This window comes from Acinetobacter sp. RIT698 (assembly GCF_009668065.1).
Classification (GTDB): Bacteria; Pseudomonadota; Gammaproteobacteria; order Pseudomonadales; family Moraxellaceae; genus Acinetobacter; species Acinetobacter guillouiae.
Map to the genome: position 1 here is coordinate 1 of NZ_WJYH01000035.1, position 48,368 is coordinate 48,368.

At 35.4% G+C, this 48,368-nt stretch carries 44 protein-coding genes and 1 pseudogene; 32 read left to right on the plus strand and 13 right to left on the minus strand.

Annotation, left to right across the window (positions count from 1 at the left end; translation table 11 throughout):
- Nucleotides 1-25: 25 nt before the first annotated feature.
- The 4 genes from GJV03_RS14930 (at nt 26) to gmtX (ending at nt 5,152) form a co-directional block, all read left to right on the plus strand.
- Nucleotides 26-220 (plus strand): DNA-binding protein, encoded by a 195-nt coding sequence (locus tag GJV03_RS14930; protein ID WP_154130462.1) that lies wholly within the window; start codon nt 26-28, stop codon nt 218-220.
- A gap of 189 nt (nt 221-409) precedes the next feature.
- Nucleotides 410-1,885, plus strand: coding sequence for a gamma-mobile-trio recombinase GmtY (gene gmtY, locus GJV03_RS14935; protein WP_154130437.1), 1,476 nt, complete (start codon nt 410-412; stop codon nt 1,883-1,885).
- On the plus strand, nt 1,878-4,481 hold the full coding sequence (locus GJV03_RS14940) for a VPA1269 family protein (protein WP_154130438.1): 2,604 nt from the start codon (nt 1,878-1,880) through the stop codon (nt 4,479-4,481). The genes gmtY and GJV03_RS14940 overlap by 8 nt, the downstream gene beginning before the upstream one ends.
- Nucleotides 4,478-5,152 (plus strand): gamma-mobile-trio protein GmtX, encoded by a 675-nt coding sequence (gene gmtX / locus GJV03_RS14945; protein WP_154130439.1) that lies wholly within the window; start codon nt 4,478-4,480, stop codon nt 5,150-5,152. Before GJV03_RS14940 ends, gmtX begins: the two co-directional genes overlap by 4 nt.
- A 231-nt stretch (nt 5,153-5,383) precedes the next feature.
- On the opposite strand, the gene GJV03_RS14950 is transcribed toward gmtX, so the two are convergent.
- A complete protein-coding gene (locus GJV03_RS14950) occupies nt 5,384-6,307 on the minus strand; it encodes a metal-dependent hydrolase (protein ID WP_154130440.1) in 924 nt (307 codons plus the stop codon).
- Between the two features lie 564 nt (nt 6,308-6,871).
- On the opposite strand from GJV03_RS14950, the gene cpaA reads away from it, so the two are divergent.
- Together cpaA and cpaB are read left to right on the plus strand one after the other, a co-directional pair.
- Nucleotides 6,872-8,668: a metalloendopeptidase CpaA gene (gene cpaA / locus GJV03_RS14955; RefSeq protein ID WP_154130441.1), complete on the plus strand. Its 1,797-nt coding sequence runs from the start codon at nt 6,872-6,874 to the stop codon at nt 8,666-8,668.
- Nucleotides 8,668-9,375, plus strand: a complete 708-nt coding sequence (gene cpaB / locus GJV03_RS14960) for a metalloprotease secretion chaperone CpaB (protein ID WP_154130442.1) — start codon at nt 8,668-8,670, stop codon at nt 9,373-9,375. Before cpaA ends, cpaB begins: the two co-directional genes overlap by 1 nt.
- A 128-nt stretch (nt 9,376-9,503) precedes the next feature.
- Here cpaB and GJV03_RS14965 read toward each other — a convergent pair whose 3' ends face one another.
- On the minus strand, nt 9,504-10,184 hold the full coding sequence (locus GJV03_RS14965) for a hydrolase (RefSeq protein WP_154130443.1): 681 nt from the start codon (nt 10,182-10,184) through the stop codon (nt 9,504-9,506).
- 128 nt (nt 10,185-10,312) lie between these two features.
- On the opposite strand from GJV03_RS14965, the gene GJV03_RS14970 reads away from it, so the two are divergent.
- From GJV03_RS14970 to GJV03_RS15005, 9 genes and pseudogenes are all read left to right on the plus strand, one after another.
- On the plus strand, nt 10,313-11,209 hold the full coding sequence (locus tag GJV03_RS14970; RefSeq protein WP_154130444.1) for a LysR substrate-binding domain-containing protein: 897 nt from the start codon (nt 10,313-10,315) through the stop codon (nt 11,207-11,209).
- 200 nt (nt 11,210-11,409) lie between these two features.
- The gene (locus GJV03_RS14975; RefSeq protein WP_004720580.1) at nt 11,410-11,901 is read left to right on the plus strand and encodes a hypothetical protein; all 492 of its coding nucleotides are present in this window, start codon (nt 11,410-11,412) and stop codon (nt 11,899-11,901) included.
- 697 nt (nt 11,902-12,598) lie between these two features.
- Nucleotides 12,599-13,201 carry a nitroreductase family protein gene (locus tag GJV03_RS14980; RefSeq protein ID WP_154130445.1) on the plus strand — a complete coding sequence of 201 codons (603 nt, stop codon included), beginning with the start codon at nt 12,599-12,601 and terminating at the stop codon, nt 13,199-13,201.
- A 50-nt stretch (nt 13,202-13,251) separates the two neighbouring features.
- Nucleotides 13,252-13,392: pseudogene (locus GJV03_RS21790) on the plus strand (GlxA family transcriptional regulator); the annotation flags it as partial.
- 309 nt (nt 13,393-13,701) lie between these two features.
- On the plus strand, nt 13,702-14,142 hold the full coding sequence (locus GJV03_RS14985; protein ID WP_354666864.1) for a DUF2946 domain-containing protein: 441 nt from the start codon (nt 13,702-13,704) through the stop codon (nt 14,140-14,142).
- A gap of 135 nt (nt 14,143-14,277) precedes the next feature.
- The gene (locus GJV03_RS14990) at nt 14,278-14,442 is read left to right on the plus strand and encodes a hypothetical protein (protein ID WP_252720720.1); all 165 of its coding nucleotides are present in this window, start codon (nt 14,278-14,280) and stop codon (nt 14,440-14,442) included.
- Nucleotides 14,433-15,869 carry a cytochrome ubiquinol oxidase subunit I gene (locus GJV03_RS14995; RefSeq protein ID WP_004720575.1) on the plus strand — a complete coding sequence of 479 codons (1,437 nt, stop codon included), beginning with the start codon at nt 14,433-14,435 and terminating at the stop codon, nt 15,867-15,869. The genes GJV03_RS14990 and GJV03_RS14995 overlap by 10 nt, the downstream gene beginning before the upstream one ends.
- Nucleotides 15,869-16,873, plus strand: coding sequence for a cytochrome d ubiquinol oxidase subunit II (gene cydB, locus GJV03_RS15000; RefSeq protein WP_154130447.1), 1,005 nt, complete (start codon nt 15,869-15,871; stop codon nt 16,871-16,873). The genes GJV03_RS14995 and cydB overlap by 1 nt, the downstream gene beginning before the upstream one ends.
- A 108-nt stretch (nt 16,874-16,981) precedes the next feature.
- Entirely contained in the window at nt 16,982-17,089 is a 108-nt protein-coding gene (locus GJV03_RS15005) for a hypothetical protein (protein ID WP_004720571.1), read from the plus strand.
- A 328-nt stretch (nt 17,090-17,417) separates the two neighbouring features.
- Here GJV03_RS15005 and GJV03_RS15010 read toward each other — a convergent pair whose 3' ends face one another.
- From GJV03_RS15010 to GJV03_RS15020, 3 genes are all read right to left on the minus strand, one after another.
- Nucleotides 17,418-18,656: a HipA domain-containing protein gene (locus GJV03_RS15010; RefSeq protein WP_154130448.1), complete on the minus strand. Its 1,239-nt coding sequence runs from the start codon at nt 18,654-18,656 to the stop codon at nt 17,418-17,420.
- A 13-nt stretch (nt 18,657-18,669) separates the two neighbouring features.
- A complete protein-coding gene (locus GJV03_RS15015; protein WP_051065603.1) occupies nt 18,670-19,011 on the minus strand; it encodes a helix-turn-helix transcriptional regulator in 342 nt (113 codons plus the stop codon).
- A gap of 217 nt (nt 19,012-19,228) precedes the next feature.
- Nucleotides 19,229-20,146 (minus strand): LysR family transcriptional regulator, encoded by a 918-nt coding sequence (locus GJV03_RS15020; RefSeq protein ID WP_004821458.1) that lies wholly within the window; start codon nt 20,144-20,146, stop codon nt 19,229-19,231.
- Nucleotides 20,147-20,252: 106 nt separating this feature from the next.
- Here GJV03_RS15020 and GJV03_RS15025 point away from each other — a divergent pair, with 106 nt between their 5' ends.
- From GJV03_RS15025 to GJV03_RS15050, 6 genes are all read left to right on the plus strand, one after another.
- Nucleotides 20,253-21,491 (plus strand): acyl-CoA dehydrogenase family protein, encoded by a 1,239-nt coding sequence (locus GJV03_RS15025; RefSeq protein WP_056511065.1) that lies wholly within the window; start codon nt 20,253-20,255, stop codon nt 21,489-21,491.
- A 133-nt stretch (nt 21,492-21,624) separates the two neighbouring features.
- Nucleotides 21,625-22,746 carry a phosphotransferase family protein gene (locus GJV03_RS15030; protein ID WP_004821462.1) on the plus strand — a complete coding sequence of 374 codons (1,122 nt, stop codon included), beginning with the start codon at nt 21,625-21,627 and terminating at the stop codon, nt 22,744-22,746.
- Nucleotides 22,743-23,441 (plus strand): histidine phosphatase family protein, encoded by a 699-nt coding sequence (locus tag GJV03_RS15035; protein ID WP_004720559.1) that lies wholly within the window; start codon nt 22,743-22,745, stop codon nt 23,439-23,441. Before GJV03_RS15030 ends, GJV03_RS15035 begins: the two co-directional genes overlap by 4 nt.
- Before the next feature lie 43 nt (nt 23,442-23,484).
- Nucleotides 23,485-24,228, plus strand: a complete 744-nt coding sequence (locus GJV03_RS15040) for an SDR family oxidoreductase (RefSeq protein ID WP_004720558.1) — start codon at nt 23,485-23,487, stop codon at nt 24,226-24,228.
- A gap of 91 nt (nt 24,229-24,319) precedes the next feature.
- Nucleotides 24,320-24,592 (plus strand): hypothetical protein, encoded by a 273-nt coding sequence (locus GJV03_RS15045; protein ID WP_004720555.1) that lies wholly within the window; start codon nt 24,320-24,322, stop codon nt 24,590-24,592.
- A 117-nt stretch (nt 24,593-24,709) separates the two neighbouring features.
- Nucleotides 24,710-25,423 carry an SGNH/GDSL hydrolase family protein gene (locus tag GJV03_RS15050; RefSeq protein WP_004720553.1) on the plus strand — a complete coding sequence of 238 codons (714 nt, stop codon included), beginning with the start codon at nt 24,710-24,712 and terminating at the stop codon, nt 25,421-25,423.
- Between the two features lie 127 nt (nt 25,424-25,550).
- On the opposite strand, the gene GJV03_RS15055 is transcribed toward GJV03_RS15050, so the two are convergent.
- Nucleotides 25,551-25,910, minus strand: coding sequence for a hypothetical protein (locus GJV03_RS15055; protein WP_154130449.1), 360 nt, complete (start codon nt 25,908-25,910; stop codon nt 25,551-25,553).
- A gap of 526 nt (nt 25,911-26,436) precedes the next feature.
- On the opposite strand from GJV03_RS15055, the gene GJV03_RS15060 reads away from it, so the two are divergent.
- Nucleotides 26,437-27,138: a hypothetical protein gene (locus tag GJV03_RS15060; protein WP_154130450.1), complete on the plus strand. Its 702-nt coding sequence runs from the start codon at nt 26,437-26,439 to the stop codon at nt 27,136-27,138.
- 204 nt (nt 27,139-27,342) lie between these two features.
- Nucleotides 27,343-27,933: a uracil-DNA glycosylase family protein gene (locus GJV03_RS15065; protein WP_105712656.1), complete on the plus strand. Its 591-nt coding sequence runs from the start codon at nt 27,343-27,345 to the stop codon at nt 27,931-27,933.
- 6 nt (nt 27,934-27,939) lie between these two features.
- Here the strand turns inward: GJV03_RS15065 and GJV03_RS15070 are convergent, their stop codons facing one another.
- On the minus strand, nt 27,940-28,431 hold the full coding sequence (locus GJV03_RS15070; protein ID WP_105712655.1) for a pyridoxamine 5'-phosphate oxidase: 492 nt from the start codon (nt 28,429-28,431) through the stop codon (nt 27,940-27,942).
- 159 nt (nt 28,432-28,590) lie between these two features.
- Nucleotides 28,591-29,454: a DMT family transporter gene (locus tag GJV03_RS15075; protein ID WP_171501864.1), complete on the minus strand. Its 864-nt coding sequence runs from the start codon at nt 29,452-29,454 to the stop codon at nt 28,591-28,593.
- Nucleotides 29,455-29,621: 167 nt separating this feature from the next.
- Between GJV03_RS15075 and GJV03_RS15080 the strand changes: the two genes are divergently transcribed.
- Nucleotides 29,622-31,019, plus strand: coding sequence for a PLP-dependent aminotransferase family protein (locus GJV03_RS15080; protein ID WP_056511098.1), 1,398 nt, complete (start codon nt 29,622-29,624; stop codon nt 31,017-31,019).
- A gap of 79 nt (nt 31,020-31,098) precedes the next feature.
- The gene (locus GJV03_RS15085; RefSeq protein ID WP_105712654.1) at nt 31,099-31,749 is read left to right on the plus strand and encodes a class I SAM-dependent methyltransferase; all 651 of its coding nucleotides are present in this window, start codon (nt 31,099-31,101) and stop codon (nt 31,747-31,749) included.
- Between the two features lie 48 nt (nt 31,750-31,797).
- Here the strand turns inward: GJV03_RS15085 and GJV03_RS15090 are convergent, their stop codons facing one another.
- Nucleotides 31,798-33,276 (minus strand): phospholipase D family protein, encoded by a 1,479-nt coding sequence (locus GJV03_RS15090; RefSeq protein ID WP_154130452.1) that lies wholly within the window; start codon nt 33,274-33,276, stop codon nt 31,798-31,800.
- A gap of 191 nt (nt 33,277-33,467) precedes the next feature.
- Between GJV03_RS15090 and GJV03_RS15095 the strand changes: the two genes are divergently transcribed.
- The 5 genes from GJV03_RS15095 (at nt 33,468) to GJV03_RS15115 (ending at nt 38,080) form a co-directional block, all read left to right on the plus strand.
- Nucleotides 33,468-34,577 (plus strand): S-(hydroxymethyl)glutathione dehydrogenase/class III alcohol dehydrogenase, encoded by a 1,110-nt coding sequence (locus tag GJV03_RS15095; RefSeq protein WP_004720535.1) that lies wholly within the window; start codon nt 33,468-33,470, stop codon nt 34,575-34,577.
- A gap of 157 nt (nt 34,578-34,734) precedes the next feature.
- Entirely contained in the window at nt 34,735-35,046 is a 312-nt protein-coding gene (locus GJV03_RS15100) for an I78 family peptidase inhibitor (protein ID WP_154130453.1), read from the plus strand.
- Between the two features lie 256 nt (nt 35,047-35,302).
- The gene (locus GJV03_RS15105) at nt 35,303-36,712 is read left to right on the plus strand and encodes a serine hydrolase (protein WP_154130454.1); all 1,410 of its coding nucleotides are present in this window, start codon (nt 35,303-35,305) and stop codon (nt 36,710-36,712) included.
- Nucleotides 36,713-36,878: 166 nt separating this feature from the next.
- Entirely contained in the window at nt 36,879-37,625 is a 747-nt protein-coding gene (locus tag GJV03_RS15110; protein ID WP_056511109.1) for an AraC family transcriptional regulator, read from the plus strand.
- A gap of 32 nt (nt 37,626-37,657) precedes the next feature.
- Nucleotides 37,658-38,080, plus strand: coding sequence for a VOC family protein (locus tag GJV03_RS15115; protein WP_154130455.1), 423 nt, complete (start codon nt 37,658-37,660; stop codon nt 38,078-38,080).
- Nucleotides 38,081-38,185: 105 nt separating this feature from the next.
- Here GJV03_RS15115 and GJV03_RS15120 read toward each other — a convergent pair whose 3' ends face one another.
- Together GJV03_RS15120 and GJV03_RS15125 are read right to left on the minus strand one after the other, a co-directional pair.
- Entirely contained in the window at nt 38,186-39,754 is a 1,569-nt protein-coding gene (locus GJV03_RS15120; RefSeq protein WP_154130456.1) for an ATP-binding cassette domain-containing protein, read from the minus strand.
- A gap of 360 nt (nt 39,755-40,114) precedes the next feature.
- Entirely contained in the window at nt 40,115-41,320 is a 1,206-nt protein-coding gene (locus tag GJV03_RS15125; protein WP_154130457.1) for an amino acid aminotransferase, read from the minus strand.
- A gap of 348 nt (nt 41,321-41,668) precedes the next feature.
- Between GJV03_RS15125 and GJV03_RS15130 the strand changes: the two genes are divergently transcribed.
- Complete coding sequence (locus GJV03_RS15130; RefSeq protein ID WP_154130458.1) at nt 41,669-42,439, plus strand: alpha/beta fold hydrolase; 771 nt, start codon at nt 41,669-41,671, stop codon at nt 42,437-42,439.
- Nucleotides 42,440-42,540: 101 nt separating this feature from the next.
- On the opposite strand, the gene GJV03_RS15135 is transcribed toward GJV03_RS15130, so the two are convergent.
- Nucleotides 42,541-43,728, minus strand: a complete 1,188-nt coding sequence (locus tag GJV03_RS15135) for a benzoate/H(+) symporter BenE family transporter (RefSeq protein WP_154130459.1) — start codon at nt 43,726-43,728, stop codon at nt 42,541-42,543.
- A 390-nt stretch (nt 43,729-44,118) separates the two neighbouring features.
- Nucleotides 44,119-46,203, minus strand: a complete 2,085-nt coding sequence (locus GJV03_RS15140; RefSeq protein ID WP_154130460.1) for a multicopper oxidase domain-containing protein — start codon at nt 46,201-46,203, stop codon at nt 44,119-44,121.
- 326 nt (nt 46,204-46,529) lie between these two features.
- Between GJV03_RS15140 and GJV03_RS15145 the strand changes: the two genes are divergently transcribed.
- On the plus strand, nt 46,530-48,206 hold the full coding sequence (locus GJV03_RS15145) for a tyrosinase family protein (protein WP_154130461.1): 1,677 nt from the start codon (nt 46,530-46,532) through the stop codon (nt 48,204-48,206).
- Nucleotides 48,207-48,368: the final 162 nt, after the last annotated feature.

Sequence of the window (48,368 nt, forward strand, 5' to 3'; positions counted from 1 at the left end):
CAAATTTATTCAAAATTCGTCTGATATGATCAAGTCAATTAAGGAAGTTAGAGATGATTTTTCGCAATCAGGAACTTCTATAGCAGAGTGGGCACGTATTAATAATTTCTCACCAGATCTCGTATATCGAATTTTAAAAAACAATAAAATACCTTTACGCGGTGAGAGTCACAAAATTGCAGTCAAATTAGGGATAAAGGAGCAGAAATATATGAAATAAGATATTAATTTATATTTTTATTAACGCAGAAAGTATAAAGACCCATGCTGTAACATGAGTCTTCATAGGTTTGTCTATCAATTAGCATCTCAAGACAAATTCATTCTAAAAGACATTGGTTATTTTATCAATGTTTAGGCTGCTTTCTGCTGTGTATTTTCCTAAATTTATATTTTTAATGGATAAAACATGCAGGTTGTAAAAGTCATTGCAAAAGTCGTAGATGATAATTCAGGTATTTTTACTGAGATTCCAGTATTACTTGATCAATATAAAAAGCCAATAAAACCTTTAGTCGAATATGCTTTGAAGTTAAAGCGAGATGGTATGAGTCCATCAACAACTAATAATTACATTAAAGCGACTCAACTTTTACTTGAATATATGATAGCGAATGGTGATGCTTTTTCTTCACCACAAGCCTTATTTGAGAGTTTTAGTAGTCGATTATATACAGGTACTATTGGAGATGATGGATTAGATCAATCTGGGCTATATTGGTTACCTTGCAGTAAACAGGTAGCTCGATTACATATTAATGCACTTAGTAAAATCACTGACTGGTTAGCTGAAAAACATAGTGTGATTTCAATGAATCCACTGATTGAAGCTGATAGTTTGACACAACGCTTAAATTACGCTGCATGGTTTCGGAAAAACCAACATAACTTTCTTGGTCATATCAAAGATAAACATATCAATACTACCGTTCGCTATGCTCGAAGCATTCAAGGCAAACGTCCGTTAGGTAAAAAATCACAGGATGCTATCGAATTTCCTGAAAGATATTTTGAATCTTTTTATTTTAATGGATTAGGTGGAGCATCAAATCGCAGGGTTGTACTTCGTGATCAATTAATATTACTGCTCATGCATGGCGGTGGACTACGAGAATCTGAGGCTTTGCACCTATGGATTGAAGATGTCCTCATTGACCCATCCAATTTTAATAATGTGAAGGTTCGTATTTACCATCCACAAGATGGCAAAGCTCCGAACAATTGGCGTGGGCGCTCAGGAAAGACAACTCGTGCAGCCTACCTCAAAGAAAAATACGCATTATCCCCCCGTAATGACCTTATGGGGAAAAAGTATGTAGGTTGGAAAAGCCGAGTAACTGACAGCAAAGAACAATACTTAGAGGTACATTGGTTCCCAACTATTTTTGGCGAGGTATTTTCAAAACTCTGGCAAGACTACACCCGTTTTTTGATGATTTTAGAGCGCAATCATCCCTATGCTTTTGTAAGTTTCCATCATAAACATCTAGGCAATGCTTACACACTCAATGCTTTTCATCACAATTACCATCAAGCTTTAAAACGTATAGGACTAAAGCCATGTAAAGCTGACGGACTCTCACCTCACTCTCATCGACATAGCTATGGAAGACGCTTACGAAGAGCTAGTGTAGACGAAATTGTGATTAAGAAATGTTTACATCATGCTTCATTAGACTCACAAATAGTCTATACCACTCCATCAATAAAAGAAGTTACTACTAGTCTAAATGCAGCGACATTTCGACTTCTAAATCCAACAGAACCAACCGAACAAATTGGTACACCTAGTTGGGCTGTATTAACTGAACATGGTTTTAATGATATTGACCTAGATGGTTTATTTACAGGAAAGCATCCCAAATTAGGAAAACGTCATGGTTAGTAAAACAATAGTTAAAAGAAAAAAACATGATGGTCGTAAATCTGATCTAACTTTGCAATGGCTTGTAAAAAATCACGGTAAGGAATGGGAAATCTGGCGACAATTAGCTGAAGGATGGATAACGAAACAAGATGAAGGAACAGCACCGAAACTAAACGCTTTATGCATTTTTTTTGATACTTATCTTGTTGGTTCATTCCCATTTACAATGGATGTTATCAGCTTATTCATCGGAAAAAATGGTTGGTACGCTTCAACCGATGAGTTAAAACGAATAGTTCTAGGAAAGACAAATAGAGGAAATAATGCTAATACCACAGAGATATTAAATCAAATCACACATTTTATTGATTGGGTGCTTGATACGCATTTCAGTGAAAACAATGATGATGGTAAAATACTTCATTTATACTCAAATCCATTTACGAAAGTCAGAAAAAAATTTCACAATACTGAAACAGTGCACAACCCTCTACCGTACCGCTATATTTGTGATTTGCGCTATATCTTGTGTCCAAAACCACGAGGAAGTTTTTCAGATTGGCTGTGGGCACAGCAACAGTCGGGGCAAGGTACAACCCAAAGTGGCAATTGGTTTGAAATAAATAAAAATCTAATTGATAAAAACGACAAAGATTGCGTATGGCGTACTAAAAAAGTAATTCTTAAAGGCCGAATTACCACCATTTATCAAATCTGGTCACCTGTAGCAAGTATGGTGTTGTTTATTAAACTGCATCTCCCCCTACGTACCTATCAAGTACGTATGCTTGATTCGGGGGAGGCAGATATGCTGCGTTATGAAAAGGGAAACTGGATTAAAAATTCACATACTTTCGCACTCAATTACTGCAATAAAGGAGTATTTCGACAATTTAAAGATAATACAACAGGTACTGAATCAACAGGATTATATATCAGTACCAATAAAACTGCAGATCAGAACAAGGATGAGTTTGAGCGTGGTTATGAAATACCATGGCAGCACGAAGATGTATTGTATTGGCTTGAAAAGTTGCGTAATTGGCAAGAAAAATACAATCCTATATATAAATTAGTAGATTGTTCAACATTAGAGGTAAAACATACAAACCAAATTAAATCAAAAGCATCATTAAGCGCAATGGGTCATTCTTGTTTCTTATTTCGATATGCATCAGCAAAATCGAAAGATGATAGAACTAAGCCAATCATCGAAACACCGATCTTTACTCTCTGGTATAAGCTACTTCAACAACTCGAAAAAAACCTTTTAGTTGCTGGAGAGACATTATCTGATGGCACAAAACTTCGTTTAGTACATGATTATGGACTAGATCACCCTACAACAAAGACGAAAACAGAGTTCCCTTTGCATAGTCTACGTGTATCTCTCATCACCAGCTACATTATAGATGCGAAACTACCGATACCTGTAGTATCAAAGCTACTGGCTGGTCATTCACGCATTATTATGACGGTTTATTACACTAAACTTACACCTATAGTAATGAATGATAAAATGACAGAAGCTGAGCGTCTACTTGATAGCAAGTCACAAGATAATCTTCGTTTATTCCTTAAAGATGCGGAAATGCGTCAAATTCAATGCAAAACGGCATATCAAAATAATCAAGCTATTGAGATGGCATTAGTTAATCGGAATCCTTTAGGTTGGGAAAATCGCCATCATGGACTATGTTTAGCTGGTGGTAATACTGTTCGTTCAGATGAAAGTAAATCTGTAGCTGGCTGCTGGAATGGCGGATTTTTACTTAAAGACTCAGTTCATCCATCTAGCCGAGTTTATGGTTCTGTACCACATGGTTTAGAAAACTGTGTCCGTTGTCGGTGGTTTATCACAGATGCTAGTTATCTTCCTGCACTTTGTGCTCATCTTAATTTTATGAGCTATAAAGCCCATGCAGCTGCCAATCTAGCTATTAATTTAGAGAGTGAGATTGAGGATATTGAAGAACTTAAGTACAAAGCTGAAAATGAAAGCAAGCCATTTACCCAACACAATGAATTACAAGCACTTCAACGCAGATATGAAAAGCAATTGGTTGAAGCTGATGAATACACAAAAGACTGGATTGCAACCTTTAATTTAATACGTCGTCTAATTGAAATTGAACAAGATCGGACTGAAACAGATACTACGAATAAACTTGTTGCCGTTGGTTCTGAAAACGATATTAAAGTTGGCTTTATAGAAACTAATTCTGAGTTGCTACAACTCGCCTTAATTTGTGAAGATGCGGAATTTTATCCTGATATGCTTGATGATCTTAAGAAAACACCAGTAATTCAAGATAGAATACAAAATCTAAGTCGAATTATGATGCATAAGGGCTATCAACCCCACTTCCTAATGTTAGATCAAGAACTACAACTTATCGCAGTGAATTCCATGCTACGTCAAATGGCTCTACAAGCCAATCCGATAGATAAATTTGAGGGATATAAACAAGTCGCAAATTACCTAGAGCTAGGTCAATTCATGCAAGACAGCCAATTACTTGATGTTGGTATAAAAGCTTTAAAAAACCAAACAAATCAGACCGTTTTACGGTTATCAAATCATGGCTTTAAGCTTAAAGGCGCTTCTTCATGAATATTGATATTAATGTTATTTTGGAAGACTTAAAGTCAGATAAAAGTCAGCGAACAAAAAACTCAATAGATAGGCTCAATACTTTATTGGAAACTCGCTTTAATGCAAAAGAGAAAGATTATTCTATTGCTACTATTGGTAGAGTCTCAAAAGCTGATGGAGGTATCGGCGAGGTAAGTATTCGAAATAAAACGGGGGAACACTTTCGTCTACTGATTGATGCTTGGGCAACCAAAGCAAATACTAATATGAAAAAGCCTCCTGTGCCTCATTCTCGAAAGAATGAAATACCAACAGAAATGGAGCTTTTAAAACAGTTAGATGATCCTGTTATGAGGGTTGTATTTGGTCAAATGATAGCTGAAAAAAATAAACTTAAAGCAGAGAACCGTATTCTTAAAAATGAGGCGGAAGTTATTGTTGATATGCGACCTCATCAAATTATAAAAGTAGAACAAGTGCATGAAGGAATCCAAGTCTTATCTAGCTTAGATGGTCGTCTACTATTACCAAGTGATATCGAGGCCTTAAAAGATGCTATTAATGAGGATAAAATGGCACAACGTGGTTGGACAGTATCAAAGTATGGTGCTGTTAAGGATGAGCATGAACGACCACTATTTAAAAATGGGTTTGTATTGGCTATTAAAAAAATTTTAAATCAATTATAGCCTAGGAAAGGATTCTAACTTTTATATATTCATTTTATATATAAAAAAATGAAAGGTGTAAGATAACAAATTGATATTCAATGTTAAACTTACATCTTTCTTTTATTTTATACACTTTCTACTAGAAAGAACCTAAGGTGCTTTTTTATTTTGAATTTGGAGGAGTTATAGGACTCGCATTAACCATGTTTCTTCCGAGCTTTATGGTCACTTTTATTATGTGATGACCCTCTAATTGAGCGCCGTTTTCTCAAAATACTGAACAGCAGGTGAACGTGACATATAGGCTAAAGCCTGTTCTGTATCACCTTCATGAAGCGGATTAAACTTTGGAGAGGTCCAACGTAGAGTGGCTTTCCATAGGTATTTAATGGTCGGTAGGTGATCTGTTTTGGTTGCAGTTTTTTCAAACTCTCGAATAAAAGCAAAGAATCCACGGCGCATTAATTTTTGGATTTGTTGATGTTCAGTATCTTGTTGGCCCAGACTACGAGAAAAATCAACGAGGAAGTAAATAAAAAGCGGAAAAATTCCCATCATAATGATTTGTCTGGAAACATAAAAACCTAGCTTTTGTTGTAATAAATGCTCAAACAAATCATAAGCGACACAACGATGTTCAACTTCTTCCGCAAGATGCCAGCGGAATAAATCAGCCATAGCTGGATCTGCTTTATCCCAAGATTTGCTATCAAGTGTCCATTGCCCAATTGTACCTGTAAAGTGCTCGATCGCTGCAATAACACCTACACGAAAGATTAACCAATATTCGTCAAATTTTTTCCCTTTTAAAAAAGGGATTCCTAATGGTTTGTCACCTAATAGAATGTTGAAAACAAGATGGGCACGATTTAATGGTTCTTGTATGTCATAGCCATTTTCTCTTAAAAAGTCTTGTACTTTTTCATGTGCGCGTGCATGCGCAGCTTCTTGACGGACAAAGCCAATAACGTCTTGTTTTAATTTTTCATCGCTAATATGTGGAAGGGTTTTATTAAATACTCGACAAAACCAAAACTCGCCCGCAGGCAAAAGCATATTGATACCATTGGCGATATGTGAACAGAGTGGATCATCTGGCATCCAACATACAGAAGACTCAGAAAAATCGAAATATACTTTTCTTGCTTTAATTTGATGACTTTCCGTGATCATTGTGGTTATCCAACATGAAACTGTTAAGCGATTAAAAGTTTTTACCATTTAGAATAATTAGCGACCATATCCTTTGAGGACACTTTTTTTGTGATTTTTACTCTTCTGAGTAGAAAATATTGCTTTAGAAATTTAATATTATTTTTTAAGTTATTGATATTGTTATTTCTTAATTTAAAAATCCAGAAAATAAAGATGTGAAAATCAATGTGGATAAGATGATATAAAAATAATTTTAATGGGTTGAATCAGCTATAGAAATATCAAATTTCTATATTGCAATACTGAAATTTAAACTCAGCGATTTTTCAACAAAAAAAAAGGATAATTCACGAATTATTGATTGGTTTAGATTGATGATTTTACTAAGTTTTATTTTATAAGCTCTACATTGTTTTTGGGTTGTAATATTTACTTTTATTTATATATCAGATATTTGTAATTTAATTTAACCTAGGGTTGCTGTTGGTTTTATCGATTTTATTAACAATTTTTAATTTTATTTTTCAATAAAAATTAATTTATAGTGTCAGCTCAACTTTATAATATTGACTCAGGTATAACATGAATAAAAGAAAAGTTATTACAGTCTTCATTACAAGTGGTATGGTCACTTTTGCCATAGCCGCAACCACACTATCACCAAACCAGAATAACCAGAGTGGAATCATCCCAACAGGCTATGATGATCTGATATTTAGTGTATCCAATGGCAATTGGGTAAAGAATATTTCCTTACCGAATGTAGCAAAAGAAGGTGCCTTAATTACAATTCAATCAACTGCGGGTTATGACAGTGATATTGATTTAAGTAATGTAAATATTGAAAAAAAAGGCGTTCTCACACTAAAGTCTGGAAACAGTTATCGTTTTAAATTTAGTAATGGAAAATGGGAGTTTTATGCGCCTGAAACTGCCAATTTTACGCCTGAAAAAAATGGCAATACCATTCCCGTATTTCAACAATCACAGGCCCAATATGTTGTAAGTGATGCTGCTTGGACTGAGACAATTCATTTACCGCAAACAGGTCAGAATGGCCAGATCCTTGTGGTTAAGTCTAATGCGCTTAAATCCTCCAAAATTAATTCACAAAATGCTTTATTTCCAAGTACATTAGTTGTCAATAAAAATGATGCATATATCTTTCAATATAATCAAGAACTGAGTAAATGGGTTCCACTGTCTGTTCCGACACGTATTATCAATGTGATCAATGGTAATACTGCGGCATTAAATACGGCTTTGCAAAATTTAACTGCAGCTAAAACAGAAATTCGTTTTGCTGATGGGGCGTGGGTGTCTTCATTAAAATTACCGCAAACAGCAAACGACCGAGATCGTATCATTGTTAGCTCAACTGCAAGCTGGCAATCAGTGATTGAAAATGAAAATACCAATACCACCGGAACCCTAAAACTCAACAAGGGCAATCGTTACGAGTTCATTTATATTGCAGATAAATCGTATTGGGTGTTGGCTTCGTCTCCTAAAACGGTATTCACTGCAAACACCGCTGCACAAGGTTTCACGTTTAAAACCCCTGTCGTTGAAATAACCGCTGATAATGCGCAATGGGCACCTGTTGTAAATTTGCCAACGGCTCAGTCTGGTGACAAGGTTATCTTATCTAATTCTGCGGATACAGCGTTTACAGTTTCAGGTAGCAACATTAGTGCAAGCTTAAAAAAAGGCGATAAAATCCGTTTGGTATTTAACAATGGTGTTTGGAACACCGATAGCTATCAGATAGATTTGCTACTTGTGAATAGTCCCGTAGTCAATGACAAACTCGGTGCAACTGCTGCAAAAATTCAAGCCCGTGAAGCACTTAGATTAACCAATGAAGCGCTTGAAAACTCGCAAGCAAAAGCCTACTACAAAGAAGTCGGATACTTGGATTATCGAATCCCTGGAACGACACTCGGTGATGCGATTAATTTAGGACGTTCAGATGCCACTGTACAAGCGGAAAGAACCAGAACAGGGGCCGATGCGATATATACCATTACAGATCATTCGGGTTGCGGTCTCGCCTATGTAAATAGCACACCGAGCAAGTACAACATGATCGGATCACATAACTATGGTTGTGGTATCACTGCAATGCGACATGAGTTAGGGCATAACATGGGGCTAGGACATAGTTTTGATCGAACTACAGGTTATAACTGGGGATTCGGTCATCCTTTAGGCAGTACCATTATGGGAGGAAATCAAATTGGCTTATATTCGAGCCCAGATATCTATAGTCCTGAATATGGTGTGCGTTTAGGTGAAACTGACAAATTTGATGGCTTAAGAAAAATTAATGAAAATGTTGAAGCCATTTCAAAATTTTTAGTGGCGGTTAATCCATAATGAATAAACGGATATATCTCATTATTTCCGTTGTTTTAACTGTTTTGGTGGTTTCTTTGTTGGCTTGGTTCATCTCAGGTCAACAGGAGACAGCTGATACAGCTAAAACGATTGTGTCTAAACAAAATGAACAAATCGATCAAGTGAATTCACCGAAGCTAAATGCAAATCTAACCGAAACACAAGTATTGCAACGTATAAAAGACAGCCATGCTCGCCGTAATCTTGTAACGCTGGATGAGGACAAATTACGTGCAGGGATTTTCAATCAACAGATGTTCAATTTGAGTACTGTCGATACGGTGTCTATGCATAATCCCGTTCCTTTGACAGATGCACAAAAAAAAGATGGGCGAATATTTCTGAGGAATGATCTATATACCTTAGAGGCGAAGAATGTCGGCGATCAAATCGTGTTTAATGTGCCAGGCTATGGTTTAAACAGACAGGCTGTTATAGAACGTATAGAAGTAGATCCAGGTGAAGATATTGTTAGTTGGTCAGGCTCTCTAGAAGGAGGAGATCAAAATAATGAGAAGTTTCATATTACTCAAACCATTAAAGACAATTTTACCATGGGCACGATTACAGCAGATGGTAAAACCTATACCATTTTGATGAAAAATGGCTATGGATGGGTCAATGACGTTGCCAATGAATCTGCCACACTTGAGGCAGTGGAAAAGGAGACGGATCATGTTCATTAATTTTTTAATCTAAAGACATGATTTATTCTCTAAACTTGAAGTAGCAATAAAATGAAAATAGTCATTACTGCGTCATAACAAAGATTTAGACACCTCGAAAGGTGTCTAAAATCATCATTTATTTAAAATTATTTACGCACTGAATCAAGTGCTTCTTTGTTTGTCACAACTTCTTGTGCTTTTGAATAACTTTCAATCAGTAATTGATAAGCAGGGAAGATTTGAGTGTACACTTGAGCCCATTCAGCAGCATCTTCACGGTTCCAAGTTTGTTGAATTTCTGAAGCAACCGCCGCTGTATCCATCGGTACCGCACCTGCTTGAACCACACGTGCTAAGGTAATTTCTTGTGCCATTTTGCTATACGTACCTGATGCATCAACCACAACAAAAACTTTATAGCCATCAGCAATTGCACTAATCGCTGGAAAAGCCATACACACACTGGTAATCGTACCCGCAATAATCAGGGTCTTTTTACCTGTTGCTTTAACCGCTTCAACGAACTCTTGATTATGCCAAGCATTAATTTCACCTTTACGTGCGACATATTTTGCATGGGGCGCATTTGCGTGTATTTCAGGAATAAGTGGGCCATTGGGGCCTTGAGGAACTGAGGCCGTGGTAATGACAGGAATGTTTGATAATGATGCTATTTTAGCTAAGGCTGCTGCGCGTTGGCGTAGTTCTGTCATTGGCATATCAGCAACGGTTTGAAATAAACCACTTTGATGATCAATTAACAGCATAACGGAATCATTTACATCAATCACTGGGGCTTGGCCATTAAAATTAGCTGGAGTAGACATTTTATATATCCTTAGTTAAGCAATCATTTGCTGTTTTTAATACTAACAGTAGGACAAATATTGAATTATGCTATTTATATGACATATTGTCTTATATAGAGAACAGTTGCGATATTTAAGGGGATATGATGAAAGACTTAAATGACCTGTATTATTTTACCAAAGTGATTGAATATGGCGGCTTTTCAGCTGCAAGTAATGCGTTGGGTGTGACCAAATCATTGTTAAGTCGAAGAGTTGCGGAATTGGAAAACCGTTTAGGAGTAAAACTACTCAATCGAACCACCAAAAGAATTTCGATTACAGATGTCGGGAACATATATTTACAACACTGTAAAGCAATGCTTGTGGAAGCTGAATCAGCTGATGAGGCAATCGCACTGTTAAGCGCAGAGCCGACTGGAATTGTAAAAATTTCTTGTCCTACAAATTTATTGCATATTAATGTCAGTAAAATGTTGAATAAGTTTTTAGCACGTTATCCGAAAGTTAAATTGCATGTGGAAGCGACAAATAGAAAGGTAGACTTGTTTAATGAACGTTATGACGTTGCAATTCGAATCAGACCCTTACCTTTAAAAGATAGTGATTTGATTGTACGTAGCCTATCCATTTCAAAACAATTTATTGTCGCAAGCCCTGATTTGTTGAATCAAAATTTCTTGATTAAAACACCAGAAGAATTAACAAGATTGCCTATTTTAATGATGGAGTCTTTGTCTTTTGAATATCATTGGGATCTTTATAATTCTAATAATGAATTATATGTGGTTAAGGATGAGCCGAGGCTAACCACTACAGATTTAAGTGCATTGCATTTAGCGACCTTAGATGGCTTGGGAATTGCAAAACTACCGGAATTAATTATTGCTGAAGACTTAAAAGCGGGCAGGCTGGTTAAAGTGATTCCTGAGTGGGAACCGATGCCAGAGCTTATTCATTTGGTCTATACTTCTAGAAGAGGTCTATTACCATCGGTAAAAGCTTTAATCGAGTTTTTGGTCACTGAGTTTGATCAGGTTTAGTTCTTTACAAGAATCAGCTTTATTCGCCCACCAGAATCTTTGATCGACAACAGGTGAATACTGTAATTGGCATTGAATAAACTGTCATAATTGTTAAAATGCATTTCTTTCGCTGTTTTCATGTTGTTTTTATTTTGTATTTAGGCTGCAAGATGATCAATAACGTTATAATAAACAGTATTTTAATTAAGGATTTTTTAATGTTATCAATTTATTTAACAGATGTTCAGGAAAATGTGCAGTTTAAAGATTACCCTGGTGAGCACCCTGTTAAATTTATTTTAAATTTCAAAAAGATTTTTCCAAGTGTAATGGAAATTTTACTCCCAGTACTTCCTGATGATGAAGACTTGGATAAAATGACTTGGGAATCCACAACTGAAGATTTTGAGATTTTTAAGAAACTCCTTACAGGTTGGGGCGTGATTGAGTTACGTTTACAAGCGATTAGCCAATATAAAAATAAAAATTTTGCAGATCAATTGCTTAAACAAGCTCAAGCCAAACGTAAAGAATTTGCAAAAAAGCAGCAACAATTGTCTACGGTTGAACTGGACTACTTATTTATGCATGAAACACATGCATTGATTGACGCTGAATTGGTTGAGTTAGGTGAAAAATTCTATTTACCTACTTTGCGAGATATTTGGAAAAATTCTGTACCTGCCAAAGTGCTGAATGCTAATTTCTAGTCAAAAATTAGCAATAGATTGAAATGCTCAAATTCAAGTATAAAAGGCAGTTTTAAACTGCCTTTTATTTTTTATTCATCTGTTTAAGTTTTTTAAATTGTAGGCCCAAGCGTATAAAACATAAAAAATAGAATAAATATTGAACTGATGATACTTAATATATTTAAAACTTTCATTTTTTAACCAATTGCGATATCTAAATTTTGAGTGGAAACATTTTTAATGCTTGGATTTTATTCGGCAGTTGTTTAAGCATGATGACAATGATTTAAATGAGGTCATTCATTTAGCAAGTCTTTATGATTTGATTTTAAATGTTGGTACTTCTTATTCAATCTTCTTTATTACGCGTTTGTACGATAAAACTTCTGATTGTGGCTAAAATTATCTCAGTCTTCGTTATGAAAGTCGAAAATAGATTCGCTATTATCCTTCATGCTTTACGATGTATACATCTCATGCTCAATTTTAAACTACAACGCAAGCCAGTTATGAAATGTCAACAGCCCCTTATATTTCTCCTAATTCACTTTTGCTTAGAAACATATGACAAAAGTAGATATTTCTAGCAAGTTTTTTTATGTTGTAATACTTTCGATTTTAATCAATTCATACTTGTTATGATTTTTTAAAATATCTTGATAATCTTTTTTAAAGTATCGGATTTCCCCGGGGATATATCCAAGGATATTCAGCAATGTCGAATAATTTTTTAGATTTAATTCATAAACGCCGTACAATTTATGCGATTGGACGTAATGTTAATCAATCTCCTGAGCATCTTACTGATTTGATTCAGCAAGCGATCAAGCAAAGTCCATCTTCTTTTAACTCGCAATCATCTCGGGCAGTGATCTTGTTTAATGCTGAACATGAGAAGTTCTGGAACTTTGTAAAAGTTCAACTGAAAGCTTATGCCAAAGATGAAGCAAGTGCCTTAAAAACAGAGACTAAAATGGACAGCTTTATCGCAGGCTTTGGTACCGTTCTTTTCTTTGAAGATTTAGAGGTGATCCAAAACTTACAGGAAAAATTTCCAGCATATGCAGAAAACTTTCCGATTTGGGCTGAACACTCTACAGCAATCGCACAATTTTCAACGTGGACAGCCTTAAATAGTGACGGTATTGGTGCATCCTTACAGCACTATAATCCAATTGTCGATGAACAAGTTCATACGGAATGGGATATACCCAAAACTTGGAAACTTCGTGCACAGTTGGTATTTGGTTCAATTGAAGCGGCGGCGGCTGAAAAAGCCTATATCGATGATGCTGTGCGTTTTAAAGTGTTTAAATAATTGTTTTATTTTCTCTAGCTTCTTGGCTTGCTCAGCCAAGAAGCTTTGGTATTGAAAAGGCTAATCAATCTATTGATCTAATTATACAAAGTGTCGGTTATCTGGACCCAATTTCAATTCGCAGATTGTTTAGAAAGAAAATCGGCTTAACACCCTTAGAATATCGTTGTAGATTCAGTCGTCGGGTATAAGCTTTTCAATTGAATTTAGCTTGAAAGTTGAGCTGGTGCTATTTACTCACTAAAAGCTGAGGCGACGATGGATGCTTTTTTAAGTTTTATTGATCATTGCTATATAACAAACAAATCATTAAAAAAGAAAACGATTTCCAAAAAAGTGCTAAAGAGGCTTTGATTTAAAATTTAAATGTACTATAGTAAAGCTAGAAAAGTTGAGTAATATGCTTGGTTTTTATGCAGTTGATTCTTTATTTCAAGTTAAAGATCTACAGTTAAAAGCAAACTTATACTTTTTTCTATCTCTCTCAATATGAGCAATCAATTGTGTTAAGAAGCAGTGGTCTGTTGCTGGCATTTGCGACAGTATTTTTACAGCTTGCGGTTTTTTTACAGCCGTTATTACCTGAGCAGTATCAAATTGCTCCGGTCTGTGAAGACATCACTCAAGCTTTATTGCGACCAACACATGCACATCTTCATCATGAGCAAGAATCTAGTTTTATTCATCACTATTTGCATTTAGATCAAGCCCAGCAAGCAAGCAGTTCAAGTCATGATCATCATGATATTAACCATCAATGTCAGTATTGTGTGGTATATGGCAATTTAGTGATGCCACCAGAAATTGGCGTAAAAGAAATCCTAGTGCGTATTCAAGTACGTTTAATGGCTTATGTTGAAAACTTTCAGCATGTCTATTTTCAATTACAATGCCTGTTTCTGATTCCTCAAGGGCGAGCCCCACCTGTAGTCTTTGCATAACACATTCACCGATCCATAGGTTTAGCATTTTTAAATAAAGGCTTTAAAGCCATGCGATCGTATTTCGAATTTATTGTGTAGAGAATGATCATGATTTTTCAAAATTTCCTCGATTTGCAGGAAAGCAGCCTTTGCATGCTATTTTTAGTATTGTTTAAAAATACAGCAAAAAGAAAACAACAGATTGTACTGAATGTTCAGGCGTATGCTGAGCTTGTACAACAAAAAATGTTTATCAATGTATTCAAAACTCAATCTTTACCAACTTTACCAATGAATAAGGTGATGTCATGGATCTAGGATTAACTGCTTTAGAATTGGCGCGTATTCAGTTTGCTTTTACTGTTTCTTTCCATATTATTTTTCCTTCAATTTCTATCGGGCTTGCAAGCTTTTTAGCTGTACTTGAATGGCGCTGGCTAAAAACTCAAAATCCTGTTTACCAAGATTTATTTAAATTCTGGGTAAAAATTTTTGCTGTCGCTTTTGGGATGGGCGTGGTTTCTGGTGTGGTGATGAGTTATCAGTTTGGAACAAACTGGAGTGAATTTTCACGTGTTGCAGGCTCGGTAACTGGTCCATTACTGGCTTATGAAGTGCTGAGTGCATTTTTCTTAGAAGCTGGTTTCCTTGGCATTATGCTCTTTGGTTGGGGGCGAGTAGGTCCTCGGGCGCATTTCTTTGCAACGGCTATGGTGGCCATTGGTACCTGTATTTCAATGTTTTGGATTTTATCTTCAAACAGTTGGATGCAAACACCACAAGGCTTTAGCATCGAAAATGGGATTATCGTGCCGCAAGATTGGTTTGCAATTGTGTTTAACCCCTCATTTCCTTACCGTTTAGCCCATATGGCTGCAGCAGCATTCCTTGTTTCAGCCTTGCTAGTGGCTGCAACTGCTGCTTGGCATTTATTAAAAGGACGCCGTGACGCATTAATCAAAAAATCGTTTTCTATGGCATTGTGGATGATTCTGGTCCTTGCACCATTACAGGTTCTGATTGGTGATAATCACGGTCTAAATACCTTAAAACATCAGCCTGCTAAACTTGCAGCGATTGAAGGGCATTGGGAAACCAACAAAGGTGAGGGCATGCCGCTATATCTGTTTGGTATTCCTGATATGCAGGCAGAAGAAACCAAATATGCTATCGGTATTCCAAATCTTGGCAGCTTAATCATGACCCATACGCTGGATGGTGAGGTAAAAGGCTTAAAAGAGTTTGCACCTGAAGATCGTCCTAATTCTACCGTGGTGTTCTGGAGTTTTAGAATCATGGTTGGAATGGGCATGCTGATGATTCTACTTGCCGTGATGGCATTGTTTCTACGCAAAGGCGGCAAGCTTTATGAAAACAAATGGTTACACCGTTTTGCTTTTGCTATGGGACCTTCAGGATTTATTGCATTGCTCGCAGGCTGGTTTACCACAGAGGTTGGTCGTCAGCCGTGGGTGGTATATGGTGTGATGCGAACCAAAGATGCTTTATCTCCAGTATCTGCGGAACAAGTTGGTCTCACTTTGATTATTTTCGTTGTGGTGTATTGCATCGTATTTGGCATAGGCATTTACTATATGTTGAAATTGATGCACAAAGGTCCACAATTTATCTACGCCACACCAGAAAGCGTAGCGCATAGTGAAGAAGCGGTTATTTTGGCCTCTAAACGTCCATTGACGAGTGTTGAAGATAGCGTTGATTCCAATGAACAGGAGCGTAAATAATGATTGATTTATCTCTGATTTGGATTGTCATTATCGCCATTGGTGTATTCATTTATGTGGTACTAGATGGTTTTGATTTAGGGATTGGGATTTTATTTCCCTTTGTTAAGGATCAACACGAACGTGATGTGATGATGAACACCGTTGCGCCTGTTTGGGATGGTAATGAAACCTGGATGGTACTGGGCGGTGCAGCATTATATGCAGCGTTTCCAATGGTCTATGCCACTGTATTATCCGCGTTATATATGCCAGTTATCCTTATGGTGATTGCTTTAATTTTCCGTGGTGTGGCTTTTGAGTTTCGTTTTAAAGCCAATCGAACCAAGCATTTATGGGACAAAGCATTTATTGGTGGTTCAATTCTTGCTAGCTTTTTCCAAGGGATGATTCTTGGTGCATATATCCAAGGGATTAAAGTTGAAAATCATATGTATGCAGGTGGTGGTTTAGACTGGTTATCGCCGTTTACTGTGTTTACAGGTATTGGTGTCGTTGTGCTTTATGCAGCATTGGGTTGTGGATGGTTAATTTTTAAAACTGAACTTGATTTACAAGATCGTATGTATCAGTTGATGCCTAAATTAATCGTTGCTTTGTTTGTTATCTTTGGGGCAGTCAGTATTTATACCCCGATGGCGCATCCTGAAATTGCAGCACGCTGGTTTAGCCAACCACAATTGATGTATTTTAGTCCTGTACCAATATTGGTGGTGCTGTTTACTTTCCTTGTGCTTCGCGCATGTAAAAAGCGTTATGAACTAAGCCCATTCCTTTATACCTTGGCTTTGGTTTTCCTTGCTTATACTGGGTTTATCATCAGTTTGTGGCCTTATGTGATTCCGCCATCAGTGACTATCTGGGAAGCTGCTGCGCCACAGAGCAGTCAATTGTTTGCTTTAATTGGCGCATTGATTTTAATTCCAATTATTTTGATCTATACCGGGCTTTCATATTGGGTGTTCCGAGACAAAGTTCGAATTGGTGATGAAGATTATCACTAAACTTAAAAGTAGCATGTTTAATCTTTTGGCTTGAGTAAAAAATAGCCTAAGTAAGATTAAACATGCAGTAGGGTAAAAAATTTAAAGGTTTAAATGAGGTAAGCAAGTATGAAACTATCTCAAACGCAATGGTTTGTCGTGTTATGGCTAGGTGGATTTCTAACATTGGCACTTATTGCTGGTTTTTTTAGAATGTTGATTCAGTTGGCCTACTAAGGTTTTGCTAAAGTAAAAATGAGGAACGCAGTTCCTCATTTTTTGTTTTTCATTAACTATTGAGATAATAGACTGAAATAAAAATATGAATCACAGTAATGGCAACAATGAAAATAATCTTAAAATAATAAAATAGCCTAAGCAAGATTATAGGAATGCAATTGGATTTTATCTTTTATAATGACATAAAAAGTACTTTATCTAATTTAAACTGGATTTTATGTCATGTTTGGATCATTTTCTTGCCAAGATGAATGGTTAAATACCGATTCATTATGATCAATGTTTTCATTATCCATAATATATAAATGGCTGGCATTGTTGAATTTTAGTTTTTGAGTATATCTAGAAAGAAATAGGGTTCTAATTGACGAATTTCTGTGGGTTTAAGACCCGCATCTAACAAGTATTTTTCTCTATTTTCGAGAACATCACGGACATCCTTAATACATGCTCTGGCTTGATCTAGGTTTAGTCCAAAGGCATTGCTACGACTGATAAGGTTGTCATAGCTTCCAAACCGTCCATCATTGCCTAAAACCAGAGCATGTTCATTTGGAAATGAGCTTGGCATACCATGAGGTAAAACATCAAAAAGCGGGCTTAGGGCATAATGTTGCTTTTTCATGTCATACATTAAAAAACCATGATTTTTTAAATGATCGTCAGTATTGCTAATCATGATATTCAGCACCATCCGCTTATAGAGTTCTTTTTGATTACTGATAGCATCAAAACAAATCTGACTACAGACTTTGGCAATACTCATATAGGACATTTTAGGATCTCCTATGCGAATTTTCTGAATATTGAGCAAACTATTGGCACTTATATAGTGTTTTTTACGTTCAGGGCAGTTTCGATCAAAGCGTTCAACTAAGAGAATAGGGCGACCGGCACATTCTGTTAGTTCAGCATTACATGTATTGAGCCCCATGTCTCGTGCCATATTCAGCGAAGCATATTCAACTTTACAGGTATCAAACAAATCATCACTTTTATTAAATTTGGCAATCCATTCCTTATTCTTATACATCACAAGGGTTTTGGGTCTGGCTCCGCCCATTGAAGCCCCGTTATATAACAGCTTATTTAATTCGAGTTGCTCAAGTTTCATCTCAAACGGATCTCGTTTTTTTTCGATGAGTTCAGTAATTTGTATAAAAGTTTCTAATTCTTCATATTGAATGATATTTGAATTGTTTTTTATATGCGATTTAGACAAGCTTCCAACAATACAGCCTACTGAATTTCCTTGTGAAGCGAGTAACCATTCCAATTGATTTAATGGTGTTCTACGGTGTAAGGCATTGGTTAAGCGTTTACCCCAATTGTCTGGTGTTGCATCTGCAAGTACACCAAAACCATCTTTAGAAATAGTTTCATATGGTTTGTTATAAGACTGAAAGCTTAGATTAAGTGGATCTAAAGGGAAGGCATCTGCACGTTGTAAGTATGATTGACCATAAAGAAAGCGATAAATTGGCTTTTCATAAGAATAGTGTGCAGCAATTGTTGGCTGGGAGCCTGTATCTATGAAAACATAACATCCTTTAACTTCATCCATGTTCATTTACCTATCAGAAATCATCACTAATTACAGACTGTTTTTTTAATCTTGCACGTACTGAACTATTACGATTTTCGAGTGCTAAGCCAACTTCATCCAACTCAGGATTCGCGAGTGAGCCTAGGGTATGTTCAAGGCCAAAGATCACTAAAACTGAAATCACATTTTTTAGGCTGGTACTTGGATCACCTTTTTCCATACGTGAGATCGTTCGGTTATCTACATGAATGCGATTGGCCAAATCATGAATGGTCATATTACGTCGAAGTCGGGCTTTTTTGATATTTGTCCCAATTTGAGTCAACATGTCTTCCACACCATCAAGCATAAAATTATGCGCCGAAGTTCTCATAGCAATATCATCCAAAACATGACATAAAATGTATACTATCATGGTTAACATGGATTTTATGTCTTATTTTTATAATTTGAGTTCAATGTATTGATGCTGAATGGAATAGTTAAGTAGCTTAATTTCACCTACTAGAATGAAGAAAATCATCAAGAATAGGAATGATAGTAAATGAGCGGCTTAACCGCATGCTAAATCCAATCGTTTAAAAAATAGCCTAAGCAAAAATTTTAGAAATTTCTTCTCTTAAATAAATATGCCTAGAATTTTCATTTAGCGCACCGTGCCAATAAATTCCCATATTTAATACAGGTAGATCAATAGGATGCTCAAAAATATTGATACTTTGATCAACTTGTAAATGTGCCAGTATCTGCTTTGGAATGGTTAACATCGCATCAGGATATTGTGCTAAAACTTGCAGGGCAGTTGAATAATGCTGACAACGCATAAAAATCTGACGACGAAATTGCGCTTGATTTAAATATATATCCTCTAAAAGCAAACCAGTACGGCGTGAAGAAACACCGATATGAGGTGATGCAAAATACAGTTCAGAATTGATATTTGTATGCTGAGAACAAATCACAAAATGATCTTGAACCAAATTTTGATAATTAATTTTATCACCATAATTTTGTTCTAGATCAATGACAAAATCGACTTGTTGAGCAGCTAAATCAGCAATTACATTTTTGCGGTCAAGCTTGGTACTTAGAAACTGAATGGTTAAATTCAATTTTTGAAAATGATGAATCAATTTAGGAAAAATAATCGGTTCAATTTCATCATGTATTGCAATGCGTAAGGTTTGTACTGAACTGGGATCAAACTGTTGTTTTTGTTTGGAGATATTTTGAAAAGCAAATAAAGCATTTTGTACAGATGGATAAATCTGTTCAGCAAAAGGGGTAGGCAGCATTTTACTCCCAGCGCGAACAAATAAATCATCTTGCAAATGCAGCCTAAGTCTTTGTAAAGCATGACTTGCAGCAGACTGAGTAATGCATAAAATCTTTGCCGCTTTTGAAATATTTCTTTGTTCATAAATGGTGATAAAAAGCGGGTATAAATTAATATCAATATGATTGAAAATCGACATATCAAGATTGGTTTTATTATGAATCATATTCATAGTGAGGTATTGAATTAAATCATTTGGTTCATAATAGGTTTTCAGCTAAGGTAAAGTAAAGAGTCACTATTCAAATATTTATCCATATATTTACAGGAAGATAAGCATGTTTGAACTTTCAGCACGTGCGCAAGAATTTGTAGAACGTACCCAAGCCTTTATTAAAAATGAAATTGAACCTGTAGAAGCTGATTTTTGGAATGAAGTCCATCATTTGAATCAAGGCGGTGATTGGACAAAATGGCAATGGCCAGCACAACTTGAACTCCTGAAAAATAAAGCAAAAGCTGCTGGACTTTGGAACATGTTTTTACCAGACCCAGTATTGGGTGCAGGTTTATCTGTACAGGAATATGCCCATATCGCAGAACTGTCAGGCCGTAGTTTAATCGCACCCACAGTATTTAATTGTAATGCTCCAGATAGTGGCAATATGGAAGTGCTATGGCGTTATGGTTCAGATCAACAAAAACAACAATGGCTTAAGCCGTTATTAGAAGGAAAAATCCGTTCAGTATTCTGTATGACTGAACCAGCAGTTGCTTCATCGGACGCAACCAACATGCAGGCAACTGCAGTGGTAGATGGTGATGAAATTGTATTGAATGGTCGTAAATGGTGGTCTTCAGGTTTGGGAGATCCAAATGCGAAAATTATTATCTTTATGGCGCATACGCCTGATGAAAGCAAAGATCGTCATCATCAACATTCCATGGTTTTAGTGCCTGTAGATACTCAAGGCGTGACCATTGAACGTATGTTACCCGTGTTTGGTGATTATGATGCGCCACATGGTCACGGCGAAATTAGTTTTAATCAAGTTCGTGTACCTGTAAGTAATTTTATTGGTGGTGCTGGACAAGGGTTTGAAATTGCACAAGGGCGTCTAGGTCCGGGTCGTATTCATCATTGTATGCGATGCATTGGTGCTGCTGAAAAAGCATTAGAATTAATGATTGATCGAGGAATGAGTCGAACTGCTTTTGGTAAAGAAGTGCTTAAATTAGGTGGAAATTTAGAACGTGTGGCAGATGCTCGTGTTGCGATTGATCAAGCACGACTGTTAACCCTGTATGCGGCGTATAAAATGGATACTCAAGGGACTATGGCTGCGCTTACCGAGATTTCAGCCATTAAAGTTGTTGCACCTTCAGTTCTTGAAAAAGTAGTTGATATGGCCATTCAAATTCATGGTGGCATGGGCGTATCACGAGATACACCTTTAACAGCATTCTTTGCTCAAGCCCGCAGTTTACGTTTAGCGGATGGCCCAGATGAAGTGCATAAAGGGATGATTGCAAAATTAGAATTAAAAAAACGAGGTTATGGCTCGCGTAAAAAATAACAATTTGCTGATAAAAAATAACTGCTTTATGTTAGAGGTGTTATATATAAAGTAGTGAGCAAGTGAAGTTTTTAGTTAAAAGTATCATTCTTTAGAGATGTATGGTTTAAAACATAAGATTCAGGGAAATAATATGTCAGTCATTGATATTGGTGGAAGTATACGTGAAGGCGAGGAGCTGGACATTCGTGCTGTCGGAAATTGGCTCATTGAAAATGGATCTGAAATTTCAGGCAATGTAGAAGTGACTCAATATTCTGGCGGAGCTTCAAACTGGACCTATCGTTTAAAATATGACAATGCTGATTTAATTTTACGTCGTCCACCCAAAGGGACAAAGGCGAAATCTGCACATGATATGGCGCGTGAATATCATGTACAAAAATGGCTTGCACCATACTACCCAGTTCTTCCTGAAATGGTCGCGCTGTGTCAGGATGAATCCGTAATTGGTTGTGACTTCTATGTGATGAAACGCATTGAAGGTATTATTCCGCGTGCCAAACTGCCCCCTGAGCTGAATTTTACTCAACAGCAAGTGCATGAATTATGTATTAATGTCTTAGACAAGCTGATTGAATTACATCAAGTTCCATATCAAGGCACCGAACTCGAAAAACTTGGAAAAGGTGATGGGTATTGCCGTCGTCAAGTTGAAGGTTGGGATGCACGTTATGAAAAGGCGCACACCATCAATGTGCCGAGTTTTAAATTTGTACGTAAATGGCTTAATGAAAATATTCCTGCTGACTCAAACACGTGTTTGATTCACAATGATTGGCGTTTTGATAATGTCATTCTTGACCCTAAAAACCCAACCCAAGTGATTGGTGTATTGGATTGGGAAATGGCAACCATTGGTGATCCTCTTATGGATTTAGGTTCTGCTTTGGCCTATTGGGTGGAAGATACAGACAACCAAATTTTTAAATCAACCCGTCGCCAGCCTACACATTTAAAAGGGATGCTTACCCGTAAAGAAGTGGTTGAATATTATTTAGAAAAAACCGGATTAAAACCTGATAATTGGGCATTCTACGAAGTATTTGGTATTTTCCGTTTAGCTGTAATCGCACAGCAAATTTATTATCGTTACTATCATAAACAAACAGATAATCCTGCTTTTAAAGATTTTTGGATTGTGATTCATGCCTTACATATTCGTGCATTAAAACTTATCGGTTTACAAAAAATTGAAGCCAATGAAGTCGCACAGAAATATCTTGAAAAATTTAAGGAAATTTTAGGAAAATGACCACAATCTACCTCGTTCGTCATGGACAAGCGTCATTTGGTGCAGAGAGTTATGACAAACTTTCACCCAATGGCGAGTTACAAGCCAAACTATTGGGGCAATATCTCGATAAAATTTTGAAAGAAGAGCCTTATGTGGTTGCAGGTTCAATGTTACGCCATCAGCAAACAGCAAGTTTTGCTTTGGCTGAAAGTTTTTCCGATGCTCAAATTGTGACTGACCATCATTGGAATGAATTTAACCACCAACAAGTTTTTGCTCAATATGATCCGCGTTTTAATCAACCGCATCTACTTCAACAAGATGTTGCCAAAGAAAAAAGTCCACGTGCCTATTTGGCAAAAATTTTTGAAGGGGCAATTGACCGTTGGACTGGTGGTGAATATCACCATGAGTATGACGAATCTTGGCCAGATTTTAAAAACCGTGTAGAAACGGCTTTACAGAATTTATGTGATGAGTTAGTGAAAACCAAACCTCGCTATGCAATCGTATTTACTTCTGGCGGAGTTATTTCAGTTGTTGCAGGAAAACTCTTGGAGTTAAGTGCCAATAAAACCTTTGCATTGAATTGGGCAATTGCCAATACCAGTTTAACGACATTAAGACTGGTGGGAAATGAACCGCAATTACTGAGTCTGAATGAACATCATTTTATTAAGGCTGAAGATCCGCAATTATTGACGTGGATTTAAAGTCGCACTTTTAGAAATATAAAAACAGTTTAAGGAATTTGTAATGGCAAAAACCATTTTAATCACAGGCGCAAGTTCTGGAATTGGTGCAGGAATGGCACGAGAATTTGCGCAAAAAGGTTATAACTTAGCCGTCTGTGCGCGTCGTTTAGAGCGTTTAGAAAGCTTAAAACAAGAGTTGGAGTCTAAATATGGTATCAAAGTAATTGCCAAAACTTTAGATGTGACCAACTATGAGCAAGTTTTTCAAGTCTTTCGAGCTTTTAAGCAGGACTTTGGTAAGCTCGATCGTATTATTGTCAATGCAGGTGTTGGTGATGGTCGTCGTATTGGCAATGGTAAATTTGAGATTAACCGTGCAACTGTAGAAACCAATTTCATTTCTGCATTGGCACAGTGTGAAGCCGCTGTTGAAATATTCCGTGAGCAAAAGTTTGGTCATCTGGTTGTGATTTCTTCTATGAGTGCACTTCGTGGTATGCCTAAACACTTGACCGCATATGGCGCAAGTAAAGCTGGTGTAGCTGCTTTAGCGGAAGGGATACGTGCTGAGTTAATTGACACGAAAATTAAAGTTTCTACGATTTTCCCTGGTTATATTCGTACTGAAATTAATGAAGGGGCAAAAAAACTACCGTTTGAGGTCGATGTTGAAACAGGTTCTCATTTATTGGTTAAAGCAATTGAAAAACAGCCTGTTAAAGCTTATGTACCACAATGGCCTTGGTTACCGATAGGACTAGCCATGAAAATATTGCCATTAAAAATTGTAAATAAACTTGGTTAAGCTTTAAAAAGACCCAACAAGGGTCTTTTTTATTGCATTGCATAGATAAAGCTTTAGAATCTAACTGGATAAAAAAAATGAGAATTTTAACATGTTTATCGTATTGGGTTTTTTCCTGACCAGCTTTTTAGTTTTTCTTGCGCGTATCTTGTATCTCTTCTTTTTTGAAAAGCACTGTGAAATTCAACAATGCCTTATGCAAATCGATGATATTCAAAAGTTAATGTATCTTGGTATCATTTTAATCGGGACCTATAATGCCTATTTGATGACCAAAAGTAGAAAGTATGCGGTTTTAATTTTTGAGTTTATTGGTACATTTATATTTGCTTTTGCCTTAAATTTTGTTGATTTAGCCCAATAGCAACTTGGCCATACAATTAAGTAAAATCGACATTGAACTTTATGATTTTAATACTGCGACAAGCTATATCTGACTCTGACTGATTTTGAGATAGCTTTGTTGGATTGGTACTCGAATATGCTTTTAAAAATCTCTACCATTGTTCTCGTTCCCGCATTAATTCTTCAAGGTTATCGCGTCAAGAAAAATACACTTCGATTAGCTGAACCTCAAGGATTGCGAAAAGGTGTTATAGGACAAGGAAAAGCACTATCTATTTTAATTTTGGGTGACTCTGCTGCCGCAGGTGTGGGGGTTGAAGATCAACGTGAAGCCTTATTGGGGTGTTTACTCGATGAATTAGCCTCTAATTTTGAAGTCACTTATCAATTAGAAGCGAAAACGGGGGATAGCACCTTAGAAATTTTGCAAAGAACCAAACAATTAGACAATCAGCAGTTTGATGTTGTGATTACATCGGTTGGAGTAAACGATGTCACAAAACTTATTTCACCACAAAAATGGATTCAGCAACAAAGGGGGCTTTATACAGAAATTGAAGCTAAGTTTTTGCCAAAGATGATTTTAGTTACGGGTGTCCCCCCAATGAATCTGTTTCCAGCATTACCAAATCCACTGGGATGGTTGTTTGGACAGTATTCGAGTGCAATGAATCAGAAGTTAGCCCAATTCATCGAAAATAAAATCAATTATCAATTGATTCGTTTTGATTTAGCCCATTTTAAAACTTTAAATTTACAAATGGCACGTGATGGTTTTCACCCGAGTCAGGAAATTTATCAAATTTGGGCAAAACAAATTTCACAGTGTATTTTTAAAAAATTTAGCTAATACAACGTTCAAATATCTATTTTTGACTATAACAAAAGACTAAAAGTACGATTCAAAAAAGTATCAACGCCATTCATAAAATATTACTTTGTTGATTTCATTAGAAAAAACTAATTAACTAAAATCACTATCTTGTAACTTTACACTGAATATTTTCTTTTTCTTTGTAATAGTTTAAAGCAATATCTAAGTCTGAAAGTAATTTAGCTTCAGTATAGTTCTCTGGATTTAATTTAAGTAAATTTGGCATATAATTCGATTTGTATTCTTTAGGATAATCTTGACATACGATTCTGGTCTTATCATCCAATGTTGTATTTGGATCATCAAGTTGATCAAGATATTTACTAATCATTTCATCTGATTGTTCAAATTGTGCAGTGAGGGTTGGTCGATCTGTTTGCGCAGTTACATGCTGCTCAGGCTCTTTATTGCAAGCAGACAGGGCAATGATCAAGAATAATGCTGTAAAAAGTTTAATGTTCATAACGAATTGATTTTTAATGTTAAGAAAAAGTTTTTGGTTGTATAAAGTCAGTTAATATTTAGATAAATCTTAAAGAACCTTAACTATCAAATATATTACCGAGATATGCAATGATTTTTATTACCATATCTTGAAATTGTTACAAATTCAAGATGTTTAATGATTTTATTTGAACTTTCCGATTAAAAACAGCACATCGCCACGTTTTGTATTTTTTATATGGGGTGGAATTGACGCAACGACTTTTATTAGCGCTAAGAATATTGATTAAAGCTCTGTTCTATATGAAATTTCTAGTAACTTTTTAAAATCAGTAATCACAGCAGCAATAAAGAATTGACCCTTCATAAAGAGATTTGATGCAAAATAGTTTTGTCGGAATGTTGTTAAAATTTATTTAAAAATAATAGCTTAGTGGTCAAGTTGAAAAAATCAGCTAATGTGTTGTGTTAAATAAATTTTTTGTAAGGTTTATTTCTGATCTCAACCTGAGTATCTTATCCCCAAAATATTAAGAGGGTATTTCATGAAAAAATTATTCATTATTGCTTTAACAACCTTAGCATCAAGTTTCTCCTTTGCAGAGAACTTACAGTGTGAAAAAAGCTATGAAATTTTTAATAAGCAAGGGGACAAGGAAATAGAAATACTAAAAAATGGTTCACTTGATGATGTGATCAGTTATTATGACCAGATTGAATATGATCGAAAACTTAAACCTAAGCATCAAGGACAGACTTTTTCTTCAGGCGAATGGATCAGCGATGCTGAGTACAGAAAAGACATTAAATTACAGCAAGATTTAGCCAAAGATGGATCTTATAAAAATATAGATTCTACATTTTTAAAACCAAAATTAAATTATATTTCAAGTGTAGGCGAAGTTTGTGTTGTGCCTATGCAATCACAAGATGAACTATTCAAAAAACGTATGCAGACTGAAGCTGACATAATTTTTATACGCGATATTCAAACTAATGAATGGAGAAGATTTATCTATTTTGGAATTGAAGATAAAAAAGACTTTAATGAGTTTTTCCCTGATTTTCCTAAAAATGTAAAGCTTGCTCAAATGTTAATAGATAACAAAAATTTTGCAGAGAGCACTTCAGAATTTGGTTTGTTAATGCTTGAAGAGATGGGTGTTGAGATCACAGCTGAGATGAAGGAAATGATGAGAAATCAAACAGAGCCTTTTAGAGTTAAGTTAAGCGCGAATGGCTACTGATTTTTATTGTGTAAGTTGTATTTAAACCACCTGCGGGTGGTTTTATTGAATAAGCACAACAATCGATTAAGTTGGTTAATTAAAAGAAAATGGATAAATTTACGATTTAAAATCTTTAATATAAAATTAGAAACAACTACCCATGCTTAGCAAGTAAAAATGTTAAGATAACAGTATAATTCTTAGATTATTTCTTATTTATAAATGACTGATATAGAGATAGAAACCCACCCACTTAAACCATTTCTTCCTTCAAATGCTAAGCTGTTGATGCTTGGTAGCTTTCCACCGCCTCAAAGCAGATGGAAGATGGATTTTTATTATCCGAATTATCAAAATGATATGTGGCGGATTTTTGGGCTTATTTTCTTTGAAAATAAAGACCACTTTTTAGATTTACCCAATAAAAATTTTAAAGAACAACGCATTCGCGAATTCTTAATCGAAAAAGGTATCGCAATTTTTGATACGGCGTATCAAGTTATTCGCTTAAAAGGGAATGCCTCAGATAAATTCCTACAGATTAAAACCCCCACAGACCTATCACAGCTTTTAGCGCAAATTCCTGAATGTAACAGCATCATGACCACTGGAGATAAGGCAACAGATACCCTGATGTTATCTATGCCTGAAGAAACTGAAAAGCCACAGATAGGGCAATCCTCACAAGCTATATTTGCTGAACGAGAGATATGTTTATATCGGATGCCTTCTTCATCAAGAGCGTATCCATTAGCACTGGATAAGAAGGCAGAGGCATATAAGAACTTATTTAAAGAAATAGGCTTACTTTAAGTAAGCTTAAAACTCATAATTTGGCATCATGGTTGGGTATTGAACCCATTTAAAACCAGTTACGTTAAAATCTCGAACATGGGTAAAACTAGACCAAATCAATTGGCTCCCTTTAGTCCATGAGAGTGGTTTGATACGCTGTTCAATCATTGCTAATTCTTCAGCAGTGGCGATACGTAGTTCACTAATTTCGATATTTAAACGAACACCAGGGAAATCTGAAAATTTACCTAAAATCATCGATTTCAACCAGAAAAAACGCTTAATATTCACTGCTTGTAAACATGCTTTGCTATTGTTAGGAATGTTTTCTTTAAATGATTCACTATAAGTATCAAAGAAAAATCCAGTTTGATTATTTTTTAAGAATACGGTTCCTATAGGCGTTATATTGGGTTGCCCTAATTGATCGACAGTTGCAATCGAACAATGCATAGAGGCACGTTGAGCAGTTGAAATGGTTTTTATTATTTGTTGCCAATTTTGGGAATCAATCATGTTTTTTCTCCTTAAAGCGTCAACATGTTGAATAAAATTAGCAAAATAAACCATATCTGTAATTGACAGTTTTTGTTCTAGCTTAGGCATTTATCCCATTGTACTTGATTAAATCGATATACACATACAGTCAATAAATGCTTTAAGCCTTTCCATTTTCTATGCAAATCGTTTTGCCAGAGCAACACAGATCACAACTGCAAAACAAACAACAATCATCGCAAAACTTACATGCTCACCCAATAGAACCGCTGAAAGCATTAAACCAATAAACGGTTGTACCAATTGAATTTGTCCAACTTTGGCAATTCCGCCCAACGCTAAACCTTTGTACCAAAAAATAAAGCCAATCAACATACTAAACAGCGACACATAGATTAAACCAATTGTTTCAGGCCAATGAATATTTGCAAAGCTTGCAGGTAGGTAATATAGACTTGAGATAAGCATCAAGGGTAATGCAACCACTAAAGCCCAACAAATCACTTGCCATCCACCCAGTTCTCTTGAAAGCTTTCCACCTTCAGCATAACCCAGTCCACAGACAACAATTGATGCAAGCATATAGAAATCACCCACACTAAAACTTAAATTACGGTTTTCATAAAACATAAATCCAACCACAATGGCACTACCAATTAAGGCAAATAACCAAAATTGTGTAGCAGGCTTTTCACCCCCGCGTAAAACTGCAAAAATTGCAGTCGATAAAGGCAAGAGACCAACAAAGACAATAGCATGTGCAGAGGATACTGTTTGTAAAGCTAAGGCTGTAAATAATGGAAAACCAATCACCACACCTAAAGCCACAATAACCAATGATTTAAATTGGGCAAAAGTGGGTTTTGATTGCTGTAAAATAAACAGGCAGATTAAAGCAATACTTCCTGCAATCGCTGCCCGAGCTGTGGTTAAAAATTCTGGACTAAACCCCATGACGGCAATACGGGTTGCGGGCAAAGAGCCAGCAAAAATCGCGACACCAATAAAACCATTTAGCCAGCCAATATTTGTTTTATCCATCATCAATTACTCAGTCAATTTATGATGATTTAAGCGCTATTTACTGGAAATATATATGTACACTACAGTACAATTTTAAATAACTGTTATGCTATTTTTACCAGTACAATTCTACTCAATCTAACGAGTTTTCTCAGATTTCTTATCTTTAAAATATGTGGTTTTAAATGGCAAAAACTAAAATTGAACAAACAGTGCTGATGATTAAAAATCAAATTTCGAATAAAAGTTTGATTGCAGGTTCACGCTTACCTTCAGTCCGTCAGTTTGCTACACAAACAAACTGTTCTGTTTCAACGATCGTTGAAGCCTATGCCAGATTAGTTGCGGAAGGTGTTTTAGAATCTCGTCTTGGTTCTGGTTACTATGTATTAGGTAAAGCTGAACCGATGCAAATGATTGATACTGAAATACAGTATCAACGTGAAATAGATCCTTTATGGATTTCAAGGCAGTCATTAGAGGCGAAGACGGATGTGCTAAAACCGGGTTGTGGCTGGTTACCCACTACTTGGATGCCTGAACAATCAATCCGTAAAGCGTTAAAACAAGCTGCTAAGTCTGAAATCATCATGCTCACCGATTATGCAACACCGCATGGACATTTGGAGTTGCGTAAATTTATTGCCAGAAAAAAAGAACTGTATGATTTAAAATTCAAACTGAATCAAATTCTTATTACTGACTCAGCAACCCAGTCCATTGATTTAATTTTCAGACACCTGCTTAGCGCAGGTGATGTGATCTTGATTGATGATCCTTGCTATTTTAATTTCCGCGCTTTGATTAAGGCCCATCATTTAAAAGCCGTTCCAATTCCGTTTACAGAAACGGGACCAGATGTAGAGAAATTTGAACAAGCACTGAATTTAAAGCCAAAAATCTATTTAACCAATTCAGGGATTCATAACCCAACAGGAGCCACGATTTCGCTACAAACGGTTTATCAAATTTCCAAGCTGGTTGAGAAAACTGATTTATTGATTATTGAAGATGAAATTTTTGCTGATTTTGAATATACACCCGCACCACGTTATGCTTCATTAGCCGGTTTTAAACATGTCATTCAGATTGGCAGTTTTACCAAAACCCTTTCAGCAGCAATTCGTTGCGGTTATATCATTGCGGAGTCTGAGCTGATTGATCAATTAATAGATTTAAGAATTGCGACCAACTTTAGCAATAGTCATTTAAATGCAGAAATTATTTATCAGGCTTTAATGGACAGCAGTTATCCTAAACATTTAGATTGGTTAAAGAAACATTTGCTTAAAGTCAGCAATGAAATGATGCAAAAGTTGGGGCAACTCGGTATAAAACCGTGGATTGTGCCAACAGCAGGGATTTTTTTATGGTGCAAATTGCCAGATGGTATACATGCGGCGGAATTATCAAAATTATGTCTCAAACAGGGCGTAATTCTTGCACCGGGTAATTCTTTTAGCCAAGCTGAAAATGCAGGACAGTTCATGCGCTTTAATGTTGCACAATGCGTGGATAAAAAGGTCTTTGATATCTTAGCAATGTCAATTCAGCAGTTAAAAATAAATAACTTACAAAGTTAGCGAAAATCCTTTTCCTTATTGCTTTAAAATATGGGTAAATAGTAAGCAAATTTATATTGATTTCAGTGGAATAATTATAATGAGTGTTCAGGATATACCAAGTCCAATTGATTTAAAAAATCCGCAAGATGCTTTGCAATGGGCTAATGAAGCCAATGAAAAACGCCCATGGCGTTATGAGTTTTTTGACTATTATGTGAATTTAATTCAAAAAGCAGCCAAAGAGAAACACTATCAAACTGATCAAAACGCGCAGTTCAATATTTTAGAAATAGGTTCAGGTCCTGGTTTTCTTGCCAAACATTTACTTACCCAGTGTGCTGATATTGAATATACAGCGCTAGATTTCTCTGATGCAATGCATGAGCTTTCTAAAAGTAAGCTACTTTCTTCTGAGTTAGGCAGAGTGCAATATCTGATTGCTGATTTTAAAAATGAAGATTGGCGCGATCAGCTTGGACAATATGATGCCATCATTATTCATCAAGCTTTACATGAGTTACGCCATAAAAACTATGCAAATCAATTTCATCAACAAGTAAAGACATTATTAAAACGTGATGCTCTGTATTTGGTCTGTGACCATATTTTTGCATCAGACGCGATGAGCAATAATGACTTGTATATGTCGAAACATGAACATTTTCAAAGCTTAAAATATGCAGGCTTTACTGACATAGAACTGGTTAAAGAGATCAAAGGACTCTGTCTGTTTGAGTGTTATTTATAGTCTTAAGATTGTAATGCATTTAGTATGCATGTTGTCATTACATTAAACTTACATCATCCATTCAAGTGGCAAATATGACACACTATACATGACAAATCGTTGGAATCGCGTAGTTTCAGGATCAACTTTATATTCAATCACTTTGCCATCAGCACGATGATCTAACCAGATCAGTTCACCTTGCGGATTAAGTTTTAACTCATAAGCAACCCTAAATAGGGTTTGATCCAATAGATTTGAAATTTGTTCCTGTAAAGGATCTGATTGAACAACCAGTCCAACTTCGGTATTGATATTGAATGATCTTGGATCTAGGTTAAATGAACCAATAAAGACCTTGTCATCAATATTGATAAATTTTGCATGCAAACTGGATTTATTTTTGCCTTTTTTCGGAATGATATTTCCTGTAAGGACCTCATACCAAGTACGGCGATTGCGTTCTATATAAGGTTTAAATTCATAAAGTTTTGCGCCTCCTTTAAGCAGGTCAACTCGATACTTTTGATAAAACGCATGGACAAGCGCAACATCATTTGCCATAAAGGAGTTGGTTAAAATTCTGACTTTGACATTTTGTTTAGGGAATTGGTTTATGAAATCCGTCCCATTTTTTGTAGGGACAAAATAAGCGGCAATCAAATCCATTTCTTGTTTGGGATCACCCAAATGTTGGTGAATTTGGTGTGAAATTAATTCATTACTGTGTGCTTGTCCTAAACTTTTCTTTGGAGAATCTGCCAGAAAATCGGCATAAGCCCAATTGATTTTATTTTGATTAAGCTCATTGGCGAGTTCTTTCTGCTCAAGATTTACCTTTTCATCTGTCGTATGTTCAGCTTGTTCAAGTCGTTCAAAGCTTTTTCGCAAAGTTAATAAATCTTGCTCAGAACCTTTATGAATAAATTGATCAATCGGATAGCTTAATTGAAAATTCCAAAAGTCGGTAAAAACTTCATTTGCACGATTGACCGCTTTACCAAAAAATAAAATATCCATATCGGTAAATTGGAAAGATTCACTGGCATCAAAATATTCACTGCTGATATTTCGTCCGCCTGTCACAGCAATTGCACCATCAGCAATAATTAATTTATTGTGCATTCGATGGTTGATTCTGTTCATTCTAAAAATATAATCCATTACACGAAAGTGTCGGAATTTATAAGGATTGTATAATTTGATCGAAATGTTTGGATGTCTTAGCAATGCACTTAATTGTCGATCTATTTTTGTTCCATTTTGATCATCGATTAATAAGCGTACTTTTACACCGCGGTCAGCAGCTTTAAGCAATTCGTGTAGCATTAAATTGCCAATAAAATCATCTGCCCAAATATAGTATTGTAAATCAAGTGTATATTTGGCTTTTCGAATCAGATGGATACGTGACGCTATACTTTGGAAAGCATCATTCATGGCTAAATATGCAGTGAGCCCTTGAGTAAGCATCTGTTTTGCTTCAGGCTCATTGATCCATTGCTCTGCATATACTTTAACTTGTTGTTCTTGTACTGGTTGATTCATAGGTAAACTGCATCCAGTGATTGAAAAAGCCAAAATAACGAAGGCAAGTGAAGTCTTTGAATGATTCATTCTTTCAATGAGTACTTTAAATTTTACTAAATCATATCATCAAGTTAATGGTTGAATCTGTAAAGAGAAAAAGGTTACTGTAGTCCAACTGTTAAAACACAAACCTATTAGGATATTTAGCTATGAAATCACGTGCTGCTGTTGCATTTGGTCCAGGAAAACCTTTAGAAATTGTGGAAATTGATGTTGCTCCCCCACAAAAAGGCGAAGTCCTTGTTAAAATTACCCATACAGGGGTTTGTCATACAGATGCATTTACTTTATCAGGTGATGATCCAGAAGGCGTATTTCCAGCAGTTTTAGGTCATGAAGGGGCTGGTATTGTTGTCGAAGTTGGTGAAGGGGTAACTTCAGTAAAACCTGGGGATCATGTGATTCCTTTATATACGGCAGAATGTGGCGAATGCTTATTCTGTAAATCAGGTAAAACCAACCTGTGTACAGCCGTTCGTGCTACACAAGGTAAAGGGGTTATGCCTGATGGAACGACACGTTTTTCTTATAATGGTGAACCTATTTACCACTATATGGGGTGTTCAACTTTTAGTGAATATACCGTTGTTGCTGAAGTGTCATTGGCTAAAATTAACCCAGAAGCAAATCCTGAACATGTCTGTTTACTGGGGTGTGGTGTAACGACAGGTATTGGCGCAGTCCATAACACGGCAAAAGTACAAGAAGGTGATTCAGTTGCTGTATTTGGTCTAGGTGGTATTGGTTTGGCTGTTGTACAAGGTGCGCGCCAAGCGAAAGCAGGTCGGATCATTGTTGTTGATACCAATCCTGAAAAATTTAAGTTGGCCGAAGAGTTTGGTGCGACTGATTTCGTTAATCCCAAAGACTATGACAAACCTGTTCAAGAAGTGATTGTTGAAATGACAGGTTGGGGTGTAGACCATTCATTTGAATGTATCGGCAATGTCAATGTGATGCGTTCAGCACTTGAATGTGCTCATCGTGGGTGGGGACAATCGGTCATCATTGGTGTAGCAGGTGCTGGTCAAGAAATTTCTACCCGTCCGTTCCAGCTTGTGACTGGTCGTACATGGAAAGGAACCGCATTTGGTGGGGTAAAAGGCCGTACACAATTGCCGGGTATGGTTGAAGATGCGATGAAAGGTGATATCCAACTTGCACCTTTTGTTACCCATACAATGGGCTTAGATAAAATTAATGAAGCATTTGATTTAATGCATGAAGGTAAATCAATCCGTACAGTGATTAACTTTTAAGCTTAAATACTGAGCACCACTAAGAGCCAGTGATACATCATCTATCACTGGTTTTTATTTGCATGATAAATGTATGAGTTTTATATATTAATTTTCTAAGCTTATCTTTTTTTGTTATGTTATGCCTTTAAAGCAAAAAATCAAAATAGGTCGTCTTATGAAAAATGTTGCAATTTTAGGTCTTGGTATCATGGCTTTAACCGTATCAGCATGTTCTTCGCTTCAAACCAATGCAACAACGCAAGATCAAACAGCACAAAACACTCAAACGACATGTATTGCAGAACGCGCGACTCAGTTGATTGGACAAAATGATATGTCTGAAGCGAAAATTAAGCAGCTTACACAGGCATCAATCGTACGTAAAGTTGCGCCAAATCAAGGGGTAACTATGGATTATCGTATTGAACGTGTGACGATAACTGTAGATCCTGCGACCAAAAAAATTACCCAAGCGACTTGTGGTTAATGACACAAATTTAAGTCTTATATGATTGAATAAATATTGATTTGTTCAATCATGATTTTAAAGTTTAATTTAACAAACTCGCTTCATCTATTCGACACAGAACAATCATTATAAAAAACTAAAATAACAATGTTTTGCTACTGATTGACAGATAATACTTGCTTAAAGCAGTTTTTTTGTTATGTTTTAAGCTGTACTTTTGGATGTGTAGCGTTAGAGCACAAGACTTTAATTCATTAGCTATTATTAAACCCTTATGAAAAGACTATTTTTAATCCTATTTGCGATTTTGATATCAAACTCAATATTTGCTCAGAGTGAAAACTATAAAATTGCCATGGACAATTTTATAAACAACTATAATGCTGATCAGTATGAAAAAATTTATGATGAATTTTCTGCTGAAATGAAAAAGACATTGCCACTTGAAAAGACAAAGCAATTTTTCTCAGGATTAAAATCTCAGGCAGGAAAAATTGAAAGTAAAGAATTTCTCAGCAATCAACAAGGAACTTATCAAAGTTATAAAACCAAGTTTGAGAAAATGGTGTTAACGGTCAATATTTCGCTTGATCAAGAAAATCATATCAAGGGACTTATTATGAAGCCTAATGAAGTCCAAAAAGAGATAAACAGTAGTAATACTGTGAATGCGCTTAACGCTTATCCAAAAAAAATCTCAGACATTATTTTTTCGAATAGCCAAAATTTTCCAAATAATACGCAACTTTCTATTGCAGTCGTTCAAAATCAAAAAGTGAAATATTATGGGGTTATAAAAACTGAAGGTATGATCAAACCGATCGAAAACCAGAATAAGGTTTTTGAAATTGGTTCTATTACGAAAGTTTTTACATCGACCGTTTTAGCTTCGCTTGTTGATGAAGGAAAAATTAAATTAACGGATGAAATCAATCCATTTTATCCATCTTTAAAATTTAAAAATAACACTCAACTGAATTTTAAAGACTTGGCTAATCATACCTCCGGTTTACCACGCTTACCTGAGAATCTAGATTTATCGAATCAAAGCAATCCCTACAAAGATTATGGTAAAAGTCAGATTGAACAATACCTTAAAGATGATTTGAAAATTGAAAATGAGCCTGAAAAAAAATATGTTTATTCTAATTTAGGGGCGGGGTTATTAGGCTATACGCTTGGCGTATCACAAGGAAAAAGCTTTCAAACATTATTACAAAAGAGAATTTTTGATAAATACACAATGAAAAACTCATTTGTAAACTCGCAAAATCTAGATAATAAGTTAGTAAAGGGACAAAATCCTGATGGAAAAATCGTATCAAATTGGGATTTTGACGTTTTGTTTGGTGCTGGCGGGCTATTATCAACCACAGAGGATTTAGCAAAATTTGCAATCGCACAATTCGATCCTAAAAATACCGAATTGACTTTAACGCGTACACCGACCTTTGAAATGAACAAAGATATGAAAATCGGTTTAGCTTGGCATTTGTTGAAATCACAAAAAGGAAAAGATTTGGTTTGGCACAATGGCGGAACTGGTGGCTATTCATCTTCAATGGCTATAAATGTTGAGGATAAGACTGCTGTTATTGTGCTATCTAACCTCTCAGCTTTTCATCCAAAAACGAAAAACATTGATAAATTATGTTTTCAGCTTATAGATGAGAAGCAAAAATAATATTTGGATTTTGCATATGGGGAAGCTTAACACTGCAAATATTTTTAGTAGATTGGAAGTTTGCTTTTAGCTTGTGATAGCTGGATTGAAATAAAAAATACAAGTTTTGTCCCTCAATTGAAATTCATATTCTTGTCGTTATATGTCACTTTAGAGAGATACTAAAATGAAATACAGGGAAATTGAACCAAATGGATTTTTGAGTAATTTTGTGAAGTGTTTTTGGTATTACGAAACTATGGGAATAGATGTTCAGCATACCATTTTGCCAGATGGTTACTTTGACTTAATTATCGAGTTCGTAGATGGAAATTTAACAAAAGTAAAACTGACTGGAATATGGACAAGACCAAAAGACATACAAATTTCTAAAAACACCAAGTTCTTTGCGATCAGATTCAAGCTGTTAGCCCTTGAGTATATATTTAGAACACCGATAAAATCTATTTTAGATATGACGATAAATTTACCTGAGTTTTTTTGGAGAATTGACGAGTATCATTCAGACGAGTTTGATAAATTTGTTTCTGAAATAACGAACAATTTAGACGCTTCAATAAAATTCTTAAAGCCCATTGATCGCAGAAAATTAAAACTATTTGAAATCGTGTATCAAAAAAAATCTACATCGGTGTCTGAAATTTCCAATAGCATTTTTTGGAGTAGCAGGCAAATAAATAGATATTTTCAATCCAATTTCGGTATTACATTCAAGGAATTTTTAAGTATTGTACGTTGCAATGCGACTTACCCAGAAATTTCAAATGGTAATCTAAATCCAAATTCTGACTATTTTGATCAAGCGCATTTTATCAAAGAAATTAAAAAATATACTGGGGTAACGCCCAAAGCGTTAAGTAAAAACAAAAACGACCGATTTTTACAATTATCAAAAATGGATGAAAGGCAATAATTCTATAACTTACATTTAAAGATGAATTAAAAATGAAAATTTGCAAAATTTCTCCAAACTTTGAAGTGACTGATATTAAAAAAACAACGGCTTTTTACACAGAAAACCTAGGCTTTAATCTGATCATGGCGGTTCCGGAATTACAAGATGGAATCGATCAAACTTTTCTAGAAAATAAAGAATATGTTTATGCTCTGGTACAGAGGGATAACATGGAATTTATGTTTCAACGTTCTGATACCTTTAAAAATGATGTTGTTTTTTCAAAAGGGCTAGCTATTGGAGCAACAGTATCTTTTTATATGGAAATAGAGGGTATTAATGAATTTTATTTAGCACTAAAGCATAAAAATCTTCAGCTCACTGAACTAAAAACAACATGGTATGGTATGCAAGAATTCTATTTAAAAGATCTGAATGGCTATATTCTTGGCTTTGCTGAAAAAGTTGGATAAATGCCTTACAACATCAATTTAACATCTTGACCAATGAAATCCGCCATATGGGCAATAAACCATTGGCGGAAAGTTTTTCAAAATGATCAGAATGAAATAATACTTTTAACTCAGTAAATATTCTTCATTTATTCCAGCTTGCTTAACAAAACAATCATCATGAGAGACCAGAATGACAGCACCTTTAAATTGCTCAATGGCTTGCGCAAGTAATTCTCGTGACTCGATGTCTAAGTGATTTTCAGGTTCATCCAATAACAATAAATCAATATTTTGATGATGCTGACTTATTCCAAGTAATGCAACTTTAAGTTTTTCGCCACCACTGAGTTGCCCCAATTTTAAGAGTGCTTTTTCACGGCGGATGCGCAGTTGACCTAATAAATTTCGCCATTCAACCTCCAGCATATCTGGATTAAATTTCGCTAAATTCTCGATTACACAAAGATCATCATTGAGTAAACTAAAATTTTGATCCAAATATAAACTTTGTCCAGTAAAGAAAATTTCAGCACTTTGTGATTGATCAATTATTTTTAATAAGGTGGATTTACCCACGCCATTTGCACCTTTAAGCTGGATTTTTTCACTGGCTTGGAGTGACAACTTTATTTTCTGTGTGGTGGCATAAGGCAATTGTAAATCGTGAATTCTTAATATTTCACCTTGTTTAGATGATTGAAATTGAAAGTCAAATCGTTGTGGTTTAATTTTTTCTAATGCTGTTTGTTTCTCCTGTAAATTGCTTTGTGTTTCATCTGCTTGACGAATTTGCTGTGCACGTAATTTCCCAAAACTTTGCCCAGCTTGCTCTTTTTTAAAATCCAGTAGAATCTTGGCTTGAGAGTTCGAGTCACGCAATTGAGCACCTTTACGTTGACGTTTTTGTGCTTTCATTAAACTATCTTGCTGTTGTTGCTTTAACTGTTTAAATTCACGTTTTTCTTGTTGAATAGACTGAGTTAAGGCATGGATTTGTTGTTGGTGCTGTTGAACATAATCAGTATAATTTCCCGAAACATATTGTAAACCTTGCGCGGTTAAAGCATAAATATGCTGCACTTGATTCAGCAATTGAAGATCATGACTAATAATACAAACTCCCGCCTTATGTGCCTGAATCGATTCAATTAACCATTTTCTTGCCATGGCATCTAAATGATTACTTGGCTCATCTAAAAGTAGATAATGATCTTGTTTTAAAAATAAGCGACACAAAGCCAGCTTGGTTTTTTGACCTTCACTTAGGTATTGTATGGGAAAATTTAAATCAAGCGGCAGTTGCGCATTGCTTAAAATTTGTTGCCATTTTTGAGGTAAATCCCAACAGTTTTCCACCAAATCATAATCTTCAAAACTGGCACTACTGTTTTCAATACGCTCAAAAGCATTGTGTAGATGAGAAATGTCTAAAGCTTCAGCTATGGTTTTGGCATTTAATCGTTGTAATTGTGATAAATAATCATGTTGGATATGCCATGCAATTTGCCCTGAATAGGCTAAATCTGAATGCTGTTGTAGCTGTAATAGCTTAAAAAGTAACGATTTTCCCAAACCATTACGGCCAATCACAGCAGAAGTTTGCCCTGAAAAAAGTACAAAATTTAGTTGCGTAAATATTGTTTGAGTGGGGAATGCCAAACTCAAATTTGAAATAATACATGCTTGTTGCATTCAATGATCCTCATATAGAGGATGCACAAAATAGTATGTAATAAAAGCTTTAAATAACAGTAGATTATTTAATTTATCGTAAAGACGGTATCAGAACCAAAAGATAAGTTTAGCCTTGAGTAGAATCTATTTTGCACATCAAAAATTAAATAAATAATGATGAGAAAATGACTTACTTCATTGGCGTTACTCTTTTAAGAAAGGGGGGATAAGAATGCTTATTGTATAAAAATAAATCTGTATGTCAATGTTAAGTTTTTAAAATGCTCATTAAAAAAGAATCATCTCAAAAACTTAACTCCCTTATGAAAAGGGAGTTAAGTGGCAGTTGATTGATTCAATCAACGCTTATCAATTTATTTAAGCAGTTGCTTTAATGACTTCTGCAACAGATGTTGCTACATAATCAATATTTTTTAAATTTAAGCCCGCTGCACACATACGGCCACTACGTAGCAAATAAATGGCATATTGATCTTTCAATATATCCACTTGTTCAGCCGTTAAACCTGTATAGCTAAACATGCCTTGTTGTTCTGTAAGGTAATCAAAATTACGACCAGGTAAAGCAACGGTTAATTTTGCCTTTAATAGTTCGCGCATTTGGATGATACGCTCACGCATTTCTTTAAGTTCTGCATGCCATTTTTCAGTTAATGTTGCATCATTCAATACATTATCAACCACTAAGGCACCCGTTGTAGGTGGGCTTGAGTAGATACGGCGTACAGTTGCTTTAAGCTGACCTAAAACTTTTTGTGCAGTTGCTTGGTCATCACAAATAAAGCTTAAACCACCAACACGCTCACCATATAGTGAGAAAATTTTAGAGAATGAATTGCTAACAATGAAATTCAATCCTGACTTGTCTAAAGCACGAATTGCATAAGCATCTTCTTCTAAGCCTTGACCAAAACCTTGGTAAGCAATATCGAGGAATGGAATTAAATCACGTGCTTTCAATACTTCAATTACACGATCCCATTCAGCAGGTGTTAAATCTGCGCCTGTTGGGTTATGGCAACAAGGGTGAAGAAGAACAATGCCTTTTGCAGGGATTTGCTGTAAATCCTCTAACATGCCTTCAATATTGACACCATTGGTTGCTGCATCAAAATAGCGGTAGAAATGTGAATTGATTCCTGCACCATTAAAAATTGCAATATGGTTTTCCCAGGTCGGTTGGCTCACCCAAACATCAGATTCAGGAAAGTATTTTTTTAGAAAATCTGCACCAACTTTAAGTGCACCAGAACCGCCTAGGGTTTGAATGGTCACTGCTCGGCCATCTTTACGTGCTTGGCTATCTGCACCTAAAACCAATTTCTGGGTTGCTTCGTTATAAGACTTTGAACCATCCATCGGTAAATAAAGCTTTACCTTGTCATTGCTTGGTTCAATATTTTTCAAAGCCGCTTTTACAGCGTCTAACTGAGGAACAATTGTGTCCTCATTATAATAAAGACCAATACTTAAATTTACTTTGTGTGTCCGTTCATCCTTACCAAAGGCTTCCATTAGAGAAAGAATTGGATCACCTGCATAAGGATCTACATGTTGAAACATGGTCTAAAGTCCTAAATCAATCGAAAAAAATCAAGTCTGATAATATAGGTAATTCAAACCCCGACTCAACAGTAGATTGAGGTTTATTTTTTATTATTTATTCAACTTTAGATTAAGGCCACCGCTCATTTGTCTATATTTATAGCCAAATGTGTATTCACTACAAAATAGAGGATAAATAAGATAAAACTTAAACAGTGTATCAAGTGCGGTATTGGAAGAGAGATAGTTAAGATATTGATTGTTTTTAAGTCGCAGTATTGTTAATGAATGATAAAGCTATTGTTCTGCATTTCTCTTCTTGTCATCATAGCGCAAGCGCAATATTTAAATTCTGGATGGTTTTTAATGTTACTGAATTATCAATACGATCAAGCTCAAGATAGCAATGGGACTCAAAAAACCACACTGGTATTGATTCACGGGTTATTTGGAAGTTTAAGTAATTTGGGCATTATTGCACGTGAATTTCAAGGTAAATTCAACTTATTGCAAATTGATGTTCGAAATCATGGCCATTCTGCACATTCAGATGAAATGAATTATCAATTGATGGCTCAGGATGTTTTGCAAACACTTGATCATTTAAATATTGAAAAGTTTATTGCGATTGGACATTCTATGGGTGGAAAAATTGCAATGAAACTTGCAGATTTAGCGCAAGATCGTATGCAAAAAATGATTGTCTTGGATATGACACCTTTTGCATATCAAGAAAATCACCATGATCAAATTTTTAAAGCCTTATTTGCGGTTGAAAATGCACAAATTGAATCTCGTAAAGAAGCAACAGAGATTATGCGTCAGTATTTAAAAGAAGAAATGGTGATTCAATTTTTATTAAAATCATTCAGTAAGGGAAAATGGCTGTTTAATGTCCAAGCTTTATTTAATCATTATGCCGATATTTTAAGTTGGGAAAATCAGCAGGTGAATCCTATTCCAGCATTGTTTATTAAAGGTGGAAACTCACCCTATATCTCAAAAGTTGAACATTTTTGTGCAATCGAAACCCAGTTTAGTCATAGCAAAGTTAAAGTCATTGAACAAGTCGGGCATTGGTTGCATGCTGAAAAACCGGCTGTAGTCAATCAAATGATCTCTGGGTTTATAGAATGAGGTTTTAGGCTCTGAATAAATTAAAACAGCATATTTAAAGGTAATATGCTGTTTATAAATGATTATTTTATAAACACTACCAGTTCTTTAGTCCAGTAGGGTCAAGAAAGTGTCTTGGTTTTGAATTTTCCATTGAGTACAAGATATGAAATTAGACCTAAAACCAAACCCCAAAATGCACCCCCAACACCAAACAAAGTGATGTTGGCTGTCGTTGCGAGAAAGGTAATAAGTGAGGCTTCTCGGCAATCGATATCACTCATCGCATTTGCAAGACTTCCAGCAATTGTACCTAATAATGCAAGTCCTGCTAAAGTACTTATAAAAGCGACTGGAAACGCTGCAAAGACAGCTGCTAACGTTACACCAAAAATTCCAACAAGAATATAAAACACACCTGCGGCAATCCCTGAAATCCAGCGTTTTGAAGGATCTTCGTGGGATTCCTTTCCAGTGCAAATTGCAGCAGTGATTGCAGCAAGATTAAACGCATGTGAACCAAATGGAGCCATGAGGAACGAACCTAAGCCTGTCACGATAAGAATCGGTTTAGCATTGGTGTGAAAACCATCATTTTTAAGAACCAGTAAACCTGGCATATATTGTCCTGTTAAGGTAATTAAAAATAAAGGTAAGGCAACACTCAGTATCGAGTTTATAGAAAAAGTTGGTGTGGTAAAAATAGGCGAGGCTAATTTTAGTTCAAATCCAGAGAAATCAATCCGTGATTGTAAAAGTAAGAAAATAAAGCCAAAAATCAAGACACTAATAATGGAAAATCTTGCAGAAAAACGCTTGGTGATTAGGTAAATCAAAAATAATGAAATCGCCAAAAAAGGATCAATTGTCATATTGGTAAAGGCTGCAATCCCAAATTGCAATAAAATACCTGCCAAGAGACCAGATGCAATACCCGCTGGAATTAGACGAATCAATTTTTCAAAATAGCCCGTAATTCCCAAGATCACAAATCCCAGTGCAGAAAGTAAATATGCTCCAATTGCTTCGGAATATGGCACAGTTACAAGTGTCGTAATTAAAAATGCAGCGGCAGGCGTAGACCATGCAGTGATAATGGGTTCTCGGGTATACCAACTTAATAATATTCCTGTGATACCAACCCCAATAGAAATAGACCACACCCATGAGGCAGTGAGTTCAGGGCTAAGACCAGCCATCTGTGCAGCTTGGAAGATTAAAATAAAGGTACCACCATAATTAACGATGACCGAAATTAAACCGGCCATAATGGGGGGAAGAAAATCATTAGAATGATGTTGAAAAGACATAAACTCTACCCCTAAGATTTAAAAAAAGAAGTAGTAGAGTGTATTTTTGATTGTGGTATTTCCATAAGATACACTTTTAATATTTTTTAAGGTACCAGTTTGCTAATATGACTTTATCTTCTGCCCCTTTTACTTAACTCTGGTAAAGGTGAAGGCGTTAAGAATGATTTTTATTGTGTTTTATCTACTATGATTTGATTTTAAGAAGTAATTTTTGCTGGAACAAAGTTGTTATTAAATTGAGTAAGCCTACTTTATGCTTGATGATTTGATTGTTAGTATGCAACATAAGAAAGTTACCTTTGTTTGATTAAGATTCGACACCTTTATCAAAATGGGTAGCTTTCTCTTTTTCAAGATCAATGTTTGATCAGATCTGAACTAATACATTTAATGTGCATGTGAATGAAGCCCTGCAGGTACAACATATCCAAATGGTCTTGTTTTACAGTCTTTATCATTCGGGTCACAAATACGGACATTTTGCATCATGCCTTGATCTTCATGATCTAAGATATGACAGTGTAAGACAAAGTCTCCTGTGAATTTTTCATACTTGGTTCTGACCACAATCTCATAACCCGTTGGAACAAAAAGAGTATCCTTCCACACACCATTTAAACCATTAAATAAAGGATTAGTATTTTTCTCTAAAGTTATATCTCCACCTATACGATTGTTTGAACCATCAACCTTATATACGGATTGAATTTGAAAAGGATTCACATGAATATGGAAAGGATGTCCCGCAAGAGTAGATGTTAAGGTCCATTCATCAATTCCATTTAAAGTTAAATAGCGGTTTAAATTATCGCCATAAGGAAGTGCTAAATCAGCGTTAAACTTTTCATTACTTATACCAAAGACTTTACTAATATTAAAATTAAGCTGTTGTTGACCTATTTTGATGTTGCTATTACTACTTTCAATATTTTGTAAAGAATCTAATGGGGTAAAAGCCGTGATTAAATTATTATCTAAATCAGATTTAATTTGTTTTTGTGTAATAGCATCAAGCTGTTGACCATTACTTAGGGTTATATCTTCAACTTTTGACTTTAAAAACTCTTTTAATGTAATTGTAGGGCTAGAACTTACTTTAACATTTACAATAGCAAGAACTTTATCTGGATCTGGTGTATCAGTTGATGATTTTGCCTCAATATTTGTATTGACCTTAAATGAATCTGGAAATTTATCATTATCCACTACACAGTATTGACCCGCATCTTTAAAATTAAATATCGCATCATATCGATAGCCAGGTTGTAATAAGATAGTATTGGTTTGCTGAATAGCATTCGTGGTTAAACCATCTTGTGCCACGATTGAATAATTGATTGCATTGTTGAGTTTTGCAGCTTTTTGACATTCGGCAATAAAATTAGGCTTGTCTTGCGTGTTGATTGGTTTTTCCAACTTATAAACTCGTAGACCAATGGTATCTCGCACACCACCATGAATCATACGCCAACGATAAAATTCATTTTGATTTAAATCTATTTGACCGAGCACATTACCATTAATAGAGGTATAGCGTCCTGACTTTTTCCAACCACTTGGGCTAAGCAATTTATACTTATCAGTATCACTTATTTTAATTTCAACATCACCATCTAGGTGTCCAATTTCATTAGTTTCACAGTTTACTTTATACAGCTTTTGGTTATCACCACAAATGTACTGTATTTGTTGAAAAACCATGATCAGATCATTATTGCTGTCGGCTGAAATTTTATGCTGAATATTATTTAAAGAAATTTTTGATGGTTTTTTGGCTTTCCAAAGGACATCAAAATCACCCTTTTGCTCAAAAGATTTCCCATCAAATTTTGGTAATCGATTACCTTCAATAATTAGAGCACCAGCCATACCGCTAGTCACTTGTAATGCTGTAGAACCATGTAAATGTGCGTGATACCAATAAGTTCCAGCAGGATGATCTTTAGGAATATCAAATTGATAATCTTGTTTTTCTTTTGGATTAATTTTAATAAAAACATTATCAGCTGCAATACCTTTATCTTTGCCATCCTTACTTGGCATAACAGTATATTCAGGGTTGACTTGCAATCCATGAGTATGCAGGTTAGTGGTATTAATACAACCAATCGTATTATGTTCATCACGACAATTCGGCGTCTTTTCGATCTCACCATTATTTTTTTTATACTCATATAAAGGTAAATTATTCATTAAATTTACTTTTAATGACTTCCCTTGTTTAATTTGAATAGTTGGAGCAACAAATTGATTAGCTAAGGGGTTGTGTGGATCGATATATTGGCGGAGTTCGACCGAATCAATTCGGTTTGTCACTGGATTATAAATTTCGCCGAGCTTCTTATCGACTTCTAAATCAATAGAAACAAAATTTGAATCTACATTGCTGTTATTAAAAAGAGGAGGGTTTTGAATACCTGCATAGAGTGGTGTTGATGCTAATAGTGTTAAAATAGTAATATAGTTTTTCATGTTTGGTTTTTATGTGATTAATATTTATACATATTGTACTTATTTTTTTGTTTCGTAAAGACTTAAATAATAATTTTTCCATTTTTCAAAATATTTACTGAAGCCATAGATTTTATTCTGTGTCTTAATTGGCAATTCTTATTTTCTATTCAAACTGTATAAATTTTTGTTGTATTAATGAGTGTTAATTGACGAAATAGCTTGTAAATAGCCTTCTGTAAATTAATGATTTCGTTGCATATTAAATTTTATTTTGTTATTTTGAATAAAATTCAATCAAAAGTTAAAACTTTAAAAGACTTCATTTTATAACAAGGTAGAAGATTATGGCTAAAAATTATATCAGAAGAAGTGTTTGGGAAAATTGTGGGGTATTGCTAGATGATGAGGCCTTTATTTCTAATCCGGAAAAAGGAAATAAAGACCTTTATTGGTATGCGAAAGCTGTTGCAGAAATGCGTAAATTACCTTTAGAAGACCATAATAGCTGGGGATTCTTTGGTGCAATGCATGGAATAACCATGGATGATGTGGATGATACGGGAAAAGAGCAGTTAAATTGGCACAAGCTTATAGATTTCCCAGAATTCCAAAAAATTAATGTGCAAGCACTTATTAAAATTCATGATGTAGAAACGGGTGATGGGTTATGGAACCAATGCCAACACGCAACATGGTTCTTTTTACCCTGGCATAGAGGATATTTACTCGCTATTGAAACAATTTTACGTAAGCATATTATAAAGCTCGGTGGTCCAGATGATTGGGCTTTACCTTATTGGGACTATAATGACAAAGATTATTCGAATCTTAATTCAATAAGCATTCCTCCAGCTTTCACTCAAAAGACCTTTAATGGAGAATCAAATCCTCTTTATTTACAACAACGGTATCCCAATCCAGCCGATCTAACGGATCAAACATTTATTAACTTAAACCAATTACAAGAAGCAAAACCTGATTTTGATTTAAATAAAGAAACCATAAATTCATTGTATACATTAAATTTTACTTCAAAAATAGATAATGATATTGTCAAGGAATTAGGTTTTGGTGGTGGGGAAACTAATTTTTCACATGATGGTCATAGGTCTGGTACGGGTTCAGTTGAACAGTACCCTCATAACATCATGCATGTATTAGTTGGTGGGGTTGGCACATTCGGTTTGATGAATGATCCTAATTTTGCAGCACTAGATCCGCTTTTTTATGTGCATCATGCCAATATTGATCGCCTCTGGAGTGTTTGGAATAACTACGATCATATAGATCCAACAAACAATACCAATCCAACAGACGATACTTGGTTATCTCCTGAGCTTAGATCACCATTTATTGTCCCAAATCCAGATGAAACTAATTGGGATTTTGTCCCTAAAGATGTAACTAATGAAGAAGGGTTGAATTATCAATATACTTCATCTTATATCTATACAGTAGCATTTGGCACAAAACTCAGCCCAGTCAGTACTTCGAATAAAGTACTTCTTAGAATGAAAAAATTTGGTTTAGATAAATTTAATCAGGAGAAAACGGATATTGAACTCATAGGATCAACAACAAATAAAATCCAAATTACAGGCTTAACACCTGTATCGATCTCAATAGATAAAAAAAATCCACAATTGAAAAATGGATTTAAGTCAGTAGTTCAAGTAATAGAGCAAAATCTTAAAAAATTAATTACTCCAAGTAAATTTTATTTACTAGTAGAAGGCATTAAGGGAAATCAAGAAGGGGTATTTTTATCAATAAAAACACCAAATCAGCAGACTTTAAAATCTGTTGCATTGTTTGGTTTAATCAATGCATCTAAACAAAATGGAGAAGATTCTGGTTTAGGGATCAATTTATCTATCGATATTACAGAATATGTTGACGAGCTTTATCTTAATAATCAGATTCAAGAGTTAGATGATTTACAACTTTATGTTGAACCTATTGGTTTAAGTCAAAAATCAACACTCAGTATTGAAAAAATCACTGTTCATCAAGATAACTGATGAGTTTAAATAGCCATGAAGATTAAAAACTACTTTTCTTTATTTAAAAGAAAATCTTTTATGATTGTAATGAAAATTGCTTTATTGGTCTGGTTGTGGCTAATTTTTCAGAATTTACTGTCAATGGAGCAATCTATTGCTGTAGAGTTTGTACATGGTGAG

Coding starts and splice junctions, on each gene's coding strand:
- GJV03_RS14930 (WP_154130462.1), top strand. CDS start 26: ATGATCAAGTCAATTAAGGAAGTTAGAGATGATTTTTCGCAATCAGGA.
- gmtY (WP_154130437.1), top strand. CDS start 410: ATGCAGGTTGTAAAAGTCATTGCAAAAGTCGTAGATGATAATTCAGGT.
- GJV03_RS14940 (WP_154130438.1), top strand. CDS start 1,878: ATGGTTAGTAAAACAATAGTTAAAAGAAAAAAACATGATGGTCGTAAA.
- gmtX (WP_154130439.1), top strand. CDS start 4,478: ATGAATATTGATATTAATGTTATTTTGGAAGACTTAAAGTCAGATAAA.
- GJV03_RS14950 (WP_154130440.1), bottom strand. CDS start 6,307: ATGATCACGGAAAGTCATCAAATTAAAGCAAGAAAAGTATATTTCGAT.
- cpaA (WP_154130441.1), top strand. CDS start 6,872: ATGAATAAAAGAAAAGTTATTACAGTCTTCATTACAAGTGGTATGGTC.
- cpaB (WP_154130442.1), top strand. CDS start 8,668: ATGAATAAACGGATATATCTCATTATTTCCGTTGTTTTAACTGTTTTG.
- GJV03_RS14965 (WP_154130443.1), bottom strand. CDS start 10,184: ATGTCTACTCCAGCTAATTTTAATGGCCAAGCCCCAGTGATTGATGTA.
- GJV03_RS14970 (WP_154130444.1), top strand. CDS start 10,313: ATGAAAGACTTAAATGACCTGTATTATTTTACCAAAGTGATTGAATAT.
- GJV03_RS14975 (WP_004720580.1), top strand. CDS start 11,410: ATGTTATCAATTTATTTAACAGATGTTCAGGAAAATGTGCAGTTTAAA.
- GJV03_RS14980 (WP_154130445.1), top strand. CDS start 12,599: ATGTCGAATAATTTTTTAGATTTAATTCATAAACGCCGTACAATTTAT.
- GJV03_RS14990 (WP_252720720.1), top strand. CDS start 14,278: ATGCTATTTTTAGTATTGTTTAAAAATACAGCAAAAAGAAAACAACAG.
- GJV03_RS14995 (WP_004720575.1), top strand. CDS start 14,433: ATGGATCTAGGATTAACTGCTTTAGAATTGGCGCGTATTCAGTTTGCT.
- cydB (WP_154130447.1), top strand. CDS start 15,869: ATGATTGATTTATCTCTGATTTGGATTGTCATTATCGCCATTGGTGTA.
- GJV03_RS15005 (WP_004720571.1), top strand. CDS start 16,982: ATGAAACTATCTCAAACGCAATGGTTTGTCGTGTTATGGCTAGGTGGA.
- GJV03_RS15010 (WP_154130448.1), bottom strand. CDS start 18,656: ATGGATGAAGTTAAAGGATGTTATGTTTTCATAGATACAGGCTCCCAG.
- GJV03_RS15015 (WP_051065603.1), bottom strand. CDS start 19,011: ATGAGAACTTCGGCGCATAATTTTATGCTTGATGGTGTGGAAGACATG.
- GJV03_RS15020 (WP_004821458.1), bottom strand. CDS start 20,146: ATGAATATGATTCATAATAAAACCAATCTTGATATGTCGATTTTCAAT.
- GJV03_RS15025 (WP_056511065.1), top strand. CDS start 20,253: ATGTTTGAACTTTCAGCACGTGCGCAAGAATTTGTAGAACGTACCCAA.
- GJV03_RS15030 (WP_004821462.1), top strand. CDS start 21,625: ATGTCAGTCATTGATATTGGTGGAAGTATACGTGAAGGCGAGGAGCTG.
- GJV03_RS15035 (WP_004720559.1), top strand. CDS start 22,743: ATGACCACAATCTACCTCGTTCGTCATGGACAAGCGTCATTTGGTGCA.
- GJV03_RS15040 (WP_004720558.1), top strand. CDS start 23,485: ATGGCAAAAACCATTTTAATCACAGGCGCAAGTTCTGGAATTGGTGCA.
- GJV03_RS15045 (WP_004720555.1), top strand. CDS start 24,320: ATGTTTATCGTATTGGGTTTTTTCCTGACCAGCTTTTTAGTTTTTCTT.
- GJV03_RS15050 (WP_004720553.1), top strand. CDS start 24,710: ATGCTTTTAAAAATCTCTACCATTGTTCTCGTTCCCGCATTAATTCTT.
- GJV03_RS15055 (WP_154130449.1), bottom strand. CDS start 25,910: ATGAACATTAAACTTTTTACAGCATTATTCTTGATCATTGCCCTGTCT.
- GJV03_RS15060 (WP_154130450.1), top strand. CDS start 26,437: ATGAAAAAATTATTCATTATTGCTTTAACAACCTTAGCATCAAGTTTC.
- GJV03_RS15065 (WP_105712656.1), top strand. CDS start 27,343: ATGACTGATATAGAGATAGAAACCCACCCACTTAAACCATTTCTTCCT.
- GJV03_RS15070 (WP_105712655.1), bottom strand. CDS start 28,431: ATGATTGATTCCCAAAATTGGCAACAAATAATAAAAACCATTTCAACT.
- GJV03_RS15075 (WP_171501864.1), bottom strand. CDS start 29,454: ATGGATAAAACAAATATTGGCTGGCTAAATGGTTTTATTGGTGTCGCG.
- GJV03_RS15080 (WP_056511098.1), top strand. CDS start 29,622: ATGGCAAAAACTAAAATTGAACAAACAGTGCTGATGATTAAAAATCAA.
- GJV03_RS15085 (WP_105712654.1), top strand. CDS start 31,099: ATGAGTGTTCAGGATATACCAAGTCCAATTGATTTAAAAAATCCGCAA.
- GJV03_RS15090 (WP_154130452.1), bottom strand. CDS start 33,276: ATGAATCAACCAGTACAAGAACAACAAGTTAAAGTATATGCAGAGCAA.
- GJV03_RS15095 (WP_004720535.1), top strand. CDS start 33,468: ATGAAATCACGTGCTGCTGTTGCATTTGGTCCAGGAAAACCTTTAGAA.
- GJV03_RS15100 (WP_154130453.1), top strand. CDS start 34,735: ATGAAAAATGTTGCAATTTTAGGTCTTGGTATCATGGCTTTAACCGTA.
- GJV03_RS15105 (WP_154130454.1), top strand. CDS start 35,303: ATGAAAAGACTATTTTTAATCCTATTTGCGATTTTGATATCAAACTCA.
- GJV03_RS15110 (WP_056511109.1), top strand. CDS start 36,879: ATGAAATACAGGGAAATTGAACCAAATGGATTTTTGAGTAATTTTGTG.
- GJV03_RS15115 (WP_154130455.1), top strand. CDS start 37,658: ATGAAAATTTGCAAAATTTCTCCAAACTTTGAAGTGACTGATATTAAA.
- GJV03_RS15120 (WP_154130456.1), bottom strand. CDS start 39,754: ATGCAACAAGCATGTATTATTTCAAATTTGAGTTTGGCATTCCCCACT.
- GJV03_RS15125 (WP_154130457.1), bottom strand. CDS start 41,320: ATGTTTCAACATGTAGATCCTTATGCAGGTGATCCAATTCTTTCTCTA.
- GJV03_RS15130 (WP_154130458.1), top strand. CDS start 41,669: ATGTTACTGAATTATCAATACGATCAAGCTCAAGATAGCAATGGGACT.
- GJV03_RS15135 (WP_154130459.1), bottom strand. CDS start 43,728: ATGTCTTTTCAACATCATTCTAATGATTTTCTTCCCCCCATTATGGCC.
- GJV03_RS15140 (WP_154130460.1), bottom strand. CDS start 46,203: ATGAAAAACTATATTACTATTTTAACACTATTAGCATCAACACCACTC.
- GJV03_RS15145 (WP_154130461.1), top strand. CDS start 46,530: ATGGCTAAAAATTATATCAGAAGAAGTGTTTGGGAAAATTGTGGGGTA.